Origin of the sequence: Corynebacterium sp. CCUG 71335 (assembly GCF_024454075.1) — a bacterium.
Taxonomy (GTDB): Bacteria; Actinomycetota; Actinomycetes; order Mycobacteriales; family Mycobacteriaceae; genus Corynebacterium; species Corynebacterium genitalium.
Genome location: NZ_JAGPYY010000006.1, coordinates 57,672 through 114,911, shown reverse-complemented (window position 1 = coordinate 114,911; position 57,240 = coordinate 57,672). Strand labels below are relative to the sequence as shown.

General features: G+C 62.4%; 52 protein-coding genes (2 of these 52 running past the window's edge). 11 read left to right on the top strand and 41 right to left on the bottom strand.

Features of this window, described 5'->3' with window-relative positions:
• The 5 genes in view from hisB to KBX19_RS06285 are tightly spaced (at most 35 nt apart) and all read right to left on the bottom strand, a layout consistent with a single transcriptional unit that may run on beyond the window.
• On the bottom strand, positions 1-381 hold the 5' portion of the coding sequence (hisB, locus tag KBX19_RS06305) for an imidazoleglycerol-phosphate dehydratase HisB (protein WP_005289634.1). The gene continues 222 nt to the left of window position 1, outside the view; only the first 381 of its 603 coding nucleotides appear in the window; it begins with the start codon at positions 379-381; its stop codon lies off the left edge, out of view.
• Positions 374-1,465 carry a histidinol-phosphate transaminase gene (locus tag KBX19_RS06300; protein ID WP_255997934.1) on the bottom strand — a complete coding sequence of 364 codons (1,092 nt, stop codon included), beginning with the start codon at positions 1,463-1,465 and terminating at the stop codon, positions 374-376. Before KBX19_RS06300 ends, hisB begins: the two co-directional genes overlap by 8 nt.
• Positions 1,465-2,775: a histidinol dehydrogenase gene (gene hisD, locus KBX19_RS06295; RefSeq protein WP_255997931.1), complete on the bottom strand. Its 1,311-nt coding sequence runs from the start codon at positions 2,773-2,775 to the stop codon at positions 1,465-1,467. Before hisD ends, KBX19_RS06300 begins: the two co-directional genes overlap by 1 nt.
• 35 nt (positions 2,776-2,810) lie before the next feature.
• A complete protein-coding gene (locus KBX19_RS06290) occupies positions 2,811-3,323 on the bottom strand; it encodes a hypothetical protein (protein WP_255997930.1) in 513 nt (170 codons plus the stop codon).
• The gene (locus KBX19_RS06285; RefSeq protein ID WP_255994824.1) at positions 3,314-4,012 is read right to left on the bottom strand and encodes a hypothetical protein; all 699 of its coding nucleotides are present in this window, start codon (positions 4,010-4,012) and stop codon (positions 3,314-3,316) included. Before KBX19_RS06285 ends, KBX19_RS06290 begins: the two co-directional genes overlap by 10 nt.
• Positions 4,013-4,145: 133 nt before the next feature.
• Here KBX19_RS06285 and KBX19_RS06280 point away from each other — a divergent pair, with 133 nt between their 5' ends.
• The 5 genes from KBX19_RS06280 to treY are packed head-to-tail and all read left to right on the top strand — an operon-like array spanning position 4,146 to position 11,291.
• Positions 4,146-4,706 carry a TetR family transcriptional regulator gene (locus KBX19_RS06280; RefSeq protein ID WP_255994823.1) on the top strand — a complete coding sequence of 187 codons (561 nt, stop codon included), beginning with the start codon at positions 4,146-4,148 and terminating at the stop codon, positions 4,704-4,706.
• 25 nt (positions 4,707-4,731) lie between these two features.
• A complete protein-coding gene (glgX, locus tag KBX19_RS06275) occupies positions 4,732-6,981 on the top strand; it encodes a glycogen debranching protein GlgX (RefSeq protein WP_005289628.1) in 2,250 nt (749 codons plus the stop codon).
• Entirely contained in the window at positions 6,978-8,147 is a 1,170-nt protein-coding gene (locus KBX19_RS06270; protein WP_005289627.1) for a BRCT domain-containing protein, read from the top strand. The genes glgX and KBX19_RS06270 overlap by 4 nt, the downstream gene beginning before the upstream one ends.
• Positions 8,148-8,203: 56 nt before the next feature.
• Positions 8,204-8,767 carry a hypothetical protein gene (locus KBX19_RS06265; protein WP_255994821.1) on the top strand — a complete coding sequence of 188 codons (564 nt, stop codon included), beginning with the start codon at positions 8,204-8,206 and terminating at the stop codon, positions 8,765-8,767.
• Positions 8,768-8,795: 28 nt separating this feature from the next.
• A complete protein-coding gene (gene treY, locus KBX19_RS06260) occupies positions 8,796-11,291 on the top strand; it encodes a malto-oligosyltrehalose synthase (protein ID WP_255997928.1) in 2,496 nt (831 codons plus the stop codon).
• Between the two features lie 11 nt (positions 11,292-11,302).
• Here treY and KBX19_RS06255 read toward each other — a convergent pair whose 3' ends face one another.
• Together KBX19_RS06255 and KBX19_RS06250 are read right to left on the bottom strand one after the other, a co-directional pair.
• On the bottom strand, positions 11,303-11,569 hold the full coding sequence (locus tag KBX19_RS06255) for a hypothetical protein (protein ID WP_255997926.1): 267 nt from the start codon (positions 11,567-11,569) through the stop codon (positions 11,303-11,305).
• Complete coding sequence (locus tag KBX19_RS06250; RefSeq protein WP_255997925.1) at positions 11,557-12,069, bottom strand: hypothetical protein; 513 nt, start codon at positions 12,067-12,069, stop codon at positions 11,557-11,559. Before KBX19_RS06250 ends, KBX19_RS06255 begins: the two co-directional genes overlap by 13 nt.
• A 110-nt stretch (positions 12,070-12,179) precedes the next feature.
• Here KBX19_RS06250 and KBX19_RS06245 point away from each other — a divergent pair, with 110 nt between their 5' ends.
• A complete protein-coding gene (locus KBX19_RS06245) occupies positions 12,180-13,010 on the top strand; it encodes a DUF1266 domain-containing protein (RefSeq protein ID WP_255997924.1) in 831 nt (276 codons plus the stop codon).
• Here the strand turns inward: KBX19_RS06245 and KBX19_RS06240 are convergent.
• The 3 genes from KBX19_RS06240 to KBX19_RS06230 are packed head-to-tail and all read right to left on the bottom strand — an operon-like array spanning position 13,007 to position 14,264.
• Positions 13,007-13,384 carry an RNA-binding S4 domain-containing protein gene (locus tag KBX19_RS06240; RefSeq protein ID WP_255997923.1) on the bottom strand — a complete coding sequence of 126 codons (378 nt, stop codon included), beginning with the start codon at positions 13,382-13,384 and terminating at the stop codon, positions 13,007-13,009. The genes KBX19_RS06245 and KBX19_RS06240 overlap by 4 nt on opposite strands.
• Positions 13,384-13,617: a hypothetical protein gene (locus tag KBX19_RS06235; protein WP_005289620.1), complete on the bottom strand. Its 234-nt coding sequence runs from the start codon at positions 13,615-13,617 to the stop codon at positions 13,384-13,386. The genes KBX19_RS06240 and KBX19_RS06235 overlap by 1 nt, the downstream gene beginning before the upstream one ends.
• Before the next feature lie 5 nt (positions 13,618-13,622).
• Complete coding sequence (locus KBX19_RS06230) at positions 13,623-14,264, bottom strand: YigZ family protein (RefSeq protein WP_005289619.1); 642 nt, start codon at positions 14,262-14,264, stop codon at positions 13,623-13,625.
• A gap of 30 nt (positions 14,265-14,294) precedes the next feature.
• On the opposite strand from KBX19_RS06230, the gene treZ reads away from it, so the two are divergent.
• Positions 14,295-16,019, top strand: coding sequence for a malto-oligosyltrehalose trehalohydrolase (treZ, locus tag KBX19_RS06225; RefSeq protein WP_255997922.1), 1,725 nt, complete (start codon positions 14,295-14,297; stop codon positions 16,017-16,019).
• 17 nt (positions 16,020-16,036) lie between these two features.
• Here the strand turns inward: treZ and ilvA are convergent, their stop codons facing one another.
• Positions 16,037-17,320 (bottom strand): threonine ammonia-lyase IlvA, encoded by a 1,284-nt coding sequence (gene ilvA, locus KBX19_RS06220; RefSeq protein WP_255997921.1) that lies wholly within the window; start codon positions 17,318-17,320, stop codon positions 16,037-16,039.
• A gap of 124 nt (positions 17,321-17,444) precedes the next feature.
• On the opposite strand from ilvA, the gene KBX19_RS06215 reads away from it, so the two are divergent.
• Positions 17,445-17,846 carry a hypothetical protein gene (locus tag KBX19_RS06215; RefSeq protein ID WP_255997920.1) on the top strand — a complete coding sequence of 134 codons (402 nt, stop codon included), beginning with the start codon at positions 17,445-17,447 and terminating at the stop codon, positions 17,844-17,846.
• Positions 17,847-17,922: 76 nt separating this feature from the next.
• Here KBX19_RS06215 and dnaE read toward each other — a convergent pair whose 3' ends face one another.
• The 7 genes from dnaE to lspA all read right to left on the bottom strand — a co-directional run bounded on the left by dnaE (position 17,923) and on the right by lspA (position 27,042).
• Positions 17,923-21,480 (bottom strand): DNA polymerase III subunit alpha, encoded by a 3,558-nt coding sequence (gene dnaE, locus KBX19_RS06210; RefSeq protein WP_255997918.1) that lies wholly within the window; start codon positions 21,478-21,480, stop codon positions 17,923-17,925.
• Positions 21,481-21,489: 9 nt separating this feature from the next.
• Positions 21,490-22,788, bottom strand: a complete 1,299-nt coding sequence (locus KBX19_RS06205; RefSeq protein WP_255997916.1) for an ABC transporter permease — start codon at positions 22,786-22,788, stop codon at positions 21,490-21,492.
• Positions 22,775-23,464: an ABC transporter ATP-binding protein gene (locus KBX19_RS06200; protein ID WP_255997954.1), complete on the bottom strand. Its 690-nt coding sequence runs from the start codon at positions 23,462-23,464 to the stop codon at positions 22,775-22,777. The genes KBX19_RS06205 and KBX19_RS06200 overlap by 14 nt, the downstream gene beginning before the upstream one ends.
• Positions 23,465-23,535: 71 nt before the next feature.
• Complete coding sequence (locus tag KBX19_RS06195; protein ID WP_255997915.1) at positions 23,536-25,020, bottom strand: efflux RND transporter periplasmic adaptor subunit; 1,485 nt, start codon at positions 25,018-25,020, stop codon at positions 23,536-23,538.
• A gap of 33 nt (positions 25,021-25,053) precedes the next feature.
• Complete coding sequence (locus KBX19_RS06190; RefSeq protein ID WP_255997914.1) at positions 25,054-25,608, bottom strand: hypothetical protein; 555 nt, start codon at positions 25,606-25,608, stop codon at positions 25,054-25,056.
• Positions 25,605-26,528 carry an RluA family pseudouridine synthase gene (locus KBX19_RS06185; protein ID WP_255997913.1) on the bottom strand — a complete coding sequence of 308 codons (924 nt, stop codon included), beginning with the start codon at positions 26,526-26,528 and terminating at the stop codon, positions 25,605-25,607. The genes KBX19_RS06190 and KBX19_RS06185 overlap by 4 nt, the downstream gene beginning before the upstream one ends.
• The gene (gene lspA / locus KBX19_RS06180; protein WP_255997911.1) at positions 26,521-27,042 is read right to left on the bottom strand and encodes a signal peptidase II; all 522 of its coding nucleotides are present in this window, start codon (positions 27,040-27,042) and stop codon (positions 26,521-26,523) included. Before lspA ends, KBX19_RS06185 begins: the two co-directional genes overlap by 8 nt.
• Positions 27,043-27,086: 44 nt before the next feature.
• Between lspA and KBX19_RS06175 the strand changes: the two genes are divergently transcribed.
• Together KBX19_RS06175 and KBX19_RS06170 are read left to right on the top strand one after the other, a co-directional pair.
• Positions 27,087-27,971 carry a hypothetical protein gene (locus KBX19_RS06175; protein WP_255997910.1) on the top strand — a complete coding sequence of 295 codons (885 nt, stop codon included), beginning with the start codon at positions 27,087-27,089 and terminating at the stop codon, positions 27,969-27,971.
• Position 27,972: 1 nt separating this feature from the next.
• Complete coding sequence (locus tag KBX19_RS06170) at positions 27,973-29,652, top strand: ABC-F family ATP-binding cassette domain-containing protein (RefSeq protein ID WP_255997907.1); 1,680 nt, start codon at positions 27,973-27,975, stop codon at positions 29,650-29,652.
• Here the strand turns inward: KBX19_RS06170 and KBX19_RS06165 are convergent.
• Positions 29,649-30,350, bottom strand: coding sequence for a hypothetical protein (locus KBX19_RS06165; RefSeq protein ID WP_255997906.1), 702 nt, complete (start codon positions 30,348-30,350; stop codon positions 29,649-29,651). The two genes, KBX19_RS06170 and KBX19_RS06165, sit on opposite strands and share 4 nt — an antisense overlap.
• A gap of 87 nt (positions 30,351-30,437) precedes the next feature.
• Here KBX19_RS06165 and KBX19_RS06160 point away from each other — a divergent pair, with 87 nt between their 5' ends.
• Positions 30,438-31,319: an asparaginase domain-containing protein gene (locus KBX19_RS06160; RefSeq protein WP_255997905.1), complete on the top strand. Its 882-nt coding sequence runs from the start codon at positions 30,438-30,440 to the stop codon at positions 31,317-31,319.
• A 2-nt stretch (positions 31,320-31,321) separates the two neighbouring features.
• Here KBX19_RS06160 and KBX19_RS06155 read toward each other — a convergent pair whose 3' ends face one another.
• From KBX19_RS06155 to KBX19_RS06050, 22 genes are all read right to left on the bottom strand, one after another.
• Positions 31,322-32,704 carry a DNA polymerase IV gene (locus KBX19_RS06155; RefSeq protein WP_255997904.1) on the bottom strand — a complete coding sequence of 461 codons (1,383 nt, stop codon included), beginning with the start codon at positions 32,702-32,704 and terminating at the stop codon, positions 31,322-31,324.
• Positions 32,701-33,570 carry a hypothetical protein gene (locus tag KBX19_RS06150; RefSeq protein ID WP_255997902.1) on the bottom strand — a complete coding sequence of 290 codons (870 nt, stop codon included), beginning with the start codon at positions 33,568-33,570 and terminating at the stop codon, positions 32,701-32,703. Before KBX19_RS06150 ends, KBX19_RS06155 begins: the two co-directional genes overlap by 4 nt.
• Entirely contained in the window at positions 33,571-36,744 is a 3,174-nt protein-coding gene (ileS, locus tag KBX19_RS06145) for an isoleucine--tRNA ligase (protein ID WP_255997901.1), read from the bottom strand. It abuts the gene before it with no gap.
• 461 nt (positions 36,745-37,205) lie between these two features.
• Positions 37,206-38,063 (bottom strand): DivIVA domain-containing protein, encoded by an 858-nt coding sequence (locus tag KBX19_RS06140; protein WP_005289580.1) that lies wholly within the window; start codon positions 38,061-38,063, stop codon positions 37,206-37,208.
• 117 nt (positions 38,064-38,180) lie between these two features.
• Positions 38,181-38,468 (bottom strand): YggT family protein, encoded by a 288-nt coding sequence (locus KBX19_RS06135; protein WP_005289578.1) that lies wholly within the window; start codon positions 38,466-38,468, stop codon positions 38,181-38,183.
• Between the two features lie 17 nt (positions 38,469-38,485).
• Positions 38,486-38,920, bottom strand: coding sequence for a cell division protein SepF (locus KBX19_RS06130; protein ID WP_005289575.1), 435 nt, complete (start codon positions 38,918-38,920; stop codon positions 38,486-38,488).
• A 53-nt stretch (positions 38,921-38,973) separates the two neighbouring features.
• Complete coding sequence (locus tag KBX19_RS06125; protein ID WP_050748802.1) at positions 38,974-39,678, bottom strand: YggS family pyridoxal phosphate-dependent enzyme; 705 nt, start codon at positions 39,676-39,678, stop codon at positions 38,974-38,976.
• Complete coding sequence (gene pgeF / locus KBX19_RS06120) at positions 39,678-40,343, bottom strand: peptidoglycan editing factor PgeF (protein WP_255997900.1); 666 nt, start codon at positions 40,341-40,343, stop codon at positions 39,678-39,680. Before pgeF ends, KBX19_RS06125 begins: the two co-directional genes overlap by 1 nt.
• Before the next feature lie 33 nt (positions 40,344-40,376).
• A complete protein-coding gene (gene ftsZ, locus KBX19_RS06115; RefSeq protein ID WP_255994798.1) occupies positions 40,377-41,666 on the bottom strand; it encodes a cell division protein FtsZ in 1,290 nt (429 codons plus the stop codon).
• A 148-nt stretch (positions 41,667-41,814) separates the two neighbouring features.
• Entirely contained in the window at positions 41,815-42,468 is a 654-nt protein-coding gene (locus KBX19_RS06110) for a cell division protein FtsQ/DivIB (protein WP_232210288.1), read from the bottom strand.
• 5 nt (positions 42,469-42,473) lie between these two features.
• Entirely contained in the window at positions 42,474-43,871 is a 1,398-nt protein-coding gene (gene murC / locus KBX19_RS06105) for a UDP-N-acetylmuramate--L-alanine ligase (RefSeq protein ID WP_255997899.1), read from the bottom strand.
• A complete protein-coding gene (locus KBX19_RS06100; protein ID WP_255997898.1) occupies positions 43,868-44,956 on the bottom strand; it encodes a glycosyltransferase in 1,089 nt (362 codons plus the stop codon). Before KBX19_RS06100 ends, murC begins: the two co-directional genes overlap by 4 nt.
• Before the next feature lie 21 nt (positions 44,957-44,977).
• Complete coding sequence (locus tag KBX19_RS06095) at positions 44,978-46,441, bottom strand: FtsW/RodA/SpoVE family cell cycle protein (RefSeq protein ID WP_255997897.1); 1,464 nt, start codon at positions 46,439-46,441, stop codon at positions 44,978-44,980.
• A gap of 27 nt (positions 46,442-46,468) precedes the next feature.
• Entirely contained in the window at positions 46,469-47,899 is a 1,431-nt protein-coding gene (gene murD, locus KBX19_RS06090; protein ID WP_255997896.1) for a UDP-N-acetylmuramoyl-L-alanine--D-glutamate ligase, read from the bottom strand.
• A complete protein-coding gene (gene mraY, locus KBX19_RS06085; RefSeq protein ID WP_005289559.1) occupies positions 47,896-49,005 on the bottom strand; it encodes a phospho-N-acetylmuramoyl-pentapeptide-transferase in 1,110 nt (369 codons plus the stop codon). The genes murD and mraY overlap by 4 nt, the downstream gene beginning before the upstream one ends.
• A complete protein-coding gene (murF, locus tag KBX19_RS06080) occupies positions 49,005-50,522 on the bottom strand; it encodes a UDP-N-acetylmuramoyl-tripeptide--D-alanyl-D-alanine ligase (protein WP_005289557.1) in 1,518 nt (505 codons plus the stop codon). The genes mraY and murF overlap by 1 nt, the downstream gene beginning before the upstream one ends.
• Positions 50,519-52,015, bottom strand: a complete 1,497-nt coding sequence (locus tag KBX19_RS06075; RefSeq protein WP_005289555.1) for a UDP-N-acetylmuramoyl-L-alanyl-D-glutamate--2,6-diaminopimelate ligase — start codon at positions 52,013-52,015, stop codon at positions 50,519-50,521. Before KBX19_RS06075 ends, murF begins: the two co-directional genes overlap by 4 nt.
• Positions 52,016-52,033: 18 nt before the next feature.
• On the bottom strand, positions 52,034-53,983 hold the full coding sequence (locus tag KBX19_RS06070; RefSeq protein WP_370687004.1) for a peptidoglycan D,D-transpeptidase FtsI family protein: 1,950 nt from the start codon (positions 53,981-53,983) through the stop codon (positions 52,034-52,036).
• Between the two features lie 191 nt (positions 53,984-54,174).
• Positions 54,175-54,870, bottom strand: coding sequence for a hypothetical protein (locus tag KBX19_RS06065; protein WP_050748800.1), 696 nt, complete (start codon positions 54,868-54,870; stop codon positions 54,175-54,177).
• A gap of 11 nt (positions 54,871-54,881) precedes the next feature.
• Positions 54,882-55,883 carry a 16S rRNA (cytosine(1402)-N(4))-methyltransferase RsmH gene (gene rsmH / locus KBX19_RS06060; RefSeq protein ID WP_005289550.1) on the bottom strand — a complete coding sequence of 334 codons (1,002 nt, stop codon included), beginning with the start codon at positions 55,881-55,883 and terminating at the stop codon, positions 54,882-54,884.
• A 165-nt stretch (positions 55,884-56,048) separates the two neighbouring features.
• On the bottom strand, positions 56,049-56,483 hold the full coding sequence (gene mraZ / locus KBX19_RS06055; protein ID WP_005289548.1) for a division/cell wall cluster transcriptional repressor MraZ: 435 nt from the start codon (positions 56,481-56,483) through the stop codon (positions 56,049-56,051).
• A 455-nt stretch (positions 56,484-56,938) separates the two neighbouring features.
• Positions 56,939-57,240, bottom strand: the 3' portion of a protein-coding gene (locus tag KBX19_RS06050) for a DUF3040 domain-containing protein (protein ID WP_040423594.1). 91 nt of this gene lie beyond the right edge of the window; the window shows 302 of its 393 coding nt (coding positions 92-393); its start codon lies off the right edge, out of view; it ends in the stop codon at positions 56,939-56,941.

Here is a 57,240-nt window from a genome sequence, read left to right as displayed (position 1 = left end):
TTCCATGGACTCCGGTTCACCGTTCATGACAAAGTACGGCCGGTTGGAGATGTCCACCACGGCGCTGACCAGGGTCTCATCCATCGGCAGTGCCATGGAGCCGAAGCGGCGGATGCCCTTCTTGTCCCCCACAGCGTCGATCAGCGCCCAGCCCAGCGTGATCGCGGTGTCCTCGATGGTGTGGTGCGCGTCAATCTCGATGTCTCCGCGCGCCTTGATGGTCAGATCGAAGGACCCGTGGGTGCCGAAAGCCGTGAGCATGTGGTCGAAGAACGGCAGTCCAGTGTCAACGTCGACGTTGCCCGTGCCGTCGAGGTTGATTTCCACCGAGATGTCGGACTCGCTGGTGGTGCGGGTCGCTGTACCCACGCGGTCAGTCATTGCTCTTAATCTCCTTCGCCGCGGTCAAGAATGCGTCATTCTCCTCGTCCAAACCAATTGTCACACGAAGATACCCCGGCACGCCGATATCACGGATCAAGACACCGCGGTCCAGAAACTGCTGCCACGATGCGTGGGTGTCGGCGAAGTGCCCGAAGAAGAGGAAGTTCGACTCGCTCGGCACGACCTCGTATCCCATCTCTGCGAGCGCATCTTGGACGTGCTTGCGTTCGCTCGCGAGCTTTTCGACGTTTCCGAGCGTCTCGTCCGCATGCCGCAACGCTACACGGGCAGCCGCCTGGGAAATGACCGACAGGTGGTACGGCAGGCGGACAAGCATGACGGCCTCAATGAAGGCAGGATCAGCGACGAAGTAGCCGAGACGACCGCCGGCGAAGTCGAACGCCTTCGACATCGTGCGGGAGACCACCAGCTTGGTCGGGTATTTCTCCACCAGCGTCACGGCGGATGGCGAGGGGGAGAATTCCGCGTATGCTTCGTCGACAATCACGATGCCGGGCGCAGCGTCGAGGATTCGCTCGATGTCATCGATCGAGGTGACATCACCGGTCGGGTTGTTCGGGGTGGTGACGAACACAACGTCCGGCTGCTGTGCGTTGATTTCGCTGATGGCGTGATCGATATCGATGCGGAAGTCAGCGCCGCGGTCAATGCCGATAAACTCCGTCTGCGTTCCTGCACTCAGGATCGGGTGCATGGAGTAGGACGGCGCAAAGCCCATGGCAGTCCGTCCGGGCCCACCGAATGCCTGTAACAGCTGTTGGAGGACTTCGTTGGAGCCGTTGGCGGCCCACACATTGTCCACGGTCACTGCCACGCCGGTCTGCTTACTCACGTACGCCGCGAGGTCCGCTCGCAGCTCCACGGCGTCGCGCTCCGGGTAGCGGTTGAGGCTACCGGCGACGCGAGAGATCTCTTCCAGCAGATCGCTGATCAGCGCCTGCGACGGCGGGTACGGGTTCTCGTTCGTGTTCAGCGCGTACGGAACCTCAAGTTGGGGCGCGCCGTAGGCGGACTTGCCACGCAGTTCTTCGCGCAGCGGAAGATCAGAAAGCTCGGCCATTATTGCGCCTCCGTTCGCGCCTTGATTGCCTCGCCGTGGGCGGGCAGTTGTTCGTCGGTGGACAGGGTGATGATGTGCGGTGCAACCTCGGCGAGCGCATCCTCGGTGTACTCGATGAGATTGACCGGCCGCAGGAAGGTGTGCGTGGTCAGGCCCGGAGTGAAGCGCGCCGTGCCAGACGTGGGCAGCACGTGGTTGGAGCCAGCGATGTAGTCACCCAGCGGCACCGGGGAGAATGGGCCGATGAAAATCGCACCGGCGTGCTTGATGCGCCGGGCCACGTCCGCGGCGTTGCGGGTGTGGATTTCTAGGTGCTCAGCGGCATAGGCATCAGCGACGGCAATGCCTGCCTCCAGATCATCAACGAGCACAATGCCCGACTGCGGCCCGCCTAAAGCAGTGCCCGCGCGGTCGGCGTTGAGGGTTGCGGTGGCACGCTCGTCGATAAGCATATCGACGGCTTCCGCCACCTCTGGCGAATACGTAATCAGCACTGATGCAGCATTCTCATCGTGTTCGGCCTGGGAGATCAGGTCGGCGGCGACGTAGAGCGGATCTGCGGTGTCGTCTGCCAGCACCGCGATCTCGGACGGGCCGGCTTCCGCGTCGATGCCCACGACACCGTTGACTACCCGCTTGGCGGCTGCGACGAAAATGTTTCCCGGACCGGTGATCATGTCCACCGGCTCAAGCTGCGCCTCATCGTCGCCGTAGGCGAGCAATGCGACTGCCTGCGCACCGCCGACGGCCCACACCTCATCGACACCGAGCATTGAGCAGGCGGCCAGGATCGTCGGGTGCGGCCACCCGCCGAACTCTGCCTGCGGCGGGCTGCACACCACGAGGGATTCTGCACCCGCCTCCTGGGCCGGGATAACGTTCATGAGCACCGACGACGGGTAGACAGCTTTACCACCCGGGACGTACAGGCCCACGCGCGGGACCGGCAGGAAGACTTCTGTGACAGTCGCACCGGGAGCGACGTCAGTCGACTGCTCCTGCGGCTTCTGCGCAGCGTGGACCGTACGGATCCTCCGAATCGCTTCCTGCACAGCGGCGCGAAGAGAGTCATCGAGATTGTCTGCGGCAGCGGCCATGACATCCGCCGGGACACGCACGGACGCAGGGCGCACACGGTCAAATTGCTCACCGTAGTCCAGAGCCGCTGGCGCACCGCCGGTCTTCACCGCATCAATGATCGGTGTGACAGTGGGCAGGACGGACGCCACATCCATCCCGCCACGCGGCAGGATGCGGCGCAGCTGCGCGCTCGACGGGGTTTGGCCCCGCAGATCAGTCACTTTCAGCATGGGAGAATCTCCTTCAAACCTTGTTGAAGTACATCCTATTCACCCACTTGGACACTCCCCCGTCCGCCTTCGAATGCGGCTGTGCTGACCAGCCCCAGCCAATAAGCCAGACTCGCCATGAACGGCGCAGCACACCACGCGATGCCGGGTTGGAACGCGGGCACCAAAGTGAATGTGTCAGACTCCGCTGCCGCGTGCGGAGGGTTGGCAAGATTAGCTGACCATTGGCCGAGAACGTGCAGCGCCCAGCTAGAAAACAACGCCACGCATGCGGCGAAAACCATGCGGGAAAGGTTGCTTTCCCGCTCCCCCGTCCCGTACGCCACAAGGCCGACAGCCAGCCCGAGGAGAGTAGAAAGGATGACAAACCAACCGAAGGATGCGAATTCGACGCTGTCAGGACTCAACACATGGTTGATCTGAACTCCGCCGTCAACAACCTCGGCAACATAGCCGGGGCGCAGGAACCCCCATATGACACCGATGACGCACCCGAGGATGACCCCGAGTGCGACGACCCCCGCTCCCCAGCGAAGCTTTAGTTGCACACCTTCCACTGGCCGTTCTCACGAGCGAAGCGCTGCACGCCGGACTCGGTCTGGCCGTTGGTGTTCACCGTCACGTTGGCGGAAGCAGTGTCGCCGTTCACACGCACGTCGGAAAGCGATGTCTGCGTCGCCGGGACCGGCGGAATCGGACGACCCTGCGCCTTAGCAGCATCGACTGCGAGCTGCATTTCGCGCTCGGTCTTCTCCAGGCTGGTGCCCTGGCTAGCCAGCTGCTGGTTGGTCTGGTCGACCACCTTCTTGCAGGAGTTGTCCATGATCACGCGGGTCCAGGAAACGAAATCGCCCGGGTTGTAAATGCGGTTCATGGTGTCGGTCATGGCCCGCACGTCAGCCTCGCTTGCGGGCTGCCCGTTCTCGATCGGCTGAATGTCAGGCGTCGGCAGCGTACCGTCCTCGAAGGGGTTGACCACGCCAGCACCCGGGTTCGGAGCGCCCTGTGCCTGAGGATCGTCAGCGTTCTCGCCCTCACCCTCCGGCTTATCCTTGTCGTCCTCTTTCTTTTCATCAGCCAGCGGATCGACCTCCGCGCCAGCGGTGACCTGGTTGGTTTCGGTAGCCACCTCGGACACGACGTCGCTCTGATCCTCGCCGGAGCCGCACGCAGCTAGTGCGAGGGGGGCAACCAAGACGGCGGTAGCGAGGGCGACGGCCTTCTTCGAGTTAGACATGAATCGGAACTCTCCTCTAGGTTTTCGAGAACTGCTCCCGACACTCTAGCAGCGTCAAGCTTCAGTTACTCAATTGTTGCGCAGGGAAGTACCAGTGAAGTAGCTGTGAATATCGGGTGTACCCTTGCGTGTTATGCAGCTGTCCCAGTCCACTATCGCACAAGCGGCGGTGGGCATCCTAGACGAGTACGGCCTTGCTGACGTGTCCATGCGTCGGGTCGCCGCGTCGCTTGACGTCGCGCCTGGAGCCTTGTACTGGCATGTGGACAACAAGCAGGAACTCATTTGCGCGATGGCAGAAATCATTATCGCCCCAGTCCTCGAGCGCACTTATGCCGGGCCGCGTGAAGCTTGCGCCGCCCTGCGCGGAGCTGTTCTCTCCCACCGCGACGGCGCGGACGTGGTCGCCACAGCCGCAGCACTACCCGGCGCGGACATTCACGCGCACCTCCTGGATGCAGTCAAAGCGACGCTCAGCGACGGGCCCTCGGCAGACAGCGAGCGCGCGGCGCTTATCGACGCGACCGCGACCGGGTTGCTCTATCTCACTCTCGGAGCGGCGAACATGCACCAGGCCGGCGTTCAGTTCAACGAAGCTGCCCGCCAAACCTCGGCTGCCACGGCTCCCCGCGGCAGCGTAGAACACGTTGAGCAGGCAATTGACCTTCTGCTCGCGGGCCTCGACGCACAGTGAGCTAGAGCTATTACTATCGAGTCTCATGACAACTCCTAGCGAGAACGCGCAGACCCAAGTTTGGCCTGGATCCTCCTACCCATTGGGCTCCACCTACGACGGTGCGGGCACTAACTTCGCCCTTTTCTCCAACGTCGCCGAGAAGGTTGAGCTGTGCCTGCTCGACCGCGAGGAGAACGAGACGCGTATTCCCCTCGAAGAGGTAGACAACCACGTCTGGCACGCCTACCTTCCTGGCGTCCTGCCGGGACAGCGATACGGCTACCGGGTCCACGGCCCGTGGGACCCTGAAAACGGCAAGCGCTGCGACCCGTCCAAACTGCTCGTCGACCCGTATGCCCGCGCATTCGACGGCGAGTTCGATGGAGATTCTTCCCTGTTCTCCTACGACATTCACGCCGAGGAACCCGGCACCGGCCGCAACGAGGAAGACTCGCTCGGTCACACCATGAAGTCCGTGGTGATCAACCCGTTCTTCGACTGGGGCGACGACCGTTCTCCGCGCATCCCGGATAATGACACTGTCATTTATGAGACCCACGTCAAGGGCATGACGCAGCTGCACCCCGATGTCCCGGAGAACTTGCGAGGCACCTATGCCGGCATGGCGCACCCGAGCGTGATCGCGTACCTCCAAGACTTGGGGGTCACCTCTGTCGAGCTCATGCCCGTCCACCAGTTCCTTCAGGATGACCGCCTGCGGGACTTGGGCCTGCGCAACTACTGGGGCTACAACACCTTCGGCTTCTTCGCGCCGCACCAGGATTACGCCGCCAGCGAGAAGCCGGGCGATGCCGTCGCCGAGTTCAAGGGCATGGTCCGCGCCTACCACGAGGCCGGCATGGAGATCATCCTCGACGTCGTGTACAACCACACCGCCGAGGGCAACCACCTAGGCCCCACCATTGCGTTCCGCGGCATCGACAACGAGGCGTACTACAGGCTTGTCGACGGTGACGCCTTCCACTACATGGACTACACCGGCACCGGTAACTCCCTCAACGTCCGCGACCCGCACTCACTGCAGCTCATCATGGACTCTCTGCGCTACTGGGTCTCCGAGATGCACGTCGACGGCTTCCGTTTCGACCTCGCTTCCACTCTGGCGCGTGAGTTCTCCGACGTAGACCGCTTGGCTACCTTCTTCGACTTGGTCCAGCAGGACCCAGTCGTCTCTCAGGTCAAGCTCATCGCTGAACCGTGGGATGTCGGTGAGAACGGTTACCAGGTGGGCAACTTCCCGCCGCTGTGGAGCGAATGGAACGGTAAGTACCGCGACACCGTCCGCGATTTTTGGCGCGGTGAGCCCTCCACCCTGGGCGAGTTCGCTTCGCGACTCACCGGTTCGTCGGACTTGTACAACCACAACGGCCGCCGCCCGACGGCGTCGATCAACTTCATCACCGCCCACGACGGCTTCACACTCAACGATCTGGTCAGTTACAACGAGAAGCACAACTGGGACAACGGTGAGGAAAACCGCGACGGTGAATCTCACAACCGTTCCTGGAACCACGGTGAAGAAGGCCCCACCGACGATCCGGAGATCCAGGAGCTGCGTTCGCGCCAGCGCCGCAACTTCCTGACCACGTTGTTGCTTTCCCAGGGGACCCCGATGATCGCCCACGGCGACGAGTTCGCCCGCACGCAAAACGGCAACAACAACGTCTACTGCCAAGACAACGAGCTGGCCTGGATGGACTGGAACAGGCTGGACGAGTCGGAGGAACTGCACGACTTCACCCGCCGTTTGATCAGCATCCGTAAAGAGCACCCTGTCTTCCGCCGTCGCCGCTTCCTGGCCGGCGGTCCGCTGGGCATGGACGCTCAGGACCGCGACATTGCGTGGCTGGCTCCCGACGGTCAGATGATGACCAATGATGACTGGGGCTTCGCCTTTGGCAAGGCCCTGCAGGTCTACTTCAACGGCAACATGATTGCTGAGCCTGATTCCCGTGGCCAGCAAGTCGTGGACGATTCCTTCGTGTTGATGTTCAACGCCTACCACGAGGACATCGAATTCACCCTGCCGCCGAAGAACATGGGCGCGAAGTGGGAAGTCCTCATCGACACCACTGAGCCGCTCGGGTACCCGGCGGAGAAGGAGGAGATTGAGGCGCAAGGTACCGCGAACGTTCCGGCACGCTCCACCCTCGTCCTGCGGCAGATCGAGCCGCCGGTCTTCGAGGACGGCGACGATGAGGCAGAGCAGGACGCAGCGGAAGAGGGCGCTGTTGTTGGTGGCGGTTCGACCCGGGTGAACCCCGAGTCATGATCTCAGCTCTCGGCACGCGCGTCGTCGTCACCGGCGCTGCTGCGGAAATTCACCCGGAGGAGTTAGAGGCCGCGCTTCGTGGCTCGTCGGAACCGACGGTGATCAACCTCGACGACATCACGAACACCGAGGTTCGCTCCGGGGACTCGTGGGATGAAAGCACGGTCGCGATCGAATCCGGCGGTGAAACCGTCACGGTGCGCTTTGCCCCCGGAGATACGGAAGGCCCGCAGCAGCTGTGTGCGTTGCTGACCGGGGAGTCCGTCAACGTCGACACCATCACCGGTTTCTCCTTTGTTGCCGTGGCTGTGCACACCGCCAGCCAGGACTGGGGCTCTGTGGACCGAGTGGACCTCGCCCGCGTCACCGACGGCGAGGTCACCGAGCGATTCAGCCTCGAACCACCGACGAAGGAGGCGTTAGCTGACTTCATTGGCGATAGCCCCCTCGTCGGCTACAACGGATACTTCGACGCATCTGCCCTGCACTATGCAGGCCTTGTTTCCGATCTCACCTTCGCGTGTGTGCTCACGCAGGCTCGCGCAGCTGAACTTGACGTGCCCAACCACAAGCTGGACACCCTCGCCGACTTCTTCGGAGTGGACGCCGACCCGGCATCGGTGATGAATGCTCTCGCCCGGCACGCCAAGCACACTGGCTCTCTGGAAGACTTCGTCCACGCAAGCGGCTTCGCCATGGGCACTGTCAGCGCTGACCGCGTTATTCCTGTGTTGCGCGACTTCTCCGGTGCAGCCTCGAGCATCCAGAAGGCCAGCAAGGCTGAGAAAGACACCCCGAAAAAAGAGCAGCAGGGCAACAACAGGGGTCCCGCGCCGTGGCAATCTGTGGCTACCCCGGACACCATCCCGGATCCGGCAGTCGATGCGGACCCGAACTCGCCCCTGTACGGGCAAAACGTCACCCTCACCGGAGAGTTCGATCCTTTCGATAAAGGACAGCTCTGGGATGGCATCGCCAACCAGGGCGGCCAAGTAGGAAAGAACGTGACCAAGAAGACAACCATCCTGGTCACCGGCGAGTGGGCCACCATGACGTCAAAGGAAAAAAGGGCCCGGGAATTGATGGATAAAGGCCAAGACATTGACATTTGGCCAGCAGAGAAGCTACTCAACGTGCTCGGTCTCGACGAGGAACCTCCCTTCTAGCCTTTTCCGTCCGGCACCGGGAACCAGACGGGGCGGTGGCGCAGTCTAACTAGGGCATGACCACCACATGCTCTACCGATCTGCTTCCTGTCACCGGGTTCGTCGCGTTGCCGGTGCGGGCGGAAGTCGTCGAAAAGCGACCCTGGGGCGAGCGCGGGGACTCGCCCGCGTATCTCAACCTCTCCCCCAACGTCGTGGCAGTGCTCATCTCCGAAACCGGGCACTTACTGTCCCAGATTGACCTGTGGGACAGGGGCCTCAGCGTGAAACAGGCGTGGGATTCTGCCGCCTACACCTTGTTGGAGCGCCAGAATTCTCACCGCGTCGAGTTCCAGGTACGCAACGCTTCATGCGCACTCGGCACTACTGCGCCACGCGGATTCGAAATCGCCCCCTTTGATGTGCCTGCAGTGGCGTGGCTGTCGCACCCGAAAACGTTTCAAATGCTGCACCAGCACTTTCTCGAAGTGCTCGTTCCGAAAACCGGACTCGTGTACGTCACCCGCGACCAGCGCGACCTGTTCGTGCTGGACACCACAATCGAGGCTGCTGCGAAGGCTGTACCGCAGGCGACCGTCATGACGTACTCCCTTGGTTTCCCTGTCGTGACTAGGGTGTGAGGGGTACCCACCATTTAAGGAGCGAAGCATGCACCGCCCGATTACGTCCACTTACCGTCTGCAGTTGCGGGGGACGCAGGCTGATCCGTCGGGCCGCGGCTTCGGTTTCGCGGACGCGGAAGCCCAGGTCCCCTACCTGAAATCGCTGGGCATTTCCCACCTGTACCTCTCTCCCGTGTTCACTTCGTACCCGGAGTCGAACCACAACTATGACGTCACCGACCCAACGGTGGTCAACCCAGAGCTCGGAGGTTTGGAGGGATTACGAGCGCTGGCTCATACGGCACACGAAGCGGGACTGGGTCTGATCCTGGACATCGTGCCCAACCACCTGGGTGTGGAGACACCGCAGAAGAACAAGTGGTGGTGGGATGTGCTCAAGAACGGCCAAGACTCGGAGTACGAGTCCTACTTCGACATCGACTGGCACGAAGACAATGGCGCTGGCGGCAAACTGGGGCTCCCGGTGCTGGGGCAGCCTGGCGACGAAGACAAGTTCGAGCTGACGCTTCTCGACGAGATCGATGAGCCGGTCCTGAAGTATTACGAGAACTACTTCCCGCTCAGGCCTGGGTCCTTCGAGTCGCTTGACGACGATCCGCGTGAAGTCTACGAACGCCAGAGCTACCGGCTGATGTACTGGCGCGACGGTGTCATTTCCTACCGCCGTTTCTTCTCCGTCAACGGGCTGGCCGGTATCCGCCAGGAAGATCCGCTCGTTTTCGAGCACACGCACCGGGTGCTGCGTCAGCTCATTGCTGAAGATCTCATCGACGGCATTCGCGTCGACCACCCGGACGGTCTGGCCGATCCGTTCACGTATCTCAACCGACTTCGTGACCTCATTGGGGATGACCGCTGGCTGGTCGCAGAGAAAATCCTCGGAGTCACCGAGCCGCTCGATCCACGCCTGGCGGTCGATGGCACGACCGGCTACGACGCGTTGCGCGAACTCGACGGGATCTTCATCAACCGCGAAGCCGAAGACTCCATGAGCATGCTGTCTTTGCGCCAGTCCGGGTCTACCTGGGATGAGCCCGCCATCGAGGCCGCAGAGCACCAGCTCAAGCGCGACGTCGCCGAGTCCGAGCTCGCCGCAGAGATCCGCCGTCTGACACGCGCCATCCGCCGCGACAACTTCTCCACCGCCGGCTCCAATGTCTCTGAAGAAGACTTGACCAAGACGGTGATCGACCTCATTGCTGCCATGCCGGTGTACCGCGCTGACTACATCTCGCTGTCACGTCAGACTTCTACTGTCGTGGCCGACATGGTGCGCCGTTTCCCGTCCCGGCGCGCTGCCCTTGACCTGATCTCCGCGGCGTTGCTGGCCAACGGTGAGGCGAAGACGCGTTTCGCGCAGGTCTGTGGTGCCGTCATGGCCAAGGGTGTGGAGGACACGCTGTTCTACCGCGCCTGCCGCCTTGTCGCCTTGCAGGAAGTGGGCGGGGCACCTGGACGGTTCGGTGTCTCGGCGGCTGAATTCCACCTGCTCCAGCAAGAGCGCAATAACTTGTGGCCGCACGCCATGACGGCGCTGACCACCCATGACACGAAGCGCAGCGAGGACACCCGCGCGCGGATCATTGAGCTGACAGAACGCCCGAAGACATTCGCTGAACTCATCGCGCAAGTCACGGCGCTCGTTCCCGCACCAGATCAGGCCACCGCGCACTTCCTGATCCAGAACATTATCGGGGTGTGGCCGGCTGACGGGATCACCGAGGATGTTCAGCAGCGCCTGCGCGATTATGCCGTCAAGGCGGTGCGCGAGGCGGGTGTGCATACCTCCTGGTTCGACAACGCCCACGACTTCGAAAAGGCCATCACCGACTGGGTCGACGCTGTCGTGGAGGGGCCGGCAAGTGGCATGATCACCGACTTTGTCAAGGAAATCCATCAGGGTGCTGTCCAGGTCTCCCTCGGCAGGAAGCTGCTTCAACTCGTGGGGCCGGGTATCCCGGACACCTACCAGGGCCAGGAGTTCATCGACCTATCCCTGGTGGATCCGGATAACCGCCGCTTTGTTGATTACGTCAACCGCGAACAAACGCTCTCCCAGTTCAAGGAGAGCGAGGACCACTACGCAGATCTCTGCTTCGCCCGCGATAATGCTGACGGCACTGGCCTCTACCCGCACCTAGAAGACGTGGCGGACCGCGCGAAGCAGGCAGTTGTCCACGAAGGCGCGATGCTGCGCCGCCAGTACCCGGACATCTTCCTGGGTGGTGACTATCAGGCAGTCTTCGCTGTCGGCGAGGCCGATAACCATGTTGTGGGGATCGCGCGCGGAGCAGATTCGGCCAGCCTCTCCGTGATCGGCTTGGCTGTGCGCCGGCCCCTTATTCTCGAAGACAGTGGCGGATGGGGCGACACCACCGTCACCCTCCCCGAGGGACAGTGGACAGACCGCCTCACCGGGAGAACCTACGAGGGCACGATCCCGTGCGCAGAGCTTCTCGACGTTCTGCCCACCGCACTTTTAGTCAGCCACCACCTCGACTCCGCCCGCTGGGACAGCTAGGCGGAAAATGGCTAGGCGAAGATGAGCACGAGGGTCACCACGATGGTGACTACGATCACGGCCAGGATCAGCTGGGTGGTGTAGGAGACCTTCACGGGCGACAGGCCTTGCTTCCAGAACTCGTAGTTCTCGCCGTAGGGGTCGTCCTTCTTCGCGTTGTTCGCCGCCGGGGCCGGCGGGCCGTAGTTCGGCTGGGGCCGGTTCGGTGGTGGATCTGGCAAGAATGCGTCGCCAGAGAAGGTGGCACTCGGCTCCGGGTAGGTGTTTAGGTCAGCCACTGGCGTTCTCCGATCGCTTCGCGGATGCTCAGTTCGAACTGCTCGGGGGTCATGTCGACGTTGTTCGCTTCTTGGTGGACATCAATCCACTTATTGAACAGTTCGGGGATGGTCGCTTCCGGTGCAGGGCTCTGCATCGCGAAATCCAGGGCATGCAGGATGCGCATTAGTCCGGTGCGGTTGAATCCGATCCAGTTCACTTCCCCGTCCACGGCTTTGAGGGTAAGTGTCAACTCTTCAGCCGGCCCGTACGGGCGGCCGCAGAACCCGGTGAGCCATGCGTGGTCGATCACTGTCACTTGGCCCGGTGCAGTGCCCAGGAACAGCCGCGAGGAGGTGCACACGCACGCCGACGTGAACCCGGGAGCACTCGTGAGTGCAACCTCCAGGATTTCCTCTCCAGGACCGAGCACCTGCATGACGTCGTTCACGACGGCCGGTGCGATTTGGGTGTCGCCGCAGCGCTCTAAAGCTTTACGCGCAAACTCGTTCTCATTCACCACATACGGCAGGTTATCATGTGCGTTGCGTGAAAATGGACTTAGAATCTATGCAGCGAAATCTGAGTGAGCTGAGGTTTGAGTCCGCTGTTTGAGGAAGGAATCCCCCGATGACCGCCATCACTGCTGCACGGTTTGAACGCCCCCGCGCTAAGGCTGAGGATGTTGCCGTTGACCTGTGGGAATGGAGCACCCCGCAGCCGGACCGTCAGACAGTGCTGGAAGCCTCCTTCGCGCTGCCGTACCGGGTCGGGCATGACCGGCCCGTGGACACTCCCACGGTGCCCGTGAAGAAGGACCGCGTGCAGTACAAGCGCATGCTCGAGCAGTGGTGGGGTATCACTTCCGCCGAGGAAACTCGTCAGATGACGGAGAGGCTCATCGCCGGTGACGTGCACACAGCCTCGTCAGATGCGGTGCTGCACACCGCCGAGATGCTCACGGGCGAGTTCGCACCGCAGGAATGGCGTTCGCAGGATTTCGCCGAGCGCCGCCGCACAATGGAGATCTTCCTGGAGCACCTGGCTATCTCCAACTGGATGGATCCGAAGCAGCTCTGGACAGACTTCGACCACTGGCTCGCAGTGCGCACCCACCCGTCGTTTGCGAACGTCAATGCGCCGTCGGCCCCGGCAACGACCCGCGCCTGGGACATCATGCGCGTGGAGATGACTGCTGCGACGGCCGCCCTCGTCGGGATCATCACCCCGGAGGAGTACTCCAGCTACGCCGCCCGCGCCGTCGCTGAGCTACAGAAGCACTTCATGTCCTGGGCGGATGCCGCCGCGAGCTTCTGGTGGGGCCGCGCGATTTGGTCAGCTGACACCATCCGCGACAACGCGGACGATATGCAGGGTGAACTCCAGGTGTTTGACCACATTCTCACGGAGGCGTTGACTGACCCGAACTCCCCTTGGCGGCGCTTCCCGCTCCACTCTTAGCCGCTCCTGCCGCGCAGTTTGTCCAGCTCGCGGCGTTCTTTCTTCGTCGGCCGGCCAGCGCCGCGGTCACGCTTCGGCATGGAGTAGAAGTACTCCTTCGGCGGTGGCGGCGGAGAGTGGTCGATGTAGCACTGCCGCGCAATGGGTGCGCCGACGCGTTTCCGCGGCGTGTCGACGACTTCGTAATCCAGGTCGCGGTAATCCTTCCAGGCTTTGACGCGGTCCCCCGGCACAACTTGAGCTGAGGGTTTGACCGCATTGCCGTTGAGTTTCACGTGCCCGGCGCGCACAGCGTTCGCGGCCTCTGTGCGGGTTTTATACATGCGCACCGCCCACACCCACACGTCGATGCGGACGGCGGATCCGTCTGGCACTAGTACTGGTCCCGGTGGTTGATGATCTTCTGAACCTTGCTGTAGTTGACCATTCCGCCGACAACGGCAACTACGAAACCGAGCACGATAAGCGACCACGTTTGGGTCAGAAGTGCCAGTGCGACACCGCCCACAACACCTCCGCCGACCCACAACGCGCCATTGCGGGAATAGCGGCGCACGGCCTGCTTGCGTGCTTCGATCGGGTTATTCGGGCGGGGCTGGATCGTCATGGGGTTCAGTCTAACGCACGCTCCACCCACGTCTGCCCCACCGTGCGTGCTTCGCTCGTGCCCTGAGTCAGAGCCGCCAGCAGCTCGTTCAACTCCTCCACACCACCCGGCGCAACGGCGAGGGTGTAGGCGGCCTGAGCGCCGTATTCGACATCGACCACGTCCACTCCTGCAGCACGCAGGTCCGCCTCCACTCTGCCTGCGTCAGCATGCGGCAAGTCGACGCGGGTGAGTTCGCGCATTCGTTTTTCGACGGGTTCCACCAGCTCCAGCGCCTGCGACACCGATTCCGAGTACGCGTGGACGAGACCTCCCGCGCCGAGCTTCACGCCGCCGAAATAGCGGGTGACCACAGCGACCGCACAGCGCAGCCCCGACCCGCGCAGCGCGTCGAGCATTGGTTTGCCAGCTGTGCCGGACGGTTCGCCGTCGTCGGAAGAACGCTCGATGCGTCCTTCCGGGTCCGCGATGAAGGCGGTGCAGTGGTGCCGCGCGTCGGGGAACTCGGCGCGGGCACGCGCGATCACGTCGCGGGCTTCCTCCTCGGATTCAGCGCGGGCGATCCAGGTGATGAAGCGAGATTTCTTGATCACTATCTCGTTGACCACCGGGTCGCCTGGCGGAGGAAGGGTGAATGTCGTCAGCATGAGTTTCAGATATTACTTAGTGTGGGAGACATGAGGTTTGAAGTCTGGGCCCCGCACGCGCACGATGTTCGTCTCATCGTCGACGACACCGAGCACGATATGCGCCGCGATGACAGCCGCCGCGGGTGGTGGACCAGCGATGTCGAGCAGGTTCCTGGCCAGCGCTACGGCTTCACGCTTTTCGACGGCAACGACTGGTCCAAACCCCTCCCCGATCCGCGCTCCCGGCGCCAGCCGGACGGCATTCACGGACTCTCGGAAGTCGTCAGTACAGACTTCCCGTGGACCGACGACCACTGGGTCAACTACGAGTTGCAGGGCCAAGTCATCTACGAGCTTCACGTGGGCACGTTCACGCCGGAGGGAACGTTCGATGCGATCGTCGATAAGCTTGATTACCTCGTTGAACTCGGTGTGACCACGATTGAACTCATGCCTGTCCAGCCGTTCGGCGGCGAGCGCAACTGGGGGTATGACGGTGTCGACTGGTTTGCAGTTCAGGAGTCCTACGGCGGACCGGAGGGCCTGAAGCGGCTTGTCGATGCTGCCCACCACCGTGGCGTGGGCGTCTTCCTCGACGTGGTGTACAACCACTTCGGCCCCGACGGCAACTACAACGGCATGTTCGGCCCCTACACCACCGCCGGCTCGACAGGCTGGGGCGATGTGGTCAACCTCTCCGGGGCCAACTCGGACGAGGTGCGCGCCTACGTGCTTGATTCTGTCCGGCAGTGGCTCGACGAGTTCCACATCGACGGGCTGCGACTCGACGCCGTGCACTCCTACGACGACCGCGCAGCGTACTCCATCATGGAGGAGATCAACATGCTCGCCGACGAGATCGAGGTGAAGAACGGCCCGAACCCGATCATCATCGCAGAGAGCGACTTGAATGATCCGCGCATCATCGCCGACTACGCCCACGGCGGGTACGGGCTGGACGCGCAGTGGCTTGACGACGTCCACCACGCCCTCCACACCGTCATCACCGGCGAAAACATCGCTTACTACGAGGACTTCGGAACGGTGGAAATCCTCGCCGACAGCCTCCGCCACGGCTACCGCTTCCGCAGAGACTGGTCCAACTTCCGCGGACGCACGCACGGGCGCGCACTGAACCTAGAGCAGATCGCCCCGTGGAAGCTGATCACCTACACCACCACGCACGACCAGGTAGGCAACCGCGCAGCGGGCGACCGGCCGTCGCAAAACCTGACGATGGCGCAGCACGCGTTGAAGGCGGCAGTGATCTTCTTCAGCCCGTTCACACCGATGATCTTCATGGGCGAGGAGTTCTTCGCCCAAACCCCGTTCCCTTTCTTCGTCTCCCACACTGACGAGGACTTGCAGCGGCTCACCCGCGAAGGCCGCGCGCACGAATTCGCCCGCTACGGCTGGAACTTCGACCATGTGCCCGACCCGGTCGACCCCGAGACCTTCGAGTCGGCGAAACTCGACTGGAACTTCGCCGGCGACAACGTGAAGATGTACGAAACCTACAAGGATCTGCTCACGCTGCGCCGCCGGCTCGGACTGGCCAAAGACGACCTGCGCGAGCTCCGGGTCGATCACGGAGCAGACGGCGAGAAGTGGTTGACCATGGGGTACGACGACGTCTTCCTCGCCGCCAACTTTTCCGACGAGGAGGTCACAGTGCCCGCGGGTGGTGAGTTGGTGTACTCGTACGGCTCGCCGCGCGTCGATAAGCAGCAGACCGTGCTGGGCGCATGGGAGTTCGCGATCATCGCACGCTAGCCCCGCGCTGACTCGCGCTAACCGGTGACGATGAATTCGTACTCCGGTGTGCCCGGCATGAGGCGCTGACAGTCGAAGGAGGCATCCTCCATGCGCGCAAGCAGCGGATCGAGATCCGTCGCGCGAGCCAGTTCGATGCCGACGAGCGCGGCACCGGTCTCCCGGTTGTTCTTCTTCAGGTATTCGAACAGCGAAATATCGTCGTCCGGGCCCAGCACATCGTTGAGGAAACGGCGTAGCTGGCCCGGCTCCTGAGCAAAGTTGACCAGGAAGTAGTGCTTCAACCCGCGGTGGACTAGGGAGCGCTCCATGATCTCCGCGTACCGCAGCACGTCATTGTTGCCGCCGGAGATGACGCAGACGACCGTGCTGCCTGGTGCGAGCTTGACCTCATCGAGCGCGGTGACCGACAGCGCGCCCGCAGGCTCCGCGATGATGCCCTCGTTCTGGTACAGGTCCAGCATGTTCGTGCACACAGCGCCTTCATCGACGTCGACGATGTGAATGCGTCCCTGGTTTTCTTCGATGATGCGGTAGTTGACGTCGCCGATGCGCTTGACCGCGGCCCCATCGACGAACGGATCAATCGCCTCGAGCGTGACCGGCCCGCCCGCGTTCATCGCGGCTGCCAGGGACGCTGCCCCTGCCGGCTCAGTTCCGATGATGGCCGTGCGTGGCGACATGTCGGCGAGGTAGGCGGCGATTCCTCCGATCAGACCTCCACCGCCAACGGGGACGAAGATGGAGTCGAGCGATTTGCCGAAACCGGTCAGCTGCGTGAGCACTTCTGCCGCAACGGTGCCCTGACCGATGACGGTGTCACGCGCGTTGAAAGGCTCCACGAGGGTGGCACCGCGTTCTTCCGCATCTCGGCGCGCTGCTTCCGCGGCTTCGTCGAAGTTGTTGCCCACGAGCACCAGTTCCACGCTGTCCCCGCCGTGGACCATGATCCGGTCGCGTTTCTGCTTCGGGGTCCGCTTGGGCACGAAAATCTTTCCGTCAATGCCCATCGCCCGGCACGCGTACGCCACCCCTTGCGCATGATTGCCTGCCGACGCTGCGACGACCCCAGCCGCTTTCTCCTCATCGCTCAAGTTGGAAATGTTGTAATAGGCGCCGCGGATCTTGTACGACCGCACGTCCTGGAGGTCTTCCCGCTTCAGGTACACCTCCACCCCGTGCTGCTGCGACAGACGCGGGCAGTACTGCAACGGGGTGGGCGCAATGACGCTGGAAATTCCAGCCTGCGCACCCTGGATATCGGCAGCGTGCACGGGCGTGAAATCAGGCGCGGAAGTCATAGAAGATCATCTTAGACCCCTTGGATTTTGCCCGGAAAGCGACTAAACTTCTTCGCGGTTTCTAATCCACTTACTGCACATTGCATGTACGTTCCACGCGTACTTTTTGAAGGAGTCTTTCCCCGTGAAGAAGCGCACTGGCCTGGTCGCCGCCGCCCTGTCTACCACCCTGATCTTCAGTTCCGTCACTCCCGCTTTTGCTGCGGAGGATAAAGTCGCAGAGCAGCAGACCAGGGTGAACACCGAGGAGTCCACCGACGGCAAGAAGGAAGAAAAAACCGAAGATAAGGACCCTTGGGATAAGAACGGTGCATCCAGTGAGGGGCCATGGGAGGGCAGCTTCCCCGAGGGCTCTTCCGGCCTGAACCGCCTCGAGGCGTACTTGAATTCCAACCACTTCGAGTCCATCTCCACCATCGTCGCAGCTCTCGCAGGCGTGGTCACGGTGGCGACCCAGCTCGCCGCACTGATCATCCAGATCAACCCGGCTGCCAAGGCGCAGTTCGAGGCTCTGTTCAAGAAGTAGAAACATGCTGGATAGTTAGATGAGCTAGTTATCCAGAGCACTAAAGCTGGCGAGCAGATGCGCTCGCCAGCTTTTTCTATCCCAGGACTCCGGCACCCATGGCGGCCTTCAGGTCACCCATGAGGCTGCCGGATCGTTCCACTCTCAGGTGGTCTCCCAAGATCATGAGCTGGGATTGGTCGCCGTTGACCAGGTTCAAGTAAACATCCGAGTCACCCGGGTTATTCGACAGAACCTGCTTGAGCTTGCGGATGTTGTCCATCGTGCACTGCTCAGTCTTCAGAGTCAGGCGCAGCGGCAAACCCGCACCGTTGCCGGGTCCGAGTTCCGGTACCTTCACGTCGTCGCCGAATAGGCTCATCCGGTCGTCGCGGATGGACACGTGCGCCTTGACCAGAATGATGTTGTCTTCCACGATCTGCGGCGCCACCAGCGCGTACACCTTGTTGAACAGTAGCACTTCGACCTGCGCACCGTGGTGGTCCTCGAGGGTGACGATGGCCCATGGGGAACCGTCCTTTTTCGAGTACCGCCGATCCACGCCGGAAATAATGCCGCCGATGGTCACTTCATCACCGTGGCGCATCTCTCCTTCTAGGATCTTCGGCAGCGGAGTGTCGGTCTGGGCGTCAATGGCTTCCTCGAAACCGTCGAGCGGGTGGCCCGAGACGTACAAACCAAGCATCTCGCGCTCGAGCGCGAGCTTGTGCTTCTTCTCCCACTCGTCGTCAGGCACCTCAATGGAGAACGCGTTCGATGCCTCCTGCTCCCCACCGAAGGTAGAGAACAGGTCGAACTGCCCCTTGTCTGCGGCTTTCTTGGTGGTCAGCACGGAGTCGACGGCGTCGTCAGACACCAGCAACAGACCCTTGCGCGGGTGGCCGAGGGAGTCGAACGCGCCCGCCTTGATCAGCGACTCAGTGATGCGCTTGTTGCACGGCAGCAGATCGACCTTGTCCAGGTAATCGGAGAAGTTCGTGAAGGCGCCCTTGGTGCGGCGGGACTCCATGATGGACTCCACCACTTCTGCACCGACATTGCGGATCGCGGCAAGGCCGTAACGGATGTCCTTGTCCACAGCCATGAAAGTCTCTTCAGACTCATTAATGTCCGGCGGGAGCACCGAGATGCCCAGGTGCCTGCAGTCAGCCAGGTAGATCGCGGACTTGTCCTTCTTGTCACCGACGGAGGTCAGCAGAGCGGCCATGTATTCCGCGGCGTAGTTCGCCTTCAGGTAGGCCGTCCAGTAAGACACGAGCGCGTAACCAGCGGCGTGGGACTTGTTGAACGCGTAGGACGCGAACGGCTCGATCGTGCCCCACAGAGCGTCGACAGCAGCCTTAGAGTAACCGTTGTCGAACATGCCCTGGGAAAACTTCTCGTATTCCTGGGCGAGCACCTCGGGCTTCTTCTTACCCATCGCCTTACGGAAGCCGTCTGCTTGGCCGGCGGTGTAGTTGGCCACCTTCTGGGAGATGTTCATGATCTGCTCTTGGTAAACGATCAGACCGTACGTCTCGTCGAGAATCTCCTTGAGCGGCTCCTCCAGCTCCGGGTGGATCGGAGTGATCGGCTTGCGGCCGTTCTTGCGGTCCGCGTAATCCCAGTGCGCGTTCACACCCATCGGGCCGGGACGGTAGAGCGCCAACGAGGCGACAATATCGTTGAAGCCGGTCGGCTTCATGCGCTTGAGCAGCTCCTGCATGCCGCCGCCGTCGAGCTGGAACACACCGAGTGTGTCACCACGGGACAGCAGCTCGTAGACCGCTTCATTGTCCGTGTCCAATGCCTCAAGATCAATGGTCTCGCCGCGGTTCTTCTCAATGTTCTCGATGGCGTCACCGATCACCGTGAGGTTACGCAGCCCCAGGAAATCCATCTTCAGCAGACCGATGGCCTCACACGCGGGGTAGTCCCAACCGGTGATCAGTGCGCCGTCGGCAGGCCTCTTCCACATCGGGATGTGGTCCATAAGCGGCACCGACGCCATAATCACGGCACACGCGTGCACGCCCGCTTGCCTGACGACGCCTTCCAGACCCCGCGCCGTCTCATAAATCTTCGCCACGTCTGGGTCGGTCTCAATCATCGAGCGGACTTCAGTGGCCTCGGAGTAGCGGTCGTGCTCCGGGTCGGTAATACCAGACAGCGGGATGTCCTTCGCCATGATCGCCGGTGGGAGTGCAGCGTTGATCCGGTCGGCTTTCTGGAAACCTTCCTGGCCAAAGTTGACCTTGGCGGAGTCCTTGATCGCCTGCTTCGTCTTCACGGTGCCGAAGGTGATCACCTGGGCGATCTTGTCCTCGCCCCAGTTCTCTGCTGCATAGGTGAGCATCTCGCCGCGGCGGCGGTCGTCGAAGTCAATATCGATATCGGGTGCGGACGGACGCTCGGGGTTCAAGAAACGCTCGAAGAGCAGGCCGTGCTCCATCGGATCGATATTGGTGATGGTCAGCGCGTACGCGACCAGGGCACCTGCTGCGGAACCACGGCCCGGACCAACGCGGATACCGATGGAACGGGCGTGCTTGATCAGCTCAGCGACGATCAGGAAGTAGGACGGGTAGCCCTTCATGTCGATGACGTCGATCTCGTAGTCGGCGCGGGTGCGGTAGTCCTCCGGCACCTCCTTGCCCTCGAACCGCTCATCCAGGCCGCGGTGCACTTCCTTGCGCAGCCACGTCGTCGGGGTCTCCCCCTCCGGCACGGTGGCAATCGGCATGCGGTCGTGCGGGTGCTCCTCCCACAACTCGCCGTAGTCACCGACGCGCTCAGCGACCCAGAGAGTGTTGTCGCAACCGTCGGGCACCATGTCGTCCCAATCGTTGCGCATCTGCTCGGCGGACTTGATGTAGTAGCCGGTGCCGTCGAACTTGAACCGGTCCGGGTCCAGCAGCGTCTTACCAGTCTGGACACACAGCATCGCCTCGTGGGCGGGTGCCTGGGATTCCAGCACGTAGTGGCAGTCGTTGGTAACCAACGGCGGCAGGTCTAGAGCTTCGCCGATGCGCAGCAAATCCTCACGGACGCGGCGTTCAATGGTCAGACCGTGGTCCATGAGCTCGAGGAAGTAGTTGTCCTTGCCGTAGATGTCCTGCCACATCGCAGCGGCCTCGAGTGCCTGGTCGTACTGGCCCAATCGCAGGCGCGTTTGCACATCACCGGACGGGCACCCCGTCGTGGCGATAATGCCGTCGGCATGCTCGGCGATGAGCTCCGCATCCATACGCGGCCACTTACCTAGCTGACCTTCGTAAGATGCCAGCGAGCTCAAGCGGAACAGGTTGCGCAACCCTGTCGCGTTCTCCGCCAACATGGTCTGGTGCAGGTACGCACCGGAGGCGGAAACGTCATCGCCCTTCTGGTCCGGAGTGCCCCACAGCACGCGCTTCTTATTGAAGCGCGACTCGGGTGCCATGTAGGCCTCGATACCAATGATGGGCTTGATGCCCGCGTCTGTCATCCGGCGGTAAAACGCATTCGACCCGAACATGTTGCCGTGGTCGGTCATGCCGACTGCGGGCATGCCCTGGCGGGAGACCTCCTCCGCCAGCAGATCCACCTTGGCCATGCCGTCGAGCATGGAGAACTCGGTGTGGTTGTGCAGGTGGACAAAGGAGGATTTTTTGGCCATGAGGAGAGTCTACTCGTAGCGCAAAGCGTCGATCGGTTGCATCTTGGCAGCCTTGTTTGCCGGGTAGAAACCGAAGAAGACGCCGATACCCATTGAGAACAACAGCGAGAACACCACTGCCCCGATCGGTGGGAATGCCACCGGGCCGTAGGAGTCACCTTCAATGAAGCCGAGCAAGCCGCTCGACAACACGCCGATGAGGCCGCCGAGTAGCACGCCAATGATTCCACCGAGCAGACACACCATGACTGCCTCAACGATGAACTGGGTGCGGATGTCGCGGCGGGTCGCGCCGAGCGCCTTACGCACACCGATTTCCCGGGTGCGTTCGGTGACGGTGATGAGCATGACGTTCATCACGCCGATGCCGCCGACGAGCAGAGAAATACCACCGATGGACGCGATCACCGTGCTAATGGCGCCGAAGATGGCCGTGAATCCCTCGAGGGACGACTCCATGTCGATGACTTGCGCTTCGGCGTTGTCGTTGTGCGCGTACTGGCGGTCCATGTAGCTTTGCAGTTCGTTACGGAACTCAGCCGGGTCCTCATCACCCGTCGTCTGCACGATGAACATGTTGACGCTGTCAATGGGTTCGGCGATCCGCTCGAGCGAGCTCAACGGGATATAGATCTGGCCATAGGCCTGCATCTGACCGAAGCTATCGGCACTTTCTTCCTCGGCTTCGGCGACACCGATCACGGTGAACACCCCGGTGGAATCGCCTTCGATATCGATGCGCTCACCGAGGGCGGCGGCTGCGTCGCCGTCAAAGAATGCGTCGACAAGCTCCTGCGAAATCACCGCGACGGGACGCTCGGTATCAATGTCCTGTTGGGTCACTCCCCGACCGAATTCAACGTTGATGGCGCGAACGCCCAAGGAATCCGCAAGCACCGGATTGATATCGGCAGACGCTGTCTTCTCACCGTATTTCGTCTCCGCAGGAACCATCTCGGAGATATCCGTTCCGATGACCCGCTCACCGAAATGCTCCCGGATCTCGCCGAGATCGTCGATAGAGACCATGTCGGACTCATCATCGACCGGCATGTCCATGCCGCCGGAGAACTCATCTTCCGGCATCGCTTCTTCTTCGTCTGGAGTTTGGGCGATCATCACCACGTGCCGGGACGCGCCGATGTCTTCCAGACCACTCATCACCTGGTTCTGCAGGCCGCGGCCGAGCGTCATGATGATGATCACGGCCATGATGCCGATGATGATGCCCAGCAGGGTCAAAATGGAGCGCAGTTTATTCGTGCGCAGGCTACTTGTGGCCAGGTTGATTGATTCACGCAGCTCCATGGGCACCTCCTGCGCGCACATCTACAACGTGGCCGTCCTTCATTTCCACAATCCGCTGCGTTTCTTCAACCAGGTCTGGGTTGTGGGTGATGAAGACGATGGCTTTGCCGTAGTCCTGATTGAGACGGTGGAAAAGATCCATGACCATGCGTCCGGTTTGGGAGTCCAGGGCGCCCGTCGGTTCGTCCGCAAGCAGCAGATCCGGGTCGTTCGCCAGACTGCGGGCAATAGCCACGCGCTGCTTCTGACCACCGGAAAGCTCATTCGGTTCATGCGTGAGGCGGTCACCCATGCCGACAATCTCGAGCAGCTCTGCGGCGCGTTCTTCGCGCTCACGCTTGCCGACGCCCGCGTACATCATCGGCATCGCAACGTTTTGCAGCGCATTGATGCGGCCGATCAAATTGAAGTTCTGAAAGATGAAGCCGATGTTTTGGGAGCGGTACGTCGCCAGTTCCGTGTCGTTTTTCTGGAAGACATCTTCACCGTTGAAGGCGTAACCGCCGTGGGTGGGCTTATCCAGCATGCCGATGAGGTTCATCAGGGTCGATTTACCGCAACCGGACGGGCCCACAATGGAGACGAACTCACCCTGTTTGGTGTCGAAGTCGATGCTGTGAAGCACCGTGAGCTCGGTGTCTTTGCCTTCGTTGTACTTCTTGATGATGCCGCGCATGAAAATGAGCTGGTCAGGATCAATCTTGACCAGCTGCGGCTGGTCAGCTGCGGGAGTTTCCGTCACGGTGGTTACTCCTGCGCGGACTTATCGGCGGGTTTGTCACCGGACTTGTCAGCGGATGTGTCATCGGCGATGGTCACTTCTTCACCGATGCGATCGCGATAATCATCCGGCCAGGCGATGACCGTGTCGCCCTCTTTCAGGTCTCCACCGGTGACAGCGATGTCGGTGTCGTTCTTCACCCCAGTTTCCACGGTGCGCTCTTCGATCTTGCCCGTGGTGGCGTCCTCGTTCTCGCGGGCGAACACGAGCACCTTGTTGCCGTCGAACACCGCGTCGCGCGGGATGCTCAAGCCGTCCGGGCTTTCGTCGGTGATGATCTCCACACGCGCGGACGCTCCCAAGCGCAGGTCTTTGGTATCGCCGGTCACCTCGATCTCCACCGGGAAGGTGACACCGGTGTCCTTCTTGTCGCCGCCCTGGCCCTGCATCGCGCGCGCGGCGGCTTCAGCGCCGGCTCCAGCGGGATCACCGTCAGCCATGGGGGCAACGCGGCGCACGCGGCCCTCAAACTCCTTGTCATCGGTCACCGGGGTGGTGAAGGTGACGCGGTTTCCTTCGCGCACGTTGGCCACATCGGACTCGCGCACGTTGGCGCGGACGAGGAAGCGCGAGGTATCGGACACGGTCATCAGGCCGCCCGCGGCCGGCGATCCCTCCTCCGCCTCGATCTTGGTCACCACGCCGTCCATGGGGGCGTAGATTTCCGGATCTGGTGTCTCGTATTCCTGGATGCTTTCTTCGGCCTGCGCCTGAGCCTGCTGCTGCATGAGCATTTCTTGTGTGGCCGGATCAGCTGCCGGATCACCCATTCCTGGGTCAGGAACGCCCGGGGCGCCTGGGGCACCTGGGGCACCCGGAGCACCCTGCGCGTCCATCATCTGCTGCTCAATGGCCTGCTGTGCTTCGCGCTGCCCCTGCTCGCGGCCTTGCGCGTGGGCTTCACCCAGCGCACGCTCGACCTCTTCCCTGCTCGGACCAGAATTGCCCGGCTCTGCCGGCTGTCCCTGCGGGGGCGGAGGCGGGGCGCACGGTTTACCGGGTTTCGGGTGGCCCGGCAGTAACGGTTTCAGGCAGTTCTCGATGGCACTGCCGGCATCCAAGAGGGTCTCGTGCAGGCTGCCCGCAGCATCCATTTCAAGCGCTTCCGCCCCAGCACCCTGGCTTTGCAGCTGCGGGCCGGCAGAGGTGTCCATGGTGACCAGGAGCTGGCCCTTTTTCACCTTGTCGCCCAGCTGCACGTGAATTTTCTCAACGGGTGCTGCCATAGCGGAGGAGATGCCAGCCTGCTTGATCGGCGCGACGGACCCGTCGACGACAATGCTGTTGACCACGCCTTCTTTCGCAACGACCTGGTAGTCGCCGGAGCCGAGGTCACCGGAGGCGGCATCTCCCCCGCCGCCCATGCCGCAGGCCGAGGCAAAAAATAGGGTCGAGGCAGCAGCCAGGGACACTCCCGTTTTACGGGCGGTGCGGAAAGAAGGCAATGTCATCTCCTGATCATCGATCAAACAGGGGCTTGGGCTTCAAGCTCTTCTTAACATTACACCGTCACCCTCACAGTTCACCCCGAGAGTATCGACGGGGCGAATGGCAAAAGCCCCCCACACGGCATCGGGAGGAAGCGCCTCGACGGACCACACCCGCTCGTTGTCGGCGATCTGGCGCAACGCATCGCCGGTGTCCCACACGACTACTCCGGCAAGGTCTTCTTCGGTTGCCACGGTGAAATTGTGCGCGCGGTCGCCCTCCCCGACAGGCAGCGGATGCGACTCGGGCGGCAGAATCGCGTTCACTCGACCAATGGGCTCCAAGACATCCGCGGCCTCTTCCGCGCTCAAAGCCGGTGAGAACGTGACCAGGGCAAAGGCAGGTTCGTCGCCCGGAGCGCTGCGCATGCTTATCGACGCTCGCTGCGCATATTCCTGCGCACTCTCCCCCGCGTCTGGACCGAGCTGGTCGCCTTGGGGCGCCGGTTCAAATCCGGTACGGGTTCCCAACAGCCAGATCCCGGTGATGAGAACCACCGAGACAGCGAGCACCCCGATGACGGCGGTCAGTGCAGTGGGGAACTTTCTCATGCCCGCAGCACGTCCACTGCGTGCTGAAGGTCGGGTGGATAGGGTGACTCCACTTCCATCCACGCTCCGGTGCCGGGGTGGACGAAACCGAGTGCAGTGGCGTGCAACCACTGCCGGATCAGCCCCAGCCGCTTGCCCAAGTTCGGGTCGGAGCCGTACATCGGGTCCCCCACGCAGGGGTGGCCCACCGAGGACATGTGGACGCGGATCTGGTGCGTGCGTCCCGTTTCCAAGTGGACTTCCAGCAGGCTTGCTTCCCGGAACGCCTCGAGAACCTCGTAATGGGTGACTGAGTGACGCCCGTCTGCGGTGACGGCGAACTTCCACCCCGACGACGGGTGCCGGCCAATCGGCGCGTCGATCGTTCCCACGATCGGATCGGGCAAACCCTGCACGACGGCGTGATAAGTCTTCTCCACCGTGCGCTCTTTGAACGCGCGCTTGAGCACCGAGTATCCCGGGATCGAGTTGGCCACGACCATGACACCCGAGGTACCCACGTCGAGCCGCTGCACAATACCTTTACGCTCCGGCGGGCCTGCATCAGGCAACTGGTAGCCCATGGCTTGCAGCCCGCCCACCACCGTGGGGCCGTCCCAACCCAGCGTCGGGTGCGCGGCGACGCCGACGGGCTTGTCCACGACAATGACGTCATCATCGTCGTACAGCACCGTCAGACCTTCAACGATCTCCTCCTTCGGCATCGGCGCCTGCTTCGGCTCCGGCAAGGTCACCTCGAGGCTATGCCCGGTGGAGACGCGGTCGGATTTGGTCACGCGGGAGCCGTCGATAAGCACCTCGCCCGCTTCAATGAGCTCAGCCGCGACAGTGCGCGACAGACCGAATGCTTTGGCCACGGCAGCGTCGACACGCATGCTGTCGAGCCCCTCCGGAACAACGAGCGAACGGTACCTACTCATTGCTGCCCCCGTCTTTGTCCTCTTCATTGTTGTCCCCCAGGAACAAGGAGAGCACAAAGACCGCCACTCCAACGTTGATGGCGATGTCCGCGACGTTGAACACCGCGAAGCTGCCGATGGAGATGTAATCCACCACGTGCCCGAACCAGAATCCCGGATCGCGGAACAGGCGGTCGATGAGGTTGCCCAGCGCGCCGCCGGCGATGAGCGCGATGCCCAGCGCCTCCCACTTATCCCGGATCCGCGGGGCCACAAGGAGCGCGCCGACGACGAAGACGAGCTGGATCGTGGTGAAGATCCACGTGGAGTTCTGGCCCATGGAGAAGGCCGCGCCGGGGTTGAACAGCAGGTAAAGACGGAACCAGTCGCCGATGAGATACACCGGCTCACCCGGGGTGAGCACCGTGACCATGGTCTGTTTGAGGATTTGATCGATCACACCGACCGCGGCCATGACGCTCACGATGAGCGGAACATAAGGGCGGGTGCGGGTAGCTCGGCTTTCTGTGGTCATCGTCGCCTTACTGTAGTCGCATGGCAGTGCGGTAGGTTCGATGTGTGAGATATCGGTTCCTTTCCCTGCTGCTTGCCGCATCGCTCGGGCTGAGCGCATGCGCGAAAACCGACCCGATGGACGATGTCCCAGCCTTCGAGGTCGATACCGCCACCGTGACTCTGGAGGACCAGGGCGACGGTGAGAAGCGTAAGCTGGTGTATTCAGGCGGGGAGCAAACCACGACCGTTGAGGTCTCCTACGGCGTCGCTCAAGGCGCTGTAGCCACCGACAGCGTCGACCCCGAGGCCCCCGCCGGCGGTGACGTGGACAAGGTCACGCTGCCGTTGACTATCTACATCGCAGACGATGCCTCCGAGGCGAGGGTCGGTGAGCCGAAGTATTCGAACCTTGATGCCGGCACGGATGCCCTCACCGCGGAGGACTTCCGCATGCGGTGGCGCCATGACGTCCACGGCAATATCCAGGACATCAAGTTGCTTCCACCGGAGGGCAGCTCGGACGAAGGGCGCGCCATTGTTGAGAGTGCTCTGCTCCAGGTTCTTGCCGCCCAGCCCGTCTTTCCCATTGAGCCCGTCGGCGAGGGGGCGACGTGGACTGTGCAGACGCGCACGATCGGTGGTGCCCGCATGCTGCGCACAACGCGCTACACCGTGGACTCCCTCGATGGTGACACCGTCGTCCTGTCCCTCGACATCGAAGACGAGCCGACGGAGACAGAGCTCACCATCGACGACACCCAGGCCGGCGGCACGTTGACGGCTGACGAGTGGTCGACCACGTCCGACGCGACCATCACAGTGGACCTCACGAAACCGCTGCCCACGCAGGGCCAGAACGCCGCGACGACCCGCACCGTCTACAACGGCCCCAACCCCGATTTCAAAGTGGTCCAGGACGTGACCACCGCAACGACCTACGGGAAATAACATGCCTGCCCCGCTGCACATCGGACTTGACGGAGTCTCCTTTTCCTACCCCGACGGCCACCGCGTACTCACCGATATCTCCTTTGCCGTGCCGCCCGGTTCTGTCACGGGGCTGATCGGCGAGAACGGCTCCGGCAAGTCGACGTTGCTCTCCCTTATCGCCGGCGATAACAAGCCGACCGCAGGCACGATCATCACGCCGCCTGTGACGGGGTTCATCGCCCAAGAGACTTCACTGCCGTTCACATCCCCCGCGTCGGAGCTTATCGACGCCGCCGTGGACGAACTCCGCGGCGTTGAGCGCGAGATCGGAGCCTTGTCGGAGCAAATGGCGGACAACCCCGCTGATGCCGGACTGGCGGAACGCTTCGATGTGGCTCTGACACGGGCGGAGAATTCCGGCGTGTGGGAACTGGATGCGCGCATTGCCACCGTGCTGGCCGGTTTAGGTCTGGCAGGGGTAGATCTGGCGACTCCGCTCGGCGAGATGTCCGGCGGGCAGCGACGCCGCTTCGCGCTGGCCACATTGCTGCTGCGCCCGGTGGACGCCATGGTTCTCGACGAGCCAACGAACCACTTCGATGACGAAGCAGTGGACTTCCTCGTCGACGAGCTCACCTCATTCAAAGGGCCTGTGCTGGCTGCTTCCCACGACCGCTACTTCCTGGACACCGCCTGTGACAGCTTGGTCGATCTCGACCCTGGGCTCGGCCCTGAAGGCGGTATGGGTGAAGAGACAAAGCAGGGAGCGAAATTCTCCGGCTCCTTCTCCGATTACCTCGAGGCCCGCGAGAAGCGCCGCGCCCGCTGGGCCACCGACTACGCAGCTCAGGAACACGAGCGTGAGCGGCTGGAAAAGGCCGCCCACCAAACCGAGGACGACGTGTTCCACTCGCATGAAGCTAAGACGGAAACCCGCAGTGCCGCGAAGTACTACGCTGACAAGGCTGCGAAAACGGTGGGAAACCGACGAAAAGCAGCCGAATCGCGGCTGGAGAAACTCGAGCGCTACCAAATCCCGGCACCGCCGAAGCGGCTGCGCTTCCAGGGCCTGCCGGAGCACACCGCGACATCGCTGGGAGTCCCTGCCGTAGTGACGAAGAACCTCTCCGTCCCGGACCGGCTCGCTCCGCTGAGCATCAAAGTTCAGCCGGGCCAGCAGCTACTTGTCGAAGGCCCGAACGGGTCGGGCAAGTCGACGCTGCTGAAAATCATCGACGGCGAACTCACCGACTACAACGGCGAAATCATCATGCCCGATGAAATGACTGTTGCACGCCTGGAGCAGGACGACGACTGGACCGATCTGTCGCGCACCCCCGCCGACATTCTGCCGAGCATCGTCGAGATGGGATTGATGACGGAAGAGCAGGCCGCACAACCCCTCGACGACTTGTCCTTAGGTCAACGCCGCCGTGTTTCGCTGGGCCTGATCCTGTCCAACCCGCCGGATCTACTGCTTCTCGACGAGCCGACCAACCACCTCTCCCTCGTCCTCGCCGAAGAACTCGAAGAGGCATTGCTGGATTTCGAGGGCACAGTCATCATGACCTCCCACGACCGGTGGGTCCGCCGCAACTGGCGGCGGCGCATTGAGCAGAAAGACAATCGCGCCACGATCCTCACCCTGTCCACGCTGTGGACGGAAGAGGTGTGGCGCGAAGAAAACCCGGAAGCTTAGAGGGCCGGTGCCGGTGCACCGCCGGGAGCAGGTGCCGGTGCCGGAGCACCTTCAGGAGCCGGTGCCGGGGCACCCTCGGGAGCAGGTGCCGGTGCGCCGCCTGGTGCGGGTGCCGGAGCGCCCTCCGGAGCAGGTGCAGGCGCACCCTCGGGTGCAGGTGCGGGAGCAACGCCCTCACCCTCCGGAGTTGCCTCGCACATCTGCGGGACCTGTTCCGGGGCCACGGTGTTGCGGATCAGGATGCACGCCCACGACTGGGACAGCTTCCAAGCCCCGCCCTCGTAGACGAAGGACACGTTCTCTGCGACGGAGGGGCCTTGCTCCGGCTGGGTGAAGTTCACGGCTGCGAGAACTTCGTTCGGGGTGTAGCCGGGTAGAATCGGCTCGACGACCTGGAAGTCGGCGCCGGACTCCTGCTTGGCCTTCGTCATGACGTCGAACAGCTCGACAGCGTTCTCGCCGCCCTGGACGGTGCGGGTGCGCTCCTCCATCGGAAGGTTCGGGTCGGTGGCGCGGGCCAGGATCTCGTTGAGCTGCGCAGCATTGGGCATCTCGGCAGGAGCGGCCTGCTCGGTGGCCACGTTGGTTTCGGTGGCCACGGCAGTTTCTTCTGCGCCGTTCTCCTCGTCGGAGCAGGCGGCCAGGCTCAACGCTGCACCGAACGCGGCGGTGACGGCGATAAGTTTGCGTGCTTTCACTATCTCTCCTTCTGTTCCCTTAACTGGGTCAACGTTACCGCTTGTGCATGCCAGCTCAAATTGGCACGCCTGTGGCAACCTTGAGATATGAGCACAATTGCTGTGATTGCCACCGGCGGGACGATCGCCTGCGTCCCGGACGACACCGGCGCCTTGGTACCGCAACTGACCGCTGCAGACCTTATCGAGCGGGCCGCGCCCGGGGTGCCCTGCCGCCCTGTGGACGTGCAGTCTGTTGACTCCTCCTCCATGACGTTGGCGGATGTGGACAATCTCGTCGCGGAGGTTCACGCCCAGCTTGACGACGACTCCGTTACCGGCGTAGTGGTCACCCACGGCACAGATTCCCTGGCAGACACAGCGCTCGTGCTGGACCTCTTCCACACTTCGGCCAAGCCGGTCGTGGTGACGGGCGCGATGGGCACCGAAGACGGGGCGGGCAACCTGAGGCGGGCGATCGAACTCGCACACGATCCTGACAACAGCGCTGGCGGGGTCCTCGTGTGCGTGGGCGATGTGCTCCCGGCGCGGGGGCTGTTCAAGCGCGACACCGCGGAGATGTCGCCGTTCTCCGCCAACCCATCGTCGCGGCCCGAACCGGTTGCACCAGTGACACTTGCGGGCGTGCACATCCCGATCATCCGCGCGTGGCCCGGCGCGGGTGGTGAGCTCATCGACTTTGCGGTGCGCTCCGGCGCGGACGGGATCGTGGTGGAGGCACTCGGCGCCGGCAACGTCTCGGATGCGATGGGCACAGCGATTGAGGCCGCCCTGCAGACAGTGCCGGTGGTGGTCACCACGTCTGTGCCCTGCGGCACCGTCGAGTTCGCCTATGGCGGCCCCGGCGGCGGCAGCACCCTAGGTGCGCTCGGCGCGATCCCATCCGGGCCGCTGCGGGCAGGACAAGCTCGGATGGCTCTGGCGGTAGCGCTGCGGGCGGGGCTCGACCCTAAGACCGTGTTCGGCTGAGCCTAGTCGTCCTGTTTCTCGAGCCAGTCGTCCCAGGCCAGAGAGTCGACTGGGTCGGCCGGGACGAGGTCAGGGTCGTCGGCACGGAAGTTGCGCACCTTCCCCGGACCCGTGGCCCGGGTTTCAAACCGGACTGTGACAAACCCATGACCTGCTCCTTGGATCCACCCATGGCCGTGCTCGGGGTGGAACACGTCTTGGGTGGCGGCCCACCCGGACTGCTCGGTGTGCGAGAACGTCGGCAGAGGTTCATCCGCCAGCTCGCTCACGCCGGTTTCCTCCGGAATGACGCGGTGCGGGGTGATGGCCTGGTCCAACTCCGGAAACAGGGTGTCCTGCATGACGTCTTCGAGGCCCGAGAACCCCACCCCCACCAAGCGGACCGGGCCGACCTCATCTGGGTAGCGGGCAATCCGGAACGCGGCGGCGATGAGGGTCTCGAGGTCATCGGTCGCGTACGGCAATGTTGTTGAGCGGGACTCAATACGAAAGTCGGCCATTTTCAGTTTGACGGTGGCGGTTCGGGCGCCGCGGCCGTCGATAAGCAACCGGCGGTGCGCCTCGGATGCCGCGCGCCTGATGGCAGCCTCGACATCTGCTGTCGTGGTCAAATCCTGCGGATATGTGTGCTCCGCGGAAATTTGCTTCGACTCGGCGCGGGGTTTCACCTCACGTTCGTCGATGCCGCGTGCGAGCATCCACAATTGCTTGCCGACGACTCCCCCCAACGCAATATCCACTTCCCTCTCCGTCATCGCCGCAAAGTCGCCGATGGTCTCGATTCCAGCGCCTGTGAGTTTCGCCCCTGTCACCGGCCCAACACCCCACAGTTCCTTGACGGGCAGGGGATGGAGAATGTCCGTTTGCTGAGCTTTCGGAATGATGTAGGTGCCATCGGGCTTGGCCAACCCGGAGCCGATCTTGGCGTACTGCTTGCCACTGCCTGCACCGATGGAACTGGGCAGACCCGTCTCCTCACGGATCTGGTCGCGCAGGGTGTTCGCCCAGTCGCGGACCTCGTCGGCGGTCGCGCCTTGGAGCTCGTGCGGCTCCATGAAGGCCTCATCGATCGAGAGCTGTTCCACCACGTCGACATGGCGGGCGATGATCTCGAACACGCGCCGCGACGCGGTGGTGTAGACCTTTCTACGCGGGGTGACCAGGACTGCCTGCGGACCGACGAGCCGAGTGGCACGGTATGTGGGCATGGCAGAGCGCGCCCCGAATTTCCGGGCTTCATAGCTCGCTCCGGCGACAACTCCCCTACCTGTCACGCCAGCGACGAGGACAGGGCGGCCCTTGAGTGTGGGGCGGGTCAGTTGCTCGCAGGACGCGTAGAACGCGTCCATGTCGATATGGAGGACCCAACGGGTAAGTTCTGTCATCCTTCAGGCAGGTGGTACTCGAATTCGGAAGTGGTGAGGTCTGCATCCAGCGGGTGCCAGTCCGGCAGGATGCGCAAGTCGTCGTCGGAGCTGACAACGACGAGATCGGTGGTCTGCTGGCGCGCGCTGGCCAGCTCTGAAGGGTCGAGACGGATCGAAGCGGTGTCGGACACTTTGACCGTGACGCGCTTTTCCTCCCCGCCCCTTCGGCACAGGAAGTTGTGCGGGTGGCCGACGTGAATGACGTCCCATCCCTCCGATTCGAAATGTGCCCGGGCTGAGTCCTCTGCGCGGGCCACCAGCGTGTCGATCGCGCGAAACGGGAAGGACGTAGCGCGCTCCAACTCCGCCCAGCTGCCAAACCAGAAGTTTCGTGCAATGGTGTCAAGATCCTCCGGTGACGCCTCGACTTTGCGCGGGGTGCCGTTTTTGCCGGAGCGGCGCAAAGCGTCGAAAAGCGGCGCGAGCTTGGCTGCATCATTGTCCTGTTGCTCCGCGAAGAAGGACACAGGAACCCGGCGGATGTACTTGCGCTTGCGCTCCTCCACCTCAGACGGCCATGACAGGTTGACTGGCGGAATTTCCTTATCGGGGTGGAACGGCGCGCTGACAACGACGGCCAAGAGAACGTGGCCGACAGCCTTCCGTTTGCCCGTCTTCACACCGGTGCACAGCATGAGGATGTCACCCGCCTCGGGCTGATCCCGAAAGCGGCTGGTGAAACCGAGCACCGAATGCTTGCGCGCCCACTGGAGATCCTTGTGGGCCCGCGCGTCGTCCGGGAGGTTGACCACGAACAAAGACGGAGACCTACCCATGCCGCCATTCAAGCAGAATTCAGCCCGCTCATGGCTCGCCGCGGTCACTTAGCCGTTCTTAGCCACCGATGCTGTGACGCCGTCGAGCACCTCGTGGGCACCGGCACCGTCGGTAGCGACAGACAACTGCGTGGCCAAGGTCTCTGCCGCAATGTGATCGGCGTGCTGGTTCGCCCACTGCTCCTTAGCGGCCGGAACGTAGAGCGTGACGGTGATCCGGTCGGAAACGTCCAGTCCCTCCTTCTTGCGGGCATCCTGCAGGCCACGGATCACGTCAGCAGCCCAGCCTTCGGCCTCGAGCTCTTCCGTGACCGTGTCATCCAGCACCACGAGCCCGTCCTTGCCCTCGATGCGTGCGGTCGAATCCGGGTCCGCAGCAACAAGACGCTCGGTGTAGAGCTCTGGAGTGAGCACGATATCGCCGTCGACAACGACGTTTGCGCCGTCGTGAACGTAATTGCCGGCCTTGACGTTCTTGATCGCGCGTTGCACATCCTTGCCCAAGGTCGGGCCCGCCACCTTGGCGTTCACGACGACTTCGAACGAGCCTGCAGAGTCGACGTCCGTGGTCAGCTCGACGTTCTTCACGTTGACTTCGTCGCGGATCACATCAGTGAACGGCTCCAAGGACTTCGCCTCCGGTAGCGCCACCTTCAGCGCAGGCAGCGGCAGGCGGTTGCGCAGCTTCTTCGCCTTGCGTAGCGACGACGCCGCCGAGCACACCGAGCGCGTCGCGTCCATTGCAGCAACGAGCTCGGCATCGGCCGGGAACTGGTCCGCGTCCGGGTAGTCGGTGAGGTGGACCGAACGCTCGCCCGTGAGACCGCGCCACATGACCTCCGTGATGTACGGCAAAAGCGGGGCAGCTGCCCGGCACAGGACCTCCAGCACCGTGTAGAGCGTGTTGAATGCCTCCGGGTGCTCGTCCTGGCCCGCCCAGAAACGGTCGCGGGAGCGACGGACGTACCAATTGGTCAAGGTGTCGGCGAAGACGCGGACCTCATCGCACGCGCCAGAGATGTCCGTTGCGTCAAGCGCTGCGCGCACGTTGCCCACCATGTCGTGGAGCTTGGCCAGGATGTAGCGGTCCAGCACGTTATCCGAGCTGGTGTCCCACTGCGTCTCCCGATCAGAGTAGAGCTGGAGGAAGGTGTAGGCGTTCCAGATCGGCAGGATTGCCTGGCGCACGCCGTCACGGATCCCTTGCTCGGTGACAATGAGGTTGCCGCCGCGCAGAATCGGCGAGGACATGAGGAACCAGCGCATGGCGTCAGAGCCGTCGCGGTCGAAGACCTCGTAGATGTTCGGGTAATTGCCTTTCGACTTGGACATTTTCTGTCCGTCGTCGCCCAACACGATGCCGTGCGCAACGACCTGTTTGAACGCGACTTGATCAAACAGTGCGGTAGACAGCACGTGCTGGACGTAAAACCAGCCGCGGCTCTGGCCGGAGTATTCGACGATGAAGTCGGCCGGCTGGCGGGTGTCGAACTCTTCAACGTTCTCGAACGGGTAGTGGTACTGCGCAAACGGCATGGAGCCAGATTCGAACCAGCAGTCGAGCACATCCGGTACGCGACGCATCGTGGACTGGCCTGTCGGGTCGTCCGGGTTCGGGCGGGTCAGTTCGTCGATGTACGGGCGGTGCAGCGACTCGGGGCGCATGCCGAAGTCCGCCTCCAACTCATCGAGGGAGCCATAAACGTCCACACGCGGGTAGTCCGGGTTGTCCGAGACCCAGGCGGGCACCGGGGAGCCCCAGTAACGGGTACGGGAGATGTTCCAGTCGCGTGCGCCTTCCAGCCATTTACCGAACTGGCCGTCGCGGACGTGCTCCGGGATCCATTCGATGGTCTGGTTCAGCTCCACCATGCGGTCACGGATGTCGGTGACCTTCACAAACCACGCAGGCAGCGCCATGTAGATCAGAGGCTCACCGGAGCGCCAGGAGTGCGGGTAGGAGTGGACGATCACCTTGTCCTGGAAGACGCGGCCGCGAGCCTTCAGGTCGCGGATGATGTCACGGTTGGCGTCGAAAACGAGCTGGCCCTCGTACTCGGGCACCTGGCTGGTGAACTTGCCGTCGGCGTCAACGGGGATGACCAGGCCGATGCCGTACTTCTCGCAGGTGATCATATCGTCCTCACCGAAGGCCGGGGCCTGGTGGACGATGCCCGTGCCGTCCTCGGTGGAGACGTAGTCCGCAACGAGGATCATGAACGCGTTCGGCTGATCGGCGAAGTAGTCGAAGACCGGGGTGTACTCCAGCCCCTCGAGCTCAGCGCCCTTGAACGTTGCGAGGACCTCCGGGTCCTCCCCCAGTTCCTTTGTATACGAGCCGATGAGCGAGGTCGCGATGAGGTACTTTTCTTTCTGTGTGTCGCCGTGTGCGACACACAGTGCGTATTCGATTTCCGGGCCGACAGCCAACGCGAGGTTCGAGGGCAGGGTCCAGGGGGTGGTGGTCCAGGCGAGCGCGTTGGCGTCGATAAGCTCTGGGTGCTCAGCAAGCGTCTGCTCCGCCTTGAAGCCCGCGCGTGCACCGGTGATGGGCAGCGTGACAGTGACGGTGGGATCCTGGCGTTCCTTGTAAGAATCGTCGAGACGCGTCTCCTGGTTCGACAGCGGTGTGTGCTCAGCCCAGGAGTACGGCAGGACACGGAAGCCCTGGTAGATCAGGCCTTTGTCATAGAGCTCCTTGAACGCCCACATGACGGACTCCATGTACTCGATGTCCATCGTCTTGTAGCCATTCTCAAAGTCCACCCAGCGCGCCTGGCGGGTGACGTAGTCCTCCCACTCGCCCGCATAGTGCATGACGGACTGGCCGCAGTACTCGTTGAACTTAGCCAAGCCCATATCTTCGATCTGGGCCTTGTCAGTGATGCCCAGCTGCTTCTCCGCCTCGAGCTCAGCGGGCAAACCGTGGCAATCCCAGCCGAAGACGCGCGGCACGTGGTAGCCGGTCATCGTGCGGAAACGCGGAACGATGTCCTTGACGTACCCGGTGAGCAAGTGGCCGTAGTGCGGTAGACCGTTGGCAAACGGGGGCCCGTCGTTGAAGACGTACTCCTCGCAGTTTTCCCTGTTGTCCAGGCTGGCTTGGAAGGTGGAGTCCTTCTGCCAATACTCCAGAACGATGCGCTCCATGTCGGGGAACTTGTTGGATCCCCCGGTCATATCCACCTTGGGGTACGCACGGCCGGCGGTGTTGCTGCTCATAATCCGATCCTTCACTCACACTGTTGCTGCCGTGCGGGGACGCAGTTCACTGAATCACTGCGCGGTACCACCCCGCTTGGAACCCATGTACGGACTCCCTCTTCGTTTGTGGTGAAGTCCGGGTCTAGTGAGCTGCGAGCTTTAGTAGCCGCGGCCGTTCTTCCGGAACGCTCCCCGGTGATGGCCGGATCATTGCGTGTCTCTTTCTGGCGCTCATTGTAGCCACCCACAAGAAGATGTGCGCAATTGTGTGGGCCTATTTAGTGGTGCCGCTGGGGGGCTGTGCGGAAAAGTTGACATTTTGGCTGACCGGGAACGCAATAAACCCAGGTCGCAGAAACCGGGATATCAACTTTTCCGCACGGACCGCTCAGACCCCCGCCAAGCCGAAGCCAGCCGTGCGCGCGACGAAACCCCGCGCCACCGAATGGTGCGCGGGGATGGAGCCCTAGTGCAGGGCTTTAGTTTTCGCCGGACGGTGCGGAAGAACCGCGCGTCTCCAGCTCCTCGAGCTGGGACTCGAGCAGGGTCTTGAGGCGGGTACGGTACTCGCGCTCGAAGGTGCGCAGCTCGGCGATGCGAGCCTCCAGTGCGGACTGCTGTTGCTTCACCGTGTTCATGATCTCGGTGTGCTTGCGCTCGGCATCTGCCTGCAGCTGGGCTGCCTTCTCCTCTGCCTGGCGGATCTGAGCCTCGGCACGGGAGTTTGCTTCGTTGGTGGTTTCCTCGGCGCGACGCTCTGCGTCGCTGACAAGCTGGTTGGCGCGCTGCTCGGCAGCCTGGGTGGTTGCTGCAGCACGGCTCTCAGCCTCGCCGACCTGCTGGCTAGCGCTGGTGCGTGCTTCCTCGAGCAGGCGGCGGGATTCTTCCTCGGCCTCGCGGGTAACGCGCTCGGCGGTTTCCTGAGCCAAGCCCAGAACGCGTGCTGCCTGCACGTTGGCTTCTTCGGTGGCCTGTGCCGACGGGTCGATCTTGGTGGACGCAGATGCGGCAGCACCTTCGCGGGCGGTGCGTGCCTCGTTCTCTGCGCGCTCGCGAGCCTGCTGAGCCTCGCGGAGACGGCCTTCGTACTCTTGGCGCAGCTCCTGCTCGATCCGGCGGCGGATCGCGCCTTCATCTGCCTGCGGGGCACCCTGAGCCGGGGCGGAGCCGCCCTCCTCGAGACGAGCGCGCAGATCGTCGTTCTCATCCTGCAGCTGGGCGAGTGTGTCCTCGACGAGGTCCAGGAACTGGTCGACCTCGTCCTCGTTGTATCCACGCTTCCCAATCGGCGGCTTGCTGAAAGCGACATTGTGCACGTCTGCTGGTGTCAGCGGCATTTGCGTTCCCTTCGAGTTAATGGTCCGGGGGTTTTGGTTTACCGAGGTAAATAATAACCCACGTTACTTGTACCCTCAATCTTTACCAGAGGGTAAGTATTAACGCGCAATGATTGATTAAATCCCGAAGATGGTGACGATCAACGCAGAAAGGATCATTAGGCCTATGAACAGCACAATTACGCTGACATCCAAGGCCACCCCACCGAGCGGAAGTGGCGGAATATAACGGCGCAGGAAGCGGATCGGCGGGTCTGTGGTGACAAAAAAGACCTCCGCAGCGACCATGAACCACGACGGAGGATCGAAGTGTTTAGCGAAAGACTGGATCATCTCGATGATGAGCCGGACGATCACCATGAGGGTGTACAAACCCACAAGTGCATAGAGAATGGCGCCGATCATAGTCACGGCACTAAACCCTAACGCAGGTGTGCTGCGCGCTCCAGCTCGCCTACGGTGGTGCGGGCGTTCTCCGGAACGATAGCGAAAACCAGGTGCTCATCACCAGTGCGGGAGAGCTTGTGCATCTTGCCGCGGGCAGCGAAGCACAGGCCTGCGGCAAAGTCGATCAGCCGCATCGCGGTCGGCTTGTCCACGGCGGAGAGGTCCATCACCACTGCGTCGCCGTCACGGAACGGCTCGCCGATCTCCTTGGCGTCGTTGTAGTTGCGCGGGCGGACGCTGATGATGGCTGCGGTGTAGTCGCGCTGTTCGTAGTCGCGCTCTACGTAGCCGCGGGCGCTGTAGGACGTGGAGCCAGCTTCCTCGTAAGCCGGGTCATCGTAGTACGGGTCGACGGCCGGATCGTACTGGCCGAGGCCGAAGAATTCCTTCAGGCTGTTCGAGAAAGACATGGCTTAAGTCTCCTGTTCGCGGGCGGTTTTGAGGATTGTTGATGCGTTGTCCGTCAGCCTACGGGCCGCTGTCCCAGCAGCCGTGTTCCGACACGCACGATGTCGGATCCACAGGTAATTGCCTGCTCAAAATCATGTGACATCCCGGCAGATAGCAACATTGGGCGACCCAAGCGCCCAGCGTAGTCATCCGCGATGCTTCTCGACGCCTCAAAAACCCGCGCAGGGTCTGCATCGATGGGAGGCACGACCATGAAGCCGTCGACAAGCACATGCTCTAATTGCTCGGCTTCCGCGACGAGTTCCGCGAGGTCGGATTCGCGCACCCCTCCCCTGTTTTCATCTTCGTCGAAGGAGAGCTGAATGAGGCAGGGCAGCTGATCGCTCGTCCTGTCGCCGCGCTCGAGCGCAAGCGCCACACCGCTATCCAGCGCGCGGGCGAGTTTGACGGAGTCGAGTGAGTGGACTTCGCTGGCCCACCGCGCGACCGAGTTCGCCTTCTTCGTCTGGATTTGACCGATCATGGCGAACCGCATGTTGGGCAGCTCCGCCGCCTTCTGCTTCGCTTCCTGTTCCCGGTTCTCACCGACGGTGGCGATGCCGAGTTCCGCAAGCAGCGCCACATCAGATGCGGGGTGGAACTTCGTCACCGGGAGAATGGCTACGCTGCCGTCTTCGCGCCCGGCCGAACGTTCAGCGGCGCGGACATCCTTACGGAGTCCTTCCAGATTGGCGGCTAGTTCGTCTTTGCGTGTCATCATGCTCCCGTCAGCCAGATGATGCCGGCTTGGCGGCCGGTTTGCCCTTCGCGGCGGTAGGAAAAGAAGTCGGGGTCGGTGATGGTGTCGCGCGGATCAGCGTCAATGTGTGTCACGCCGAGGCCAAGCAACTGGCGCACCAGGCCTGCGCGCACGTCAATGCCCGGTGTGCCCTGCTTTGTGCGGGTGCGCGAGCCAGGCAAGTGCTTTTCGACGTCATCAGCCATATCCTGCGGAACCTCGTAGGATTCCCCTGCCGCAGCCGGTCCGAGAAGAGCCTGGATATTCGCCGGGGTCGCGCCGAGTTCGACCATTGTCTCCACTGTGTTGCGGACGATCCCGTTGCGCGCACCCATGCGGCCCGCGTGCGCAGCGGCGATCACGCCAGCGGCATGGTCGGCGAGCAAAACAGGCACGCAGTCGGCGACTTTCACGCACAGCGCCAGTTTCGGGGTCGTGGTGACAATCGCGTCAGTCGCTTCAACCGGGGAAGCCGTGGCGCCGTCCACCACGGTGACGGTATTGGTGTGGAGCTGCTCCATCCACACCTGACGCTCGATGCCGAGCTTCTCCCCCAGGGTGCGGCGGGTGTCCTCCAAAGACAAGTCCCCGGCCGCTCGGCCTGTGAAGACCATGCGGACGGGGCGGGAAGTGGTGTCAATCATGACACCCCAGAGTACTCCTGTTATTCGCTCGACTTAGCGGAGGAAGTCCGGCACGTCGAGGTCGTCGTCCAGACGCTCCTCACGGCGGCGCGGGCGGTACTCCTCACGGCTGCGGCTGGTCCGGGAGTCGGTGAACAGCCCGCCGCGGTCATCGTCGTAGCGGTGGCGCGGAGCGGGGGCCTCGTACTGGGGCTCTGCCGGCTCGACCGGCTGAGCTGGCTGGGCAGACTGGACGGGCTCACTGTCGTAGTCGCGGGTCTCCCCGCGCGGTTCAAACAGGGAGCTCGAGGACGGGGCCGGGGTCGGGGTCTCCTGCGCCGGTTCGGCCTCGACGACTACCTGCTCCGGGGCACCGGTGCGGTCCGGGCGGGCGTTGGCCTTCTCGTCGAAGCCGGTCGCGATGATGGTCACGCGCACCTCGTCGCCCAGGTTGTCGTCGATGATCGTGCCGAAGATGATGTTGGCGTCGTCGTCAGCCTTCTCCTCGACGATCGATGCGGCGTTGTTGACCTCCATCAGTCCCAGGTCGGAGCCACCGGCGACGGAGATGAGAACGCCCTTCGCGCCCTCCATGGTCGTTTCCAGCAGCGGGGAGTTGATCGCCTGCTCGGTGGCGGCCATGACACGGTTCTCTCCCCGGGCGGAGCCGACACCCATCAGGGCGGAGCCGGCATCAGCCATGACGGAGCGAACGTCGGCGAAGTCGACGTTGATCATGCCCGGAATGGTGATCAGGTTGGTGATCCCTTGGACACCGTTGTAGAGCACCTCGTCAGCGGCGCGGAACGCTTCCATCATGGACAGCTCAGCGTCACCAAGCTGCAGCAGACGGTCGTTCGGGATGACGATCACGGTGTCGCAGACTTCCTTGAGCGCCTCGATGCCCTCCAGGGCCTGGCGGGTGCGGCGCTTGCCCTCGAAGGAGAATGGGCGGGTGACAACACCGATGGTCAGCGCGCCCATCTTCTTGGCGATGCCGGCGACGACCGGAGCGGCACCAGTACCGGTACCGCCACCCTCACCTGCGGTGACGAACACCATGTCAGAGCCCTTCAGGGACTCTTCGATCTCCTGCTTGTGGTCCTCTGCGGAGGTGCGGCCGACCTCGGGGTTGGCGCCGGCACCCAGGCCTCGGGTGGCCTCGCGGCCGATGTCGAGCTTGGTGTCAGCGTCGGTGAACAGAAGTGCCTGGGAGTCGGTGTTGATGGCAACGAACTCAACACCCTTGAGGCCCTCTTCGATCATGCGGTTAACTGCGTTGACACCGCCGCCGCCGACTCCGACGACGCGGATCATGGCGAGGTAGTTGCTGGGAGAGGTCATTGGTGTGGTCTCGCCTTTCAGGGGTAACGGGGAATCGGGTTTCACAAGACGCTTTCCATCATGACCAACCTACCGCGAAAATCGGCGAATTTTTCCGGCGTGTCGGTACCCTCAACCTCTACTTTAGGGTTTGTGACCTGGAGTTATGCTATTTAGAGGTGATTTGCTGCGGGTTGCTCACGTTGAATTCGCCACCCTCGCGCTGCAGAACTGTGTCCAGAGCTAAAGACTTGTTCTCGTTGTCCTCAGACGCGCCCCACACCACAGTTTTGTCTTTGAGATGCAGCACGAAGTCGTACTTCGACCGCGCCTCAATCGAGTCCACGGCACCTTTAGCCTTCTCACTCAAGCTAGCGACAATATCGACGGCATCCTTCCGGACGTTCTCGTCGTTCATACCGCCTGTGAGCTCTACAGCGTTGTCGGGCGGAGTGTCGACGGCGAATTCGCGGCCTTCAGCGTCGATAAGCGTGGCACCCTGCGAGCCCTTCATGAACGCGACTGCGACGTTTTCCTCGACCTTGATCTTGAGCGTGCTGGGCCAACTACGTGAGGCCGTCGCCGACTTCACCCACGGCAAGGAAGCGACCCCGGACGCTGCCTCCCGTGTATTCACCTGCGCGAGCGGGATTCCTGGCTCCACCCCGGTCGCGGAGGCGATGTCTTCGTCTGAGACGTGCTGGTTGCCATCGGCCACCACGTTCTTCACCGTCATCACAGGGGTGAAGTAGATGATCGCCCACGCTACGGCGACGAGGACAAGGAGGGCCGCAATGGCGCCGGCGATTCTCTTCACAGGCATTGCTCTCATGCTCCCGCGAGTGCGTCCAGAATCGGGTCGGCGAGCATCGTCACCGACCCCGCGCCCATCGTCAATACCAGGTCACCAGGGCGCACAAGCTTTGCGACGGCTGCCGGCGCCGCAGAGAAGTTCGGCTCGTACACGACATCTGTGATGGACATGTGGTCCGTAATGATGCGCGAGTCGAGCCCCTCCACCGGAGTTTCGCGGGCGCCGAAGATGTCGAGGACAACAGCGGCGTCGGCAAGCGACAACGCGTCCGCGAACTCGCCGGCGAATTCCTGCGTGCGTGAGTACAGGTGCGGCTGGAAACACACAACAACGCGCGCACCGGTCCCCTTCGCAGCTTTGAGAACTGCATCGACCTCCGTCGGGTGGTGGGCATAGTCGTCGTAGACACGCGTGCCGTCCGACAACTCACCGCGCAGCTCGAACCGGCGGCGCACACCGGTGAAACCGCTCAACCCCTCGGCGAGCGCGAACGGATCCGCACCGGCCGTCACGCCAGCTACCAGAGCTGCGACAGAGTTGAGCACCATGTGCTTTCCGGGGATGGACAGGTGGTACGTCATCTCCGTGCCGTTGAGGTTGACCTTGACCACGCTAAGGTCGTTCTCCGTGCGCCAGTCCACGACATGTGCCGCGTTCGGGATGGAAGGGTGAGTCATGGTGCCGTAACCGACGACAGTCACACCCCGCTCCAAGGCGCGCACGCCGCATTCGGCGGCGGATTCATCATCAAGGCACACAATCAAGGTGCCGGTGTCGGTGATTCGGTCAGCGAAATCGTCGAAGACCTTGTAGTAGGTCTCGGCATCGCCGAAGTAGTCGAGGTGGTCCGGCTCAATGTTCGTGATCACGGCGATGTCGGGCCGGTAGCGCAACAGCGACCCGTCGGACTCGTCCGCTTCCGCCACGAAGACAGCGCCGCTGCCGTGGTGGGCATTGGTGCCCGCGCGGTTGAGCTGGCCGCCGATGGCGAAGGAGGGGTCCTCCCCTGCGGCTTGGAGCGCCACGACAGCCATCGACGTCGTCGAAGTCTTACCGTGGGTGCCGGCGAAGAGCATTTGGGTGTAGCCCTCCATCAGCTCACCCAGCAGGTCGGAGCGGCGGATGACAGGAATACCGTGTTCGGCGGCACCGACAAGTTCCGGGTTGTCCTTCGGGATGGCCGCGAAACTGGTCACCACGACCGTGGGCAGTTCACCGGCCAGCTCGAGGTTCTCGGCCGCGTGGCCGATGGCAATGTGTGCGCCTTGGGCTTGCAGTGCCCGCACTGGGCGGGAATCCTTCACGTCGGACCCCGTGACCACGCTGCCACGGTCGAGCAGAATGCGGGCTACGCCAGACATTCCGGATCCACCGATACCGATCAAGTGGACGCGGGAGAGATCAATGCTCATGACTTCCTTCCTGCAGCTGCGACAATCCGACGGGCAATTTCTTCGGCGGCATTACCGGCGCCGGACCCCTGAAGAATGGCGCGCATCTGTTCTTTCACCCCGGCATCGCCGAGAATCTCCACGACGGCGCCGACAAGGGCGTCGGCGGTCAGATCAGCGTCGTCGATACGCTTTGCTGCACCTGCCTCGACGAGGTGGGCAGAGTTCAATCCCTGCTCACCATTTCCGTGTGGCAGCGGGATATATATCGCCGGTACTCCGGCTGCGGCGTTCTCAGCGACGGTCATTGCACCAGAGCGGCAAATCACCACGTCTGCGACTGCATAGGCCGCTTCCATGTCGTCGATGTACGGGACGGCCGTGTAGTGCTCGTGCGAATCAGGCGCGTCGTTCTTCCTGCCATACGCATGAAGGACTTGGTAGCCGGACGCTGTCATCCTGCCCACCGCGCCAGCGAGAGCCTGGTTGATGCTCTGGGCACCTTGGGAGCCTCCAGTGACCAGGATGGTGTCGCGGGCCGGGTCCAGGTTCCACATCTTGTATCCGCGCTCAGCTTTCACGCCGTCCGGATCTTGGCCGACACCAGGACGCACGGGAATGCCCAGGACATCACCAGGCATGCCTGAGTTCGGCACGGCGTTAATGCCCGTGCCGCCGAGACGAGTGCCCAGCTTGTTCGCCATGCCTGCCAGAGCGTTGGTCTCCAGGACGAAGAACGGAATGCCCAGGCTTTTCGCCGCCAGGTAAGCGGAAGCGGCAACGTAGCCACCTGTGCCCAAAACGGCGTCAGCCTGAGTCTCCTTCAGGACTGCACGGGTCTGGTTGACCGATTTCATCAGCTTGCCCGGCACGCCGAGCAGCTTGAGCGGCTGCTTGCGCGGAATCGGAACAGGGTCCACCAAGTGGAGGGGAAAATCACGGGCAGGGACGATAGACGTCTCCAGGCCCTTCTCCGTACCAAGCGCGGAGACTACAGCGCCGTGATTGTCGCGCAGCACCTCCGCGACAGCAAGAGCCGGCTCGATGTGGCCGGCAGTTCCACCACCGGCCACAACGATATTCACCGGGGCATCATTATCGTTCATATTGTGCAGTGCACCGCCTTGTTAACTAGCGCGACGAACTTCTTCTCGGCCATCGTAACGCGCGGCCGGGCGGCGCTGCGGGGCTGGTCGGCGCTGCGGTGCCGGACGTGCGGTAACCGGGGTTCCGTAGTCGCGTTCGCGGCGGTCCTGGCGGCGGATGTTGCGCTGGTTCGTGGTTCCGGCGGCGTTTCCGACAACGCGCGGTTCGCGGAGGAAGAAGACCCGGTCGAACATCGGGCGGCCGTAGTTCTGCATCGCCGATACTGCGTCCGGTTCATGGCGGGCGACCGAGGCGACCAAGCCCATCGCGCCCAGGGTGATCACGGCGGAGGTGCCGCCGGCGGAGATCATCGGCAGCTGAATACCAGTCACCGGCAACAGGCCGACAACGTAGCCGATGTTGATGAAGGCCTGGGAGACGATCCCGGTGGTAATCGCCGCTGCCAGAAGAGCTTGGTACTGGTTCTGGGCACGGCGGGCCGTGCGCAGACCGAAGAAAAGCAACATTGTGAACAGGGTGATCACCAGTGCCCCGCCCCACAGGCCGAGTTCTTCACCAATGACAGCGAAGATGAAGTCGTTTTTCGCTTCCGGCAGGTAGAACCACTTCGCGCGGGACTGGCCCAGGCCCACACCGAAGAGAGAGCCGTCGGCAAGCGACAGGAAGCCTTGGTAGGACTGGAACGCCGTGCCGCGCGTGTCCTCGAAGTGGCCGAAGAGCGCGTCGAAGTAGACATGGAAACGCTGCGAACGGTAACCGCCGGCTGCCATAACCGCGACGAGCAGTACCGCGCCGAAACCGGCTGCGACGCTGATGATCTTCCACGGCACACCTGCAAAGACAAGGATGAAAGCGACAACGATCGCCAACGACACCATCATGCCTAGGTCGCCCTGGGCGCCAATGAGGAACATGCACAGCGCAGCGACGCAAATGAACGGAACGTACCCGTTGGTGAGTTCGAACATCCTCCGCGGATTCTTGTTCGCCAGAATCGAGGCGCCCCACACACAGATAGCTACGCGGGCGATTTCCGACGGCTGAAGTTGGAATCCGCCAATGTAGATCCACGACTGTGAGCCCACTTCCTCACGGCCGGTTCCGATGCCGGGAACAAGCACCGCAACCAGCAGCAGTACCGAGCCCACCATGAGCAGCGAGGCGCAACTACGGAAGCGCTCAGGCGAAATCTGCAGCGCGATCCAGAACGCGAGCAAACCAAGCGCCACGACGATGCCCTGCTTGAGAGGCTGCGCCCACACAGAGGAGTCATCGAGAACGGACCACGTCATCGACGAGCTGGTCACCATGATCACGCCCAGTCCCGCAAGAACGAGCACGATGGTGCGCGTCATGGTGTAGTCCAGCAACGGCCGGGCATCCATCCATTCGTTCAGGCGCGCCAAGCGACGAGCCATGCCGGAGGAGTACTGGCTCGGCTTCTTTTGCTGCGGTGGCCGCTTGTTCGCGGCAGGCCTCGTCATCGTCACAATTTTCACATTGCCTTACGGCTAGCCGTTTTCGGCGAGGGCGCGCGCAGCGTCCGCGAAAAGATTTCCGCGTTGAGCCATGCCGGAGTACATATCCAGGCTCGCCGCGGCGGGAGCGAGGATGACACTGTCGCCTTCTTTTGCCTGCTCAGAGGCAAAACGGACGACATCATTCATGGCGGTAACAGGGTCGCTCGAGTCCGTCACGAACACATTCACATCAGGCGCATGTTTATCGACGGCCCCAGCAATCACATCCCGATCCACCCCCAACAGAGCGACCGCTCTGAATTGGTGGGCGTGGTCGCGCACGAGCTGATCGACATCCGCACCCTTGAGTTGACCGCCGGCGATCCATACGATCTTGCCTGCCGTGCCGTTGAGGGCGGAATCAGCCGCGTGAGGGTTTGTCGCCTTAGAGTTGTCGATCCAGGCGACACCGCCTGCCCGGTGAACCACTGCTCCCCTGTGGCCGGAGACTTGATATGAGTGCAGCGCCCGGTCAATCTGCTCCGGGCTTGCCCCACGGGTGACAGCGACGGCCGTGGCGGCAAGTGCGTCGAGGATGCCGGCTTCGCCGGCGGGCTCGATGCCGTCGATAAGCGAAATGCGCGTGGGCGTATCCCCGATGCGGGACACGATGTTTCCGTCAATGACACCGACCTGGTTGTCGTCCGGCGCGTTCAGCGTGAAGCCGATGATGTCACTGCGGTTGGTCTGAGCGGCATAACGGGCAACCTGCTCATCGTCGATACCGGCGACCGCGGTGGAGGCGCTGAAGACTTTCGCTTTTGCCTCAGCGTACGCGTCGAAGCTGCCGTGCCAATCGATGTGGTCGTCAGCCAGGTTGAGTAGCACTCCGGCGTCTGGGGTGAGTTCGTGAGACCAGTGGAGCTGGAAGCTCGATAGCTCGGCGACAAGCACGTCGATGCGTGGTGTCTGCATGAGTGCGTCGGCGACGGCGATGCCGATGTTGCCGCACGCGGCCGCGCGTTTACCTGAATAGGAAGACGCCTCTTCCATGATCGCGGCGAGCATGCCTGTCGTGGTGGTCTTGCCATTCGTTCCAGTGACCACGAGCCAATCACGTGACGGGCCGAAGAAACGGTGCTGATCGAGTAAGTAGCACAGCTCCACATCACCAATGACGGTGCAATTGACATCGCTGGCGGCGACGAGGAGCGGCGAATCCGGGCGCCATCCCGGGGATGTCACCACAAGGGGAAACTCGGTCGCGCGCTGCGCAGCTTCCGCCGTGTCCATGGTGGCGCAGCCTGTTTTTTCCTGCACAGCGGCACGCTTAGTCGCATCATCGTCGGCGACAGCGAAGTCCACTCCCGCAGCGCGGAGCAGCTTCGCAGTGCCGAGCCCCGAGACACCAGCCCCAGCCACGAGTACTCCGCCAGAGAGCATGGGGGTGAAAGGGTCGCCGGCCTGCATGTTTACGCTCATGCCAAGGTCACTCCGGTTGCCGTGAGCCACTCGGCGTAAAAGACCGCCAGACCGATGACCACGGCGATACCGCAGATCAGCCAGAAGCGGATGACCACCGTTGTCTCAGCCCAGCCACCATTTTCAAAGTGGTGGTGGAACGGGGCCATGCGGAACACACGCTTACCGGTGGTCTTGAAGGCAGCAACCTGGATGACCACGGAAGTGGCTTCCATGACGAAGAGAGCGCCGATGATCACCATGAGCACCTCGGTGTGGCTACTGATGGACACGCCAGCCACGAGTCCACCGAGTGCGAGCGAACCGGTGTCACCCATGAAAATCTTCGCCGGGGCGGCGTTCCACCACAGGAAACCGGCGCACGCGCCCATTCCTGCGGCACACAAGATGGCAAGGTCGAGCGGATCGCGGACGTCGTAGCACCCCGGTCCTGGAGTCACGGAGCACGAGTTCCGGAACTGCCAGAACGTGATCACCATGTAGCCGAACATGACCAGCGCTGTAGAACCCGCCGCCAAACCGTCGAGACCATCAGTGAGGTTGACAGCGTTAGACCATGCCGCGATGAGGAAGTAGATGAACACGAGGAAAAGGATCGTGCCCACGACCGCTCCACCGATCGCAATGTCGAAGGTCTCAATGTCGCGGATGAAGCTCAGGTGCGTCGAGCCCGGAGTCAGTCCACTGTCATTTTCAAACTGGAGCAGCAAGTACCCGAAGATCAGGGCAATGGCGAGCTGGCCGGCAAGCTTGGCCTTCTTGTTCAGCCCAAGGTTGCGGTTGAAAAAGAGCTTCATGCCGTCATCGGCGAAACCGAGGAGGCCCAGGCCCATAGTCAGGCCAAGGACGAGCAAACCCGAGGCCGTGAAACCGCCCTTGCCGGTGACAGAACCCCAGATGCCCACAATTACATAGGCCGCGACAATGCCCAGCAAAATGGCGATGCCACCCATCGTGGGTGTGCCGCGTTTGCGGATGTGCGACTTCGGACCGTCCTCACGGATTTCCTGGCCCTGGCCGTGGTTGGTGAAGTAGCGGATGAGCAGCGGGGTGGTGAAGATGGCTACGAGGAAGCTAATGACCCCCGACATGATGATCTGCGTCACTATTGCTTTCCTCCGTCTAACAGTCGTTCCGCTACCCTCCACAGACCGGCAGCGTTGGAGGCTTTCACCAACACAACGTCGCGGTCGGGACGGTCGCGCCAGTTCTCCTCGCCGAGCGGTACCGTGCGCAGGATCTCACTGACCCGTTCCGTTGCGTCCTCGATGTCGAGGGCGCTGACACTTTCAATTCCCCGCTCCGCAGCGCGGCTGAGCAGGGCGGCCGTTTCAGCGCTCTCGCCGACGACAACGAGGTGCGTCACACGATAGCGGGCGAGCTCATTGCCCAACGCGGTGTGTGCTTCCACCGAGTCCTCGCCGAGCTCACCCATCTCCCCCAGCACCGCGATGGAGCGGACGCCGGGGCGGCCCGCAGCAGTGTACCCCAGGGCGGCGATGCCAGCGCGCATGGAGTCCGGGTTAGCGTTGTACGCATCGTTGATCACGGTCACGCCGTCGGCGCGGGTATTCACGTCCATGCGGTTAACGGACAAACTATGTGCGTTAGACAAAGCGCGGGCAACGGTGGCGGCATCCATGCCGGCTTCCATCCCCACCGCTGCTGTGGCCAGGGCATTGGAGACTTGGTGGGCCCCGAACACTTTCAATCTCACCTGCTGGGGTTCGCTGTTGGGCGAATGCATGGTGAAGGAGGCACGTGCGACGTCGTCAAGCGTGATGCCCTCGGCGACATACTCCGCGTTGGAGCGCGGGTCAGTGGAAAAGCACACGACGCGCGCTTTCGTGCGAGACGCCATGCCGGCAACTAGCTCGTCGTCGGCATTGAGGATCGCGATGCCGTCGGCTGGAAGCGCTTCGACGAGCTCGCCCTTCGCCTGCGCGATGTTTTCGCGGGAGCCGAATTCGCCGAGGTGGGCGCTACCGACATTGAGTACCACGCCGATCTGCGGCGGCGCGACGTGAGTGAGTTGCGCGATGTGCCCGATCCCGCGAGCGGACATCTCCGCGACAAGGAAGTCCGTGTCCTCCGTACAGCGCAAAACGGTGTAGGGCAAACCGATCTCATTGTTAAAAGAACCGGGCGGTGCAACCGTTTCGCCGGCATCCGCAAGCACGCTGGCAATGAGGTCTTTAGTGGAGGTCTTTCCAGCAGAACCAGTGATGCCCGTGATGCGCAGCTGATGCTTATCGACGAGCGTCGTCGCCACATGCGCCGCCAACTTCGCCATCCCCGCGACAACTGCGCGGGCGGAACCATCCGGATCATTAGCGGCCAAGTCCGAATTATCACCCTCGATCTGCTCGACGGGCGGAAGAATGACAGCGGGCACCCCTACGTCGCGGGCAACCAGGGCTCCCACAGCACCGCGGTCGATCGCGGACTGCGCGAAGTCGTGGCCGTCCACGTTCGCACCGGGAAGTGCGACGAACAACCCGCCTTCGGTGATCTTCCGCGAATCGAACTCAACATAACCAGTGACGGTGGCCTCTGGATCTGCGCCCGGGCTCAACTGCCCACCTGTAACGCGGGCAATGTCGGCGAGTGTTATCTCGATCATTCCTTGACCTCCTTGCCCTCTCGACGCGCCAGGGCGAACGCGACTTCTTCACGATCATCGAAGTGGTGCGTGGTCTCCCCAATGATCTGCCCGACTTCGTGCCCTTTACCCACGACGATAATGGCATCTCCGGGTTCTGCCCATGCAACCAGGTCCGCGATTGCCTGTGCACGGGAGGCGACCTCGCGAATGTCCGTCGCGGCACCGTCGATGACGCTTTCAGCACCCTGCTTTACAGCCGCACGGATTGCTGCCGGGTCCTCGGTGCGGGGGTTGTCGTCGGTGATGATCACCAGGTCTGCCCGTGTTGCTGCCTCTGCACCCATGAGCGGGCGCTTCGAATGGTCGCGGTCACCACCGGCACCGACAACGACACCGATCCGACCGTCAACCTGCTCGCGCAAGCTGTCCAGCGCAGCTGCGACAGCAGCGGGCTTGTGGGCGTAGTCGACAACAGCAACGAACGGCTGCCCAACGCTCACGCGTTCCATGCGCCCCGGGACTCGGGCCGCGTCCAGCCCCTGCAGGAAGACCTTCGGATCGATGCCCACCGAATCGGCGAGAGCTGTCGCCAGCGCAGTGTTAGCGATGTTGAACGCCCCCGGCAGCGGGATGCGCGTGGAAATGTCCTGCCCGCCGATGCGCACAGTGATGTCCTGCGCACCGGACTCAGTCACACTATCCAGCCGCGCCGTGCAATCGGCGCTGGTGTTATGCACCCCCACGGTGACAGGTGAGTGGGCGCGCTGCGTCATCTTCTGGCCCCATTCGTCGTCAATGCACACGACGGCTTTCTCTGCCCGGTCGAAGAGGATGGCCTTGGCCTCGAAGTAGTCCTCCATCGTGGGGTGGAAGTCCAGGTGGTCCTGGGAGAGGTTGGTAAACCCGGCCGCCGCAAACTTCGTGCCATCGACGCGGCCCAGCACGAGCGCGTGAGAGGAAACCTCCATGACCACGTGCGTCACGCCGCGGGAGACCATGTCCGCGAACAGCTCTTGAAGTTTCGGAGCTTCAGGAGTGGTCAACGATGTGGGCACATCCTCACCTTTGATGCGGGTGCCCGTCGTGCCGATCAACCCGACGGCGCAACCGGCGGCGGTCAACCCGGATTCGAGCAAGTACGTCGTGGTCGTTTTTCCCGACGTTCCCGTCACTCCGATCACCGTCAGGTGCTCAGTCGGGTGTCCGTAGATTTCGGCAGCGACATCACCGAGGATGTCGCGCACACGCTCAACGACGAGTACTGGGCGCTCAAATCCCGTCTCACGCAGGATGTCCCACCCGGCATCATCGGTCAGCACCGCAGAGGCGTCCGACGCGTGCGCGAAGGTGGCGCCGTGCACTCGGGTGCCCGGAAGCGCAGCGAACATCGCACCGCTTTTCACGGCATTCGAATCAAGGCTGATTGCGCTGACGGATAGCGAACTCTCCGGCGCGTTCTCCACGCGCGCGCCTGCGATCTCCGCCAGATTCTCCAGCGAAACCTTAGCCATGGTTATGCACTCCCTTTTCTAACGCGCTTCCAGCACGAACGGCTCACCTGGGTCGGGGCTCTGACCGATGTTCTCGCGGTTGATTAACCAGTTCGCAATCTCGGTGAACACCGGTGCCGCCGACTGGCCGCCAGCGCCGCCTTCGAGCGGACCCCGCTCCGGGTCGTCCAGCATAACCGCGACGACGAAGCGAGGATCATCCGCCGGAGCAATACCGGCGAAAGTGATCCAGTAATCCGAGTTAGAGTATGCGCCCGTTTCGGGGTTGACCTGCTGGGCAGTACCGGTCTTGCCGGCGAGCTGGTAGCCGGGGATCTCGTTGCCGGCAGCAGTACCATTCTGGACACCATTCGGATCATCCTGGAACGGAGAGCGGAACATATTCACAACTGTCTGTGCGGTCTCTTCGCTGGCGACACGGGAGCGGCGGGGCTCGTCTTGCGGCAGCTCCTCCCCGGACTGCTGCACAACCTTTTTGACGATGCGCGGCTCGATGCGTTCACCGTCGTTCGCCAAGGCCTGGTACACGCTGGCGAGTTGGAGGGTGGTCAGGGACATGCCTTGACCGATGGGCAGGTTGGCAAAGGTGCCACCCGACCACTGCTCGCGGGACGGCACGAGACCAGGGGATTCGTTCGGGAGTTCAATGCCGGTGCCCTGCCCGATTCCGAAGCGCTGCAAGTAGTCGTCGAAACGCTCCTCGCCCACCTCCTGAGCGAGCATGAGCGTGCCAACGTTCGAGGACTTACCGAAGATTCCTGTCGTGGTGTACGGCGCATCACCGTGCTCCCACGCGTCTGCGACAGTGACGCCGGACATTTCGATTCGTCCCGGAACTGTGTGCACTTCATCCGGGGTGGTGATGCCCTCTTCAATGGCCGCGGTAGCCGTGATGATCTTGGCCACCGAGCCAGGTTCGAAGGGGTGGGAAATCGACGGGTTATCAAAGCTGCGGCCCTGCGACAGTTGCTTCTCCAAGTCGCCGTTCGGGTCGATCGTGGACGTGTTGGCCATGGCGAGCACCTCGCCGGTGGCAGCATCCAAGACCACAGCCTCGGCGTCCTTGGCCTTCGAGTTCGCCTTCGCTTGCTCCAACAGCTGCTGCACGTAGGCCTGCAGATCCAGATCAATAGTCAGCTCAACGCGCGATCCGTTCACTGCCGGCACAACGTCGCGCAACGTGCCGGGGATGACTTGGCCGTTGGCAGAGACATCTTCGGTGGAGCGGCCGTTGATGCCCGTCAGAATCGCGTCGCTAGAGGCTTCGAGCCCGAACTGGCCCTGCCCGTCCATGGAGACGCGGCCAATAATGTTCTCCCCGATTGCACCGTTGGGGTATTCGCGGATGTCTTGGTGGTCAGCTGCAACACCGTGGAACTTCTGTGCAACCTCAGCAGCGACATCTGGGTCGACATTGCGGACGAGAACCTCATAATCTGTGTCCGCGTGGAGCTTTTCCAGGATGTCTTTGGAGCTCACGCGCGGAGTCTCGAGTTTCTTCTCGTATTTACCTTTTGCGTCCTTGTTGTCCTTACTGTCCTTGTTGTCTTTGTCTTTTTCGGCGTTGTCGTCCGCGTTCTCACGCTCGATGGCTTTCGGATCCTCCCCGACCATGACGGGAATCTCATTAGCCATCTGGCGCAGATAATCCTCTACGCGAGCATCCTGCTGAGCTTCGGCTTCCGCACGGGAGGCACCCTCTTCATACATCTCGTTGCGCACGAGCTCGCCAAGTTCTTTGCGCAGGATCACGGGCGAAACAGTCAGGGAGCGCGCCTGCATCGTGTAGGCAAGATAATTGCCTTCCCGGTCCACGATCTCACCGCGACGAGCGGGATCGGTGAAGGTCCGGGTGCGCTGGTCCGCAGCGACGGTTTGCAGTTCCGGCCCCCACTTGAGCTGCACCCATGCCAAACGCCCAATGAGCACGAGGGCAAGGACCAGGAAAATAGCCGTGAGAATCCGCATCCGGCTGGTGGTAATGACCTTTTGTGCTGGCGCTGCCGGCGGGCGCCGCCGCGGGTGCGGCATTCTCCGCCGTTGCGGGTCCAATCTGCTCACGGCGCTTGTGTCACCTACCTCGCTCACGCCCAATAACTTCAGGGTCTCATCTTGCCCCGCGACGGGGGCTAGGTGATGACCGCCACGCCTTTACGTTTTTACCGAGCGCCAGGAATGCTCGGCAGCGCTGCCGGGGCCCCGCCCGCTGCGGGTGGAGCAGCTGGCGCGGGCGGTCCAGTCGGTGCGCCGTTAGACGTTTGCGGTAAAGCAGACAGATTGTCGGCAACATCGCTCGTCGCGTCACGGTCGCTCGTTGCGCGGTCGACGCGAATAGTCTCTCCGTTGACGTCCACGACCTGGCCGGTTTTCTCCGGGTCGGCCTCGCGCGTCTCGTGGGCTTCGCCCTTCTCATTCACGGCAATAATTCCCGGTTGTTCGGGAACAACGAGACCGGCCGCGTCCGCCTTCGCGGCGATGTCTGCGGCTGCGCGCGCATCCTCCAGGTTGCGGTTGAGGGTCTCAATTTCGTTGCTCAGCGTGCGTTCCTCATTCTGGAGTTGCTGAATGGTGAACGTCTGCTGAGTGGACAGAGCGGAGAGCATCATGGCACCAAAGATGCCCAAAATGAGCAGCGGCAGCGACAGAATGGACAGCTTGGAAAACGTTCGCTTTGCCGCCGTGGTGTTGACCACGCGGCGTCCACGGACAGACACAACCTGCTTCGAACCCAAGCGTCGTGGGCCGCGAGGCAAGTGCGGCTTCAGCCCAGTCGTCTTCGGGCGGGCCGGAGCGGTCTTTGTCGTACGCTCCAACAGCGCCGTCGATCCGGCGGTGAGGTCTCGGCTTGCTCCCATTGTTGTTCCCTTCACTGTTGTTCCAGTTTTTCGACGGCTCGTACACGCACTGGCGCCGCACGCCTGTTGACTTCCACTTCCGCCACCGACGCCTTCTCTGCACCGTGGGTGACCATGCGGAATTCGGCGGCCATGCCCGGCAGTTCGGTCGGTAAACCGGCGGGCGTTTTGGACGTTGTCCACTCCGTGAACGCGCGCTTGACCAGCTTGTCTTCATGCGATTGGTAACTCATGAACACCGCCCGGCCACCGGGGCCGAGGGCTTCGGCGACCATCGGCAGCACGTTGGTGAGTGCGTCCAGTTCGCGGTTGACTTCCACGCGAAGCGCCTGGAATGTCCGCTTCGCCGGGTGGCCGCCGGTGCGGCGGGTGGCGGCCGGAATCACCCGGTAGAGCAACTCCACCAGGCGTGCGGACGTGTCGAAGGGAGCTTTCTCCCGTTCGTCGAGGACAGCGCTGGCGATCTTACCGGCGAAACGCTCGTCGCCGTACGCCTTGAGCACATGCGCGAGGTCACCGTGGCTGTAGGTGTTCAGCACATCGGCCGCAGTAATACCTGCCGACGGGTCCATGCGCATGTCCAGCGGGGCGTCCACGCGGTAAGCGAAGCCGCGCTCTTCCTGGTCGAGCTGCATTGATGAGACACCGAGGTCGAAAAATGCCCCGGCTAAGCCATGCGCGCGTACGGTCTCAAAGACCGGCCCGGTACCGTCGCGCAGCGATTCCGCGAGGCAATCAAAGCGGCCCCGCACCGGCGCGAAACGGTCACCGAATCGCGCGAGACGCTCGCCCGCTTGGGCAAGCGCAGCACCGTCACGGTCAATGCCGATGACTGATGCCTCCGGAAAGGTGTCCAGGAAGTACTCCGTGTGTCCACCGGCACCGAGCGTGCCGTCGACGATGACAGCGTGGGGCCCGAAGCGCTCTACCGCAGGGCGAAGGAGTTCTCCCATGCGGTCGCGCATGACGGGGATGTGGCCGTGGCCGTTGTCGGTTGCTGTTTCCTGTGCCATCGAGTCCACCCCCTTGGAGCGCCCTGGGTTTGAAGTACCTGCAGTTGTTGCCGCGGGGAACGTATAGAGCCCTGCCCGGGGCGGTCATTCTGATATCGGGGAAGTACACCAGAACGACTCGCGCCCCGAGCAGAGTTCGTACACGCTCTCCACTCGCCTGCCCTGTTAGAGCAGACCCGAGAGAATGTCGTCCTCATCAGCCGCCGAGAAGGCAGCCTCGGTATTTTCTTGGTATTTCTCCCAGGACTCCGCGTCCCAGATCTCCAAGAAATCCACTGACCCGATGACCACGCATTCCTTTGAGAGGTTCGCGTAATCGCGGTGCGCCGGCGACAGAGTGATGCGACCCGAACCATCGAGCGCTTGCTCGTCCGCACTTGCTGCCAAGTTACGGATGAAAGCACGCGCCTTCGGATTCGTACGGGAGACCGCTGCCGCCTTACGAGCGCGGGCCGCGAACTCCTCGCGGGGATAGACCGCCAGAGAGTGGTCTTGCCCCTTGGTCACCATCAGACCGTCAGCGAGTCCCTCACGGAATTTCGCTGGCAGTGTCAGGCGTCCCTTGTCGTCCAGCTTGGGAGTATAGGTGCCCAGAAACATCCGGCGCCCTACCTTCCTTCACTCAACGACTCCGGTTGTGAACTTTTATGCAGCTCCACACGACACATCGCGTTTCGCTGGCCCCACTTTAACCCACTTCGTCCCACAAACGCTAGTTTCCGCGGCGTGTTTTCTTAATAAAGTTACTTCACTGCAGGTCACACCGCTTGAATACAGTGGCAGAATCTCCCGCACCCAGCCCCAAAAACGGTCAAAATGCACGAAACATGAATGACTTTAACCTAAATACATCTCTTTAATCACAATGGCACCACCTGGAATATCGGCAATATCCCAGTTCGCAAGAGCCAATGAGCCCGTGTGGGGCAAAGTGGGTGGACGAGGTGGGGCAAAGTGGCAGACATCGCGCATACAAGAAAACCCTCCAAGAACATCAATTCCTGGAGGGTTGAGTACCGCCGTTGATAGCGGCGCGAGGGGTCAGCGGTTAAGCGTCATCTATCTTCGAAACGGCGGCGGAAGTTTTCTTCCATGCGCGAGCTCATGCCATTGCGCTGCGCCTGACTACCTTGGCGCGTTTCTTGCGCCGGCGAAGCGGACTCGTTCGGCGTCTGCAACGCCCACATGCCACCGGCGAACATCACGACGAAGCCAACGATGCTGATGATGACAAACCAGATGCTCTGCGTAGCCAAAGCAACACCACCGATGAGCAGCAGCAGACCCAAAACGATGATGGCGAAAGAGCGAATCGTCAGCTTGCCGGCCGGCTGCTCAGCCCCGTACCCCGCCGAGG

Excerpts from the sequence above, each read along its gene's own strand:
- KBX19_RS06110 (WP_232210288.1), bottom strand. The coding sequence starts at position 42,468 with ATGCCTGTGAAGAGAATCGCCGGCGCCATTGCGGCCCTCCTTGTCCTC.
- ftsZ (WP_255994798.1), bottom strand. The coding sequence starts at position 41,666 with ATGACCTCTCCCAGCAACTACCTCGCCATGATCCGCGTCGTCGGAGTC.
- murC (WP_255997899.1), bottom strand. The coding sequence starts at position 43,871 with ATGAGCATTGATCTCTCCCGCGTCCACTTGATCGGTATCGGTGGATCC.
- KBX19_RS06270 (WP_005289627.1), top strand. The coding sequence starts at position 6,978 with ATGATCTCAGCTCTCGGCACGCGCGTCGTCGTCACCGGCGCTGCTGCG.
- murF (WP_005289557.1), bottom strand. The coding sequence starts at position 50,522 with ATGATCGAGATAACACTCGCCGACATTGCCCGCGTTACAGGTGGGCAG.
- ilvA (WP_255997921.1), bottom strand. The coding sequence starts at position 17,320 with ATGACTTCCGCGCCTGATTTCACGCCCGTGCACGCTGCCGATATCCAG.
- KBX19_RS06185 (WP_255997913.1), bottom strand. The coding sequence starts at position 26,528 with ATGAGTAGGTACCGTTCGCTCGTTGTTCCGGAGGGGCTCGACAGCATG.
- lspA (WP_255997911.1), bottom strand. The coding sequence starts at position 27,042 with ATGACCACAGAAAGCCGAGCTACCCGCACCCGCCCTTATGTTCCGCTC.
- pgeF (WP_255997900.1), bottom strand. The coding sequence starts at position 40,343 with ATGATTGACACCACTTCCCGCCCCGTCCGCATGGTCTTCACAGGCCGA.
- dnaE (WP_255997918.1), bottom strand. The coding sequence starts at position 21,480 with ATGGCCAAAAAATCCTCCTTTGTCCACCTGCACAACCACACCGAGTTC.
- KBX19_RS06155 (WP_255997904.1), bottom strand. The coding sequence starts at position 32,704 with ATGACAGAACTTACCCGTTGGGTCCTCCATATCGACATGGACGCGTTC.
- KBX19_RS06075 (WP_005289555.1), bottom strand. The coding sequence starts at position 52,015 with ATGGCTAAGGTTTCGCTGGAGAATCTGGCGGAGATCGCAGGCGCGCGC.
- KBX19_RS06265 (WP_255994821.1), top strand. The coding sequence starts at position 8,204 with ATGACCACCACATGCTCTACCGATCTGCTTCCTGTCACCGGGTTCGTC.
- KBX19_RS06140 (WP_005289580.1), bottom strand. The coding sequence starts at position 38,063 with ATGCCGCTGACACCAGCAGACGTGCACAATGTCGCTTTCAGCAAGCCG.
- KBX19_RS06095 (WP_255997897.1), bottom strand. The coding sequence starts at position 46,441 with ATGACGAGGCCTGCCGCGAACAAGCGGCCACCGCAGCAAAAGAAGCCG.
- murD (WP_255997896.1), bottom strand. The coding sequence starts at position 47,899 with ATGAGCGTAAACATGCAGGCCGGCGACCCTTTCACCCCCATGCTCTCT.
- glgX (WP_005289628.1), top strand. The coding sequence starts at position 4,732 with ATGACAACTCCTAGCGAGAACGCGCAGACCCAAGTTTGGCCTGGATCC.
- KBX19_RS06195 (WP_255997915.1), bottom strand. The coding sequence starts at position 25,020 with ATGACATTGCCTTCTTTCCGCACCGCCCGTAAAACGGGAGTGTCCCTG.
- KBX19_RS06125 (WP_050748802.1), bottom strand. The coding sequence starts at position 39,678 with ATGACACGCAAAGACGAACTAGCCGCCAATCTGGAAGGACTCCGTAAG.
- KBX19_RS06130 (WP_005289575.1), bottom strand. The coding sequence starts at position 38,920 with ATGTCTTTCTCGAACAGCCTGAAGGAATTCTTCGGCCTCGGCCAGTAC.
- KBX19_RS06070 (WP_370687004.1), bottom strand. The coding sequence starts at position 53,983 with ATGCGGATTCTCACGGCTATTTTCCTGGTCCTTGCCCTCGTGCTCATT.
- treZ (WP_255997922.1), top strand. The coding sequence starts at position 14,295 with ATGAGGTTTGAAGTCTGGGCCCCGCACGCGCACGATGTTCGTCTCATC.
- KBX19_RS06190 (WP_255997914.1), bottom strand. The coding sequence starts at position 25,608 with ATGAGAAAGTTCCCCACTGCACTGACCGCCGTCATCGGGGTGCTCGCT.
- KBX19_RS06245 (WP_255997924.1), top strand. The coding sequence starts at position 12,180 with ATGACCGCCATCACTGCTGCACGGTTTGAACGCCCCCGCGCTAAGGCT.
- hisD (WP_255997931.1), bottom strand. The coding sequence starts at position 2,775 with ATGCTGAAAGTGACTGATCTGCGGGGCCAAACCCCGTCGAGCGCGCAG.
- rsmH (WP_005289550.1), bottom strand. The coding sequence starts at position 55,883 with ATGGCACAGGAAACAGCAACCGACAACGGCCACGGCCACATCCCCGTC.
- KBX19_RS06135 (WP_005289578.1), bottom strand. The coding sequence starts at position 38,468 with ATGATCGGCGCCATTCTCTATGCACTTGTGGGTTTGTACACCCTCATG.
- KBX19_RS06170 (WP_255997907.1), top strand. The coding sequence starts at position 27,973 with ATGCCTGCCCCGCTGCACATCGGACTTGACGGAGTCTCCTTTTCCTAC.
- KBX19_RS06100 (WP_255997898.1), bottom strand. The coding sequence starts at position 44,956 with ATGAACGATAATGATGCCCCGGTGAATATCGTTGTGGCCGGTGGTGGA.
- KBX19_RS06160 (WP_255997905.1), top strand. The coding sequence starts at position 30,438 with ATGAGCACAATTGCTGTGATTGCCACCGGCGGGACGATCGCCTGCGTC.
- KBX19_RS06200 (WP_255997954.1), bottom strand. The coding sequence starts at position 23,464 with ATGCGCGGCATCATCAAGAAGTACAACGAAGGCAAAGACACCGAGCTC.
- KBX19_RS06280 (WP_255994823.1), top strand. The coding sequence starts at position 4,146 with ATGCAGCTGTCCCAGTCCACTATCGCACAAGCGGCGGTGGGCATCCTA.
- KBX19_RS06065 (WP_050748800.1), bottom strand. The coding sequence starts at position 54,870 with ATGGGAGCAAGCCGAGACCTCACCGCCGGATCGACGGCGCTGTTGGAG.
- mraZ (WP_005289548.1), bottom strand. The coding sequence starts at position 56,483 with ATGTTTCTGGGCACCTATACTCCCAAGCTGGACGACAAGGGACGCCTG.
- KBX19_RS06230 (WP_005289619.1), bottom strand. The coding sequence starts at position 14,264 with ATGCTGACGACATTCACCCTTCCTCCGCCAGGCGACCCGGTGGTCAAC.
- KBX19_RS06205 (WP_255997916.1), bottom strand. The coding sequence starts at position 22,788 with ATGGAGCTGCGTGAATCAATCAACCTGGCCACAAGTAGCCTGCGCACG.
- KBX19_RS06235 (WP_005289620.1), bottom strand. The coding sequence starts at position 13,617 with ATGACGATCCAGCCCCGCCCGAATAACCCGATCGAAGCACGCAAGCAG.
- KBX19_RS06300 (WP_255997934.1), bottom strand. The coding sequence starts at position 1,465 with ATGGCCGAGCTTTCTGATCTTCCGCTGCGCGAAGAACTGCGTGGCAAG.
- treY (WP_255997928.1), top strand. The coding sequence starts at position 8,796 with ATGCACCGCCCGATTACGTCCACTTACCGTCTGCAGTTGCGGGGGACG.
- KBX19_RS06285 (WP_255994824.1), bottom strand. The coding sequence starts at position 4,012 with ATGTCTAACTCGAAGAAGGCCGTCGCCCTCGCTACCGCCGTCTTGGTT.
- ileS (WP_255997901.1), bottom strand. The coding sequence starts at position 36,744 with ATGAGCAGCAACACCGCCGGCCGTGCGTACCCCAAGGTGGATATGACC.